Origin of the sequence: Pseudoxanthobacter sp. M-2 (genome assembly GCF_046156265.1) — a bacterium.
Taxonomy (GTDB): domain Bacteria; phylum Pseudomonadota; class Alphaproteobacteria; order Rhizobiales; family Segnochrobactraceae; genus CAMDHY01.
On record NZ_JAWDIR010000010.1, the window covers coordinates 1 to 50,830 of the forward strand.

Genomic DNA, 50,830 nt, shown 5'->3' on the forward strand with positions numbered 1-50,830 from the left:
GAGGCGCTGGACCGATGTTCAAGCTCATGTGCGCGTTGCCGATGGCGGTGTCGCAGAGTTCGAAACCAATCCTGGAAACGCCGACCACGAGATGGCGTATCAGATCGGCGAGGCGGCATCCGTGATGATCTGGCGTGGGCTGGCGATCCTCGCCACGGCTGCGGACGTGACGGAACGGCATGTGCCGCGCGCGCGGCGCACGCCCTCGATGCCTGGCAGCCTGCACGGTTGGGCCTGGCGCCAGGTCACTATCGATCCGGCGCGTCTACAGGCGGCAAGCGCCGACCAGGGCGGCACCCATGCCAGTCCCCGCTGGCACATCCGCCGCGGTCATTGGCGGCAGATGGGAGATGGCCGTCGGGTCTTCGTGCGTCAGTGCGAGGTGGGCGACCCGACACTCGGCGGAATCGTCAAGGATTATGTGGTGGAGGCGAAAGCCGCATGAGCGCGTTCACCCCCTCCCCCACGCAGACGGCTGCGATCCGCGCCATCAAGGAGTGGTTCGAGACGCGGACGCACGAGCAGCAGGTGTTCCGGCTGTTCGGCTATGCGGGCTCGGGCAAGTCCACCGTGCTGAAGTTCGCCCTCGACGAGCTCGGCCTGTCGCCCCACCGCGGCGCGAAGGACGGCGGCTGCGTTCCCGGTGTCGTCACCGCCACCTTCACCGGCAAGGCGGCACTGGTGCTCTCCCGCAAGGGCACGCCAGCGCGCACCATCCACAGCCTGATTTACTCGGTCATCGCTGCGACCGAGGAGGAGATCGAGGCCGCGGGCAAGCGCGTCCGCGAAGCCGAAGAGACCGCGCGAACTCTCAGCGGGTTTGACCGGACCGCCGCGGAGGCGGCCATCGAGGCGATGCGGCAGGCGCTCTCGGCAATGAAGCATCCCCGCTTTGCGCTGAACCCCGAAAGCGACGCCGCCGAGGCTCGCCTCATCGTCCTCGACGAGGTCTCCATGGTCGGCGGGGAGATGGCGCGCGACCTGATGAGTTTCGGTAAGCCGATCCTCGTGCTCGGCGACCCCGGTCAGTTGCCGCCGATCAAAGGCGAAGGCGCCTTCACCCGCGACGGGCCCGACATCATGCTCACCGAAATCCATCGTCAGGCGGCCGAGAGTGCGATCATCAGGTTGGCGACGATGGCCCGGACCGGCGAGCCGATTGGGTTCGGCAGCTACGACGCCCACGTCGCAAAACTCCGCAAGGGGGACATCACGCCGGAACAGGCGCTCCGCGGCGGCCAGCTGATCTGCGGACTTAACGCCACACGTCTGCAGCTCAATAACGCGATGCGCGCCGCAGCGGGCTTCACCGACACCTGGCTGCCCACCGGCCCCGCCGAGAAGATCATCTGCCTGAAGAACGAGAACGCCCTCGGCCTCGTCAACGGCATGTTCCTGGCGCTTGAGGACATAGTCGACGAGGGCAGCATGTTCTTCTCCGCGGTCGTTCATGACGAGGAGGGTCGACGGGTCGGGTTCCTCGACCGTGAGGGCCGACCCGGCCGGCTGCGTCTCTACAAGGGTCACTTCGAGGATCATGTCGCCCACGATGCCCGCCGCCACGACCGCGACTGGAAGGAGAAGCGCCACCTGACCGAAGCGACCTTCGGTTGGGCGATCACGGCCCATAAGGCTCAGGGGTCACAGTGGCCGAACGTCATCGTCTGGGACGATGGGCTCGGCCGCAGCGATCTCGACCGTCGCCGCTGGCTCTACACCGCAATCACTCGCGCCGAGACCGGCCTCGTCCTCCTGGCCTGAAGAGGCGCTCGTGATCGACCTCAACGACGTCGCCGCCCCGAAGAGCCGGCACGACCTGGCGGCGGTGAGGGACCGGCTATGCGCCACCGCCGCCGAGTGGTTGCCGGGCCTCTTCCCAGAGGCGGTGCTCGCGCGCGATCGCCGTAGCCTGCGCTGTGCCGACCTCTCCGGCCGACCGCCGCGCAAGGAGGGTTCGTGCACGCTCCATCTCGAAGGGCCCTATGCCGGCTGGGGCTTCGACTACGCCACAGGCGAGCGGGCGGGGCCGATCGATCTCATCTCTCAGGCGACCGGGTTCTGCGACGGCGCACTCTATGACGAGGCGGCTCGCCTCGCGCGGATGAGCCACCCGGCGCCGCGCCCCGTACCGTCCTCGCGGCCCGACCATTCGGCAGAGATCGCCCGCCTGGTTGAGGGGGCAGTGCCGACCGCCGGCACGCCAGGAGAGACCTACCTACGCGCACGCGGGCTGTCGGATCCGGGCTCGCCAGATTTGCTGTTCCACCCCGACCTGCCCGACTTCGACGGTCGCCGCGGCTGGCCGGGCCTCATTGCGATTCCACGGCTGGCGAACGGCGAGCTGGCTTCGGGAATCCATCGAACGTTCCTGATTGAGGACGGCAGCGCCAAGGCACCTCCGGGCAAGAAGATGCTGGGCAGCGTGAAGGACGCTGCCGTTCGGCTGTTCCCGATGTCGGCGACGGGTCACATCGGGATCGCCGAGGGCATTGAGACCGCGCTCGCCGCCCATGCGCTGTTCGGCACGCCAGTGTGGGCGGCCCTGTCGGCGGAGGGCCTGGCTCGGTTCCGGTGGCCTGATGGGACGCGGCGCGTCACCATCTACGCCGATGCCGGCCACGCTGGGCGCCAGGCCGCTGCTGGACTCGCGGACCGTCTGAACCTGGCCGACATTCCGAACGAAGTCGTCCTTCCGCGGCACGGCGACGACTTCAACGACGACCTTCTGCGCGGGGCGCGTGCCGAGAACTATGAACAGCCTCCGGCGCCCGCGGCCGCTGCAGAAGCCTCTGCGCTCATGGAGCCTGACGGCTTCACGCCCTTCGCGCCCGCCGACGATGCCGACACGCTGCTCGCAGCTGCCGAGGCACTGACCAGCCCGCCCGAGCTCGAGCCGCTCTCGAATCTGCTCGGCCGCCTGGCGCTGACGCAGCTAGACCCACTCCCCGAGCGCCAGATCCTCGCCCGCATAAAGTCGGCGACCGGCATCGCCGTCTCCATTCTGGAGAAGCAGCTCGGGAAGCTGCGCCAGCGCGTCGACGCCTCCGGCGACCCGAGCGCGCGCATAGCAACGCCGACTTGGTTCGGCCGACTACGGCAGGACCTCGCCGGCGCGCCCGAGCGCAACGAGGCGAACGTCATCATCGCCCTGTCATCAGATCCGGCATTCGCCGGCATACTCGCTTTCGACGAGTTCGCACAGGAGGTGATCGCCCGTCGCCCTTTGCCATGGGACGACGCTCACACGACGTTCCCACGCCCATGGGAAGATGCGGATGATGTCCGCACCGCCGAGTGGCTCCAGCTCCGCGGCATTAACGTCGCCCCGCTCGTTGTGGGACGATCCGTGGGGGCCGTCGCACGCGAGATCCGCGTCCATCCGGTCCGCGACTGGCTCGATACCCTGACGTGGGACGGCACCCCGCGCATCGAAACTTGGACCAGCACCTATCTCGGCGCCGCGCCGACGCGCTTCCACCACACCATCGGCGCACTCTGGCTGATCTCCGCCGTCGCCCGCATCTACCGGCCCGGCGTCAAGGCCGACCACATGCTGATCCTTGAGGGACCGCAGGGTGCGCGGAAGTCGACAGCCCTGAAGGTGCTCGCGGGCGAGGACTGGTTCACCGACGAACTGCCGGAGGTCGGCTCGAAGGACGCCGCGATTCACATGCAGGGGATCTGGATTGTCGAGATCGCCGAGCTCGACGCGATCGGCCGCGCCGAGGTCTCGAGAATCAAGGCGTTCCTGACGCGCACCACCGACCGCTTCCGCCCGCCCTATGGTCGTTACACTGTCGAGGTGCCGCGGCAGTGCATCTTCGCCGGCACCGTGAATCCCGACACGTACCTGCGCGACGAGACCGGAAACCGCCGTTTCTGGCCGCTGCGCTGTGGGACCATCGACATCCCTGCACTCGCCCGCGATCGAGACCAGCTCTGGGCCGAGGCAGTGCATCACTTCCGTGAGGGCGCGATCTGGTGGATCGACGACGCCAACCTGCTCGCCACGGCCAGGGATGAACAAGAGGCTCGCTACCAAGGCGATGCCTGGGACGCACGCATCGATCGTTGGCTCACCCACGACACCCGCAGTGTCAATCGCGGCCATGCCGGCTACCCGGACTGGCAGGACGAGGAGTTCGAGCGTCCCGAGGCGCTCCGCGACGTCTCGGTCGGAGATATTCTCGAAGATGCTCTCCGGATCGAGCCGGCGAAGTGGACGAAGAGCGACCAGATGCGGATTGGTGCCTGGCTAAAATCGCGGCAGTGGGAAAGGTATCGAGCACGGTCCGGAGAGCTGCGAGAATGGCGCTACCGGAGACCGCGAGCGACAAACTGAGTCCCAGCGGACCACCTATCGCACACCCAAGATCGCCAAATCCCGCCATGTTTGAAATCAGTAGCCGCGGGCGCAGCGCGCTGCTATCTCGCCGTGGGCAAATTTTTGGAGGTGTAGTGCATGCTGGTAAAAGAGACGCTTGAGCATCGACAGGTGTGGATCTACTTCGCAAGCGTTCTCGCTGGCGGTGCTGCCGCCGCCGTTCTCACTGGGACAGACCGGCTCGAGATCCTGATCAATCCGGCGCTCGCCCTCATGCTCTTCGTCACGTTCCTGCAGGTCCCGCTCGCTGACATCGGGAATGCGTTTCGCGAAATCCGGTTTCTATCAGCACTGCTGGCGTCCAATTTCGTTGCCGTCCCGATGCTGGCACTGCTGCTGCTCGCCTTGGTGCCGGACGATCCGCTGGTCCGTCTCGGCGTGCTGATGGTCCTGCTGACGCCCTGCATCGACTACGTCATCACCTTCGCCCAGCTGGGCCGCGCCGACGCGCGCCTCCTTCTCGCCTCGACCCCACTTCTGCTCGCGGTGCAGATGGCGCTTCTCCCACTCTACCTCGCAATCATTCTTGGCGAGGAGGCGTCGACGTTGGTGCAGGTAGAGCCGTTCCTGCACGCCTTTTTGTGGCTGATCGCCGTACCACTCGCGCTCGCCGCGATCGTGCAGGCCTGGGCAAGCCGCAGCACGAGCGGAAGGCGCGTAGCAACCGGGCTCGGAGTGCTGCCGGTCCCCGCAACGGCGGTCGTTCTCTTCATCGTTGTGGCAGCTACCGTTCCGATCCTTGAGAACAGCGTCGACAAAGCGCTCGGCGTGATACCGGCCTATCTCGCCTTTGCCGTGCTCGCTCCGCTGATCGGCTTGGCCATTGGCAAGGCGTTCCGGCTCGGCCCGCGGTCAACCCGTGCCGTGGCCTTCTCCAGTGCCACGCGGAACTCCCTCGTCGTGCTGCCGCTCGCGCTAGCCGTACCGGACGCGGTGCCCGTGCTGCCCGCAGTGATCGTGACGCAAACCCTCGTGGAATTGGTGTCCGAGCTCGTGTACGTCCGCGTCCTGCCGCTGCTTGGCCGCTCGACTGACCCCGCCGAGCACACAGGCTGAGAGATTAGTCCCCGCACCTACGCGGGCGCTCCGCCAGGCCCTCCAGGATGACGCATTCGGAGGCCGGCCCACCGGCACACAGCACGTCGCAGCGTTCGACGAACCCCTCGAGGCTCCTCTCAAGCTCCCTCATCTCGGACATCTTCGCCCGAACCGCGCGAAGGTGGCTGCTGGCGAGGTCGCGCGCGTCGACGCAATCGCGATCACGGCTCGTCGACAACGCGACAAGATCCCTGACCTGCTCGACGCCGAACCCGAAGTCCCGGCAGCGCCGGATGAACGTCAGCCCCTTCGCGTCATCCTCGCTGTAGGTGCGTCTGCCCGCGGCGGTTCGCTTCGCCTTCGGGATCAGGCCGATCTCCTCATAGAATCGAACAGTGGGGACCGAGCAGCCGGAGCGCTCGGCGAGTTGGCCGATGGTCAGGGGCGCTGCACGCGCAGTCCCGCTTCTCATGAACGCTTGCTCCTCAAGTGACTTGAGGAGGTAGCTTCCGGACCTCGATCAGTCAATCCGCGAGGTTCGATCCGTGAAAACGCTAACCGCAGGCTTCGCAATCGGCGGGGCGTGCATGGCCTGCTGCGCCCTGCCTCTCGCCGCGGGCGCCGGCGTCCTCGCCGCCGGAAGCGCATTCGCGGTCGCCGCGTCGGGTAGCGCGCTCGTCGCGATCGCGGGAGCTGCTGTCTGGGCTGGCGTGCGACGCCGGCAGGCGGCGACCAATTCGCGCCGCACCTTGCGGCGGCCCCAGCAGCAGCTTGAGAGAGGGAGGGACAATCCATGATCTCACGTCGCTCGATCCTTGTCGCCGTCGTCCTCGCAGCACTCCCGCTCCGAGCACGTGCGGGGGTGTCCACGCCTTTCAGCCCGGCAGCCTTCGAGAGGGCGCAGGCCGAAGGACGTACCATCCTCGTCCACGTCACGGCACCTTGGTGCGGGACGTGCCGAGCACAGAAGCGAGTGCTGCCAGAGATCCTGGCATCGCAGGATTTCTCGGAAATCCTCTGGCTCGACGTCGACTTCGACAGCCAGGCGGATGTTAGGAAGGCTTTGGACGCCCGCCACCAGAGCACCATGGTTCTCTTCAAGGGCTCGCGCGAGATCGCCCGGGCGGTTGGGGAAACCGATCCGACCGCAATCCGCGCCTTTCTATTGCATGCGCTTTGATGAATGCGGCGTTCGCATTTTTTGCCGGCATTCTGTCGATCCTCTCCCCGTGCGTGCTGCCGTTGGTTCCGATCGTGCTGGGAACCGCCGCATCGGAGCATCGGTTCGGACCTGTCGCGCTCGCGGCAGGTCTCGCCCTGTCCTTCATGACGATTGGGCTCTTCGTTGCAGCCGTCGGCTACTCGATTGGGTTGGATGGGACCTTTTTTCGGTCGGTCGGCGGCTTCCTCATGATCGGGATCGGCGCCGTGCTGCTTGTTCCCGTCCTACAACAGGGCGTGGCGACGGCTATCGGGCCGGTCTCCGTATGGGCCGGGCACCAGTTCGGAAGAACGTCTCAACGTGGCCTGTCCGGGCAGTTCTGCATGGGCGTCTTGCTCGGTGCAGTTTGGGCGCCCTGCGTGGGGCCCACGTTGGGTGCCGCATCCCTCCTCGCAGCGAAGGGTGAGGATATGGTGAGTGTCGCCCTGACGATGGTGGTGTTCGGCGTCGGCGCCGCGCTACCCTTGCTCGCCCTCGGCCTTCTCTCTCGCGAGGCGATACTTCGCTGGCGTGGACGCCTGCTGTCGGCCGGAGGAGAGCTGAAGCGAGTCTTCGGGGCACTCATAATTGTCGTCGGTACGCTCGTCGTGACGGGGCTCGACAAGGCTCTTGAGGCGGAGATGGTCCAATCTGCGCCGGGATGGATGGTCGACCTATCGACCCGCTTTTGAAGGCAACCGCCCCGGGAATTAAGGGAGCGTCCGAATGGACGTACTTCCACATGCACTGTCCCACCTCTTCGCCCGGTCCCATCTCCCTTTCGAGCTGGGACCAGAAAAAAACCGTTCAAAATCAAACGTGTCCCCACAGGTCCCACTAAACCCACCCACTTCCTTCCCTCTATCTAAGGACTAATGTTTTCCGTCAGAAGCCAATTTTCCTCATGCGTTGTAAGAGAGAAGGTAGGCCCAAGTGGGACCAGTGGGGACAACTTTGATTTTACACGAGTTTTTGCCGGTCCCTCTTTATGTATCGGTAGGACCGAAGTGGGACAGAAGGTCATTCGTGACTCCGGCGCGCATTTGCCTTGAACCGGCCTGCCCGGCGTGATCCTCTTTCCGTGACCAAAGCCGAAGGCCCACGCACTGTGAGCCTTCACGATGTTCCAACAGGCCCTGCTGCACGCCACCCGCGCCGAACCGGCAGCGGTCCCCACCCCCTGCATCCTCGCGCTTGACCTCGGCACCAGCACAGGCTGGGCGCTGCGGGGATTCGACGGGCTCATCACCTCCGGCACCGCGTCGTTCCGGCCCGGTCGCTTCGACGGCGGCGGCATGCGCTACCTGCGCTTCGCCAACTGGCTGACCGAGCTCGACCGACTGTCCGGGCCCCTCGCCACCATCTGGTTCGAGGAGGTTCGCCGCCACGCCGGCACTGACGCTAGCCACATCTACGGTGGCCTGATGGCCACGCTCACGGCGTGGGCCGAGCAGCGTGACATCCCCTACGAGGGCGTCCCTGTCGGCACCATCAAGCGCCACGCCACCGGAAAGGGCAACGCGCCGAAGGAGGCGATGATCGCCGCCGCCAAGGCGCGCGGCTTCTCCCCCGCCGACGACAACGAGGCTGACGCCGTTGCCCTGCTCCTGTGGGCGATCGAGACCAAGGGAGGCATCCGATGAGGTGGGCACCACGAGGGTTCGGTGGCCACCGCCGCAACCCCGAACAGGTCAAGCAGGAGGGCTGGCTCGAGCAGAAGGTCCTCGTGGTCAGCGAGGCCGATCCCCGCCTCACCTGGCCCGAGCGCGAACTCGTCCGGCAGCTCGGGGACAAACTCTACGGCATGCGCAAGGAGGCCCGTCATGGACGCCTGGACCCGTGATCAGGTGGAGGAGCGCCTCGCCGAGGCCGCTGACGTGTTGAAGCGGCTGCCGGAGGTCAAGGTGCAGGGCTACTTCAGCACCTGGCCGCGCATCGCCTACGAGTTCTCCGATCTCGTCGGCCAGGAAGCGCCGCGGCTCCGCAGAGGGCCGCCCGCTCCCGACGCGATCTCTCGCATGGAGGCGGCGCTGCCCTGGCTGCAGTGGCTGGAGCCGGAGGATGCCAAGCTCGTCTGGGCGCGGGCCGAGCGCACGCCCTGGAAGCCGATCTGCTGGCGCTTCGGCATCTCCCGCGCCACGGCACACCGCCGCTGGGAGTACGCCCTCAGCGTCATCGTCTGGCGGCTCAGCGGTCGGCGCCCGCCAGCGAAGCGCTCGCAACGGTTCGTGGTCGAGCACGCAGAGCGTCAAGCACAATCGCGTTGGTGACAATTTTTCGGTGAGACAATGCAGGTCGAGACCGAACCGCCTGATTTGGGCTATCCCTTTGGCAGGCTGGCGAGAGGCGCGGGCGGGGCACCCCCCTCCCCCCTCTGGTTCCTCCGCCGAGGCGCACTGAGTGCGGGGGGGGGGGCGCCGCCCGGAACCGCGCCACCGGCACCCTAGAATTTTGAGTTACCAGTTACCACCTGCCGGTTACCAGTCGTGGCGCTAAGTAGCGACGATCTTTGGCGAATTCTGCATCTCCAAGCGAACTCGATGGTGGTAACCATCGGCGCCGACTGCCGTTGGTTACCAGACAAATAAGTAGCTCCGACCTCGCGTCCGCTGTGTTGGTAACTCACTGCTGGATTGGCGCGTCGGCGTCGCGTCGACGAGGTGTCAGGTGACGGCTGAAGGGCTCCGAAGCCGGCGCTGGACCTGCAGACACCGTGTCGTCCCCCTTGCGCCTCCCCCGACCCACGGTTCGTGGTCTAAGAAGTGCGCTTTGCCGAGCCACCGCCACGGTCGGCACAGCGTCTGCAGAGTATCCACATCCCACTCTCGTTCTTTCCGGTAGGCGACAGCTGGCGATCTGCGCCGCCGTCTTCAGAACAAAACAAGACCTCTTCGGCGGTCGAAATAGGGGCGACATCGCGCGGGACGACAGCGGCCAGGGCGCTGCGCTCTACCTCGGGGACAAGGCGGGCCCCGCGTTTCTCGCCCGGCACGGTGGTTCACGCCATTGTGTCGGGCCCTTTTCATCGTGTTGGGCCACTTTCGCGCCTCAGGGCTGATCCGTGCGCGCCGTCAGCCCGTAACTACGGCCGGTTGTAACGCCACTCCCAAGGGCGGGGGCAGCGACGGCTTGGCGCGGGGAATCTGCTGCCGGGCCGTTCTGTCTGGCCAAAGCCGGCGGGGTCGGCTCTCTATGGCACTGCAGTCCCGTCGATCGCCGAGTTGACACTGCCGCGGGTGAAATCCGCCCGCCAGCTGCCGATTGCCGTTCGCGTCCGGCTGAACGCCCCCGCGGCGACACGGTAGTGCCTGGCGCAAATCCTTCGTCGCTGGGGATGCCGCACCGGAGGCGGCCGGGTCTAGCCATCGTCTAGTGGATTGACTGGAACAAAATCTTCCTGACGAGGATTCCCGCTTCTCGGGCCTTGTGCGAGTCAATGGGATTCGCACTGGCGTCTCCCTCGCAATCACCGCCGACGATCGCCGCCGTCTGGAGGCGATCATCGCCGACCGCAAGACGCCGCAAAAGCATCTCTGGCGGGCCCGCATCGTGCTCCTCACTGCCGCAGGAGCGGGCACCAACGCCATCTGTAGCCCACGTCCTGGGCCCCGACCGAGTCGAATTGCCGCCGTGCCGATGAACGGCGGCGCCATTCCCCGGTCCTCGCCGCATCACGCACGCGAGAGGCGATACACCCGCCCTCGCCCCTCCACCTTCTCGGAGGTGACGTTGAGCCCGAGCTTCCTCTTCAGCGCGCCGGCGATCGCCCCGCGCACTGTGTGCTGCTGCCAGCCGGTTGCGACGACGATCTCGTCGATGGTCGCCCCGGTCTCAGCGCGGAGCATCTCGATCAGCATTGCCTGCTTCGTGCCCGCGCGCACCGTACGCGCCTTGGGCGCGGGATCAGCCACCGCCGCGTTGTCGTCGGCGCCCGTCGGCGCACTGTCTGCCGCTTCGGGCTCGATGCCGATGGCGGCGAGCCCGGCGTTGGTCGCAACCAGCGTCATGCCGCGGCCGTCGCCATTCTCGTGCCAGAGCGGGTCGCCCTTGTCGGCATAGACCTCGGCAAGAAGGCCTTTGGCGATCATCGCGCCGACCACCTTGGTGGCGGCGCCGCCGCGCAGATTGCTCGGCAGAGGAAGTGCGAGATGGCCGGAACGCTGGGCGGCTGCGGTCAGGATTACGAGCTGGGTGTCGGAGAGCTTGGTCATCGGTTCGGCTCCAAGAGCGGGGCCGCGCCGATCGCGACCCTCCTACGACCCCGAGCCCGCCTCGCGGCGGGCTGGCGCCGGGTGGGCAGCTCAGTCGGCAAACTCACCCTCGCGGAAGGCGCTGTCGGTGATGCGCTTCAGCAGTTCGGCGTAGTCAGCAAGTGTCCCGACGTCTCCCCAAGTGACCTCGTCGGGATGAACGTTGAAGTGCTCGTCGCTGAGCGGCTTGATCCGCGCCAGCGCGGTGTCGATCTCGGCCTTTCGCTGAATGAAGGCGTCCAGAGGCTTGGCGTTGTTCGTGGGTCGGCGCATCGTCATCTCCGTTCCTGATGGCGACATACATGCTCCGCTTTGCCAACAAGCCAAGCAGATAAGTGCATCACCGCGTTAGGTTTTTCGGTTCCGGAGTAGATGCTTGGGCGTGTCGATCCGCGCCTATGCGCGCAGCCGTGGCGTCTCCCACGTCGCGGTCCCGGAGGCCTCGAAGGCCGGCAGGATCGCACTCGAGCCGGACGGCAGCATCGACTCCGCAAAGGCGGACGCTGCCTGGGACCGATCGACGGATCCGGGCAAAGCCAAGGGGACTGCCAAACCCGCGCCGAAGTCCACGAAGCCCCCGGCAGAGGCGATGAAGCCGGTGGCCGAGGCGGCCGTCGGCTCCGTCCGCGAGACACTGAAGGAACAGGGGCTGCCCGCCAGTGGCAGCGTCACCTTCGTCCAGGCGCGGACCGCCCACGAGATCGCCAAGGCACACCTGGCGCGTCTTCGTCTCCAGCGCATGAAGGGAGAGGGTAACCCGATCGCACTGGCGATCGCCCAGCGCCGGTTTTTCGTGCCGTGCCCGCTCTGTGCGGCCACTTCCAGTGGCTGCGGTTTGAGCGGCTGCGCTGCGAGGCCGGAGTGCCTTCCAGCGCCGCCTATCACTGCGAGGCGTGCGACACAGGTCAGAGCTGACCGCTTCACCGATACGCAGCGGATCCTCTCCGAGCAGTTGGTCGAGCAGCGCGCCGACCTCCGTGCGTCGGCGAGCTGATGCAGCGGATCGAGGCGCGGCTGGACCAGACGCAGTCGCGGCGCAGGCTATGAGGGATCTGGCTGGCGCCCACAGAGGCGCCAAAACAGACAAAGGCTGGAATGCGGGCGCACCACTCCGTACTTGCGCGAGGACATTGCCGGTCGGTGGATCAAGGCGCTCGCGGCACCAGCGTGCGACAGTTGCGCAAGATCAATGCGCCGTCAGAAGGGAACCATATCGTCCAAACGGAAATTTGGGTGCAGGAGCAGGATTCCATGCGGGTGGGTATTGTCATCCTGACCTTTGTTCTTGCGCTGCTGTCCTTCCACGAGAGCGGCGCGACAGCCATGCCCATTCCCGACGCTCACGGTAGCATTCCCGTCGCGCTGTCCTCCCCCACGCCTACCTGTCCCGATCACGCGCCCGTGAGTCATCCGTGCTGCCTCGTCATCTGTGGCAGCTTGATCCCCGCGCCCGTCCAGCCATTTGCTGTCATGCCCGTCCTCCTGGAGCGACTGTCAAATTCGTCAGACGCTGGAAGGAAGAAAATACACGCAACGCGGCTTTATCGTCCTCCAAAGTGCGGACAGCGTTTCATACGCGCCTCGTCTGCTCAGATTAGCTAGCACATTGGAGAGAGTTATGTTGAAGATCATCATCATCGCCGCGATGGCACTTGGAGTTACTGTCGCTACGGCGGCTTCTCAGGATAGTGCCGATCAAGCTCTCGCGGGCCTGCCCAAGGGCTGCCGCGATGCCATTCCGGCCATGCCTATGGGAGGGCCGATGAAGGAGATGATGCAAGGCAAGGGGATGGCAGGAATGCCTGGCATGATGGGCATGATGGGCATGATGGACGCTGCCCAGAAGGCCTCCATGCAGGCCATGATGAAGATGCATCGCCCCATGATGGCCGCGCACATGATCAAGGATCCGGATCTGGCCTTCAACTGCGGCATGATCGTGCACCACCAAGGGGCAATCGACATGGCCAAAGTCGAGCTGCAGTACGGGAAGGATCAGGCCACCAAGGATCTTGCTCAATCGATCATTACGGCTCAGGAGAAGGAAATTGCGGACATGACCCGTTGGGTCGAGGCCCACCAGCCGAAATAGCAGAACCCGCCAGCCGCGGGGAGCGATCCCCGCGGCTTGGTACAGTGGCGACTCGTTAGTCGTTCGAATTTTTCAGGGACTGTATCGTGCAGCCCACAGTACTGCACTGAACAGTGACTTGGCGCCCAGATGTACAGCGGACGTCGTACACCGTCACCGAAGCGTGACCGGTCAACTCGTGGACCGCGCTTGCAGTGCAGGAAGCCTCACGAAGTGCACGCTGCAAGTCTCCGTCACCCGCGATGACTGTGCCGCCGGACGCAAACAGGCCCAACACGACGCCCGCGGGAACCGCAAGGCATTTACTCATACTCATGTACGCTGTGCCTTTCGAGCAACTCAACCGGTGGGCGATGCCCCGGTAAACTTCATGAAGTCGGAGTATGTCCCGTCCGCCATGAAGGCCGAGACCACGTAGGTGTCGGGAACCATCCCCTTCACCTCCATGCCAGGAGAACCAACCGGCATGCCGGGAACAGCGAGCCCGCGGATGCTCGGGCTTTCGGCGAGCAGCCGTAAGACGGCGCTCGCCGGCACGTGCCCCTCCAGCACATACTTGCCCACCTCGGCCGTATGGCACGATTGAAGTTCGCCGGGGACACCGAGCCGGCTCTTTACGGCGTCCATGTCGGCGACATCGACCACGCTGACGGGGAACCCGGCACGCGCCAGATGCTCGCCCCAGGCGCCGCAGCACCCACAGTCGGGGTCCTTCCAGATCGTGACCCGCGGGCGAGTGTCTGCGGCGGCCAGTGGCCCTGCGGTCGCTGCCAGCGCGAGGGTGATCAGGACCGTTCGACGATCGAGGAATGGAGAGTTGCTTCGCGCCATCTGCGTCTCCTATGGGGGCGGCAGGGCGCCAGGCGCCCTGCCCTTCTCGCCTCAACTCGCCTTGTCGATCTTGACGACGGTGATGCGTCCGTTGACGCGGTCCGCCTCGAACCGGACCCGGTCGCCAACGGCGACGCTCTTGAGCATGACGGGATCCGCGACGACGAACACCATCGTCATGCTGTCCATCTCGAGATTGGGGATGGGGTCGTGCTTGAGGGTGATTTTCCCCTGCGCTTCATTGATCTTGGTGACCTGCCCCTTGACGGGCACCGGCTCCGCCTGGGCGGATGCGACAATGAGGGTGGAAGCAACGATAGCGAGCAACGTACGCATTTGGTATCTCCTGATTATTGAACAACGATGGTGCCGGTCATGCCCGACTCCCGATGGCCCGGGATCAGGCACGAGAAGTCGAACTCTCCGGCCTTGGTGAAGCGCCAGACGATCTCACCTTCCTGATCTGGCGAGAGTCGTTTGGCGTTGGGGTCGTCATGCTCCATGTCCGGGTTCTTCTGCATCTCGATCGCGTGCTTCATGTTCTCTTCGAAGGTGGCGAGCACGATCTCGTGATCGATCTCGCCGCGATTCTTGAGCTTGAAGCGCACCTGCTGGCCGCGCTTGAGTGTGATGCGATCCGGCTCGAAGAGCATCTTGCCGTCGTCCGCCTCGCTCATTCGGATCTCGATCGTCGTCGAGGGCTTACTGGGGTCGCCGGGCTCTCCGTAGGCCAAATCACCATCATGCGAGTGGCCGGTCCCGGCAGCGAGAACCACCGCCGGCGTCATGATCAGGGAGGATACGGCTACTATAACTGCGACCATCTTCATGTTTGCATCATCCTTCTACAGTTTGCAGGTAGTCAGTGGTTGCTGTGTCCGCCACCCTGGCGACTGCCGGGCTTGATGACCCGAACTTCCACGGCGGATTCTGCGTCGACAGGTGCGGTGGGCGCTCGAGCGACGTTCTTGGACTCCCCTTTCCATTCGTAGGAAACGGTTCCCTCCGGGTGTTCGAACCAACCGGGGTCAGCGTAATCGTCAGAGCCTAGGCCCGCACGTACCTTTACGACGGAGAACATCCCCCCCATCTCGATCGGCCCGAACTGACCGAACCCTGTCATCATCGGCAACGTGTTGTCGGGGAGCGGCATCTCCATGTCGCCCATTTCGGCCATTCCGGTCGATCCCATTGGCATATAGTCCGGGACTAGCTGACGTATCTTGCCGGCGATATCCTTTTTATTCACGCCGATCCAGGTCCGTACGTCATGACCCATGGCGTTCATGGTGTGATGCGACTTGTGACAGTGGATCGCCCAGTCGCCTTCTGCATCAGCGACGAAGTCGAAGGCGCGCATCTGGCCGACGGCGCAGTCGATGCTGACTTCGGGCCACGCCGCTTCTTCCGGGACCCAACCGCCGTCCGTGCACGACACCTTGAAGTCGTAGCCGTGCATGTGGATCGGATGGTTGGTCATCGTGAGGTTGCCGAAGCGGATGCGAACCTTGTCGCCCTTCGCGCAGACGAACGGGTCGATGCCGGGGAACGCCCGGCTGTTCCAGGTCCACAGGTTGAAATCGAGCATGGTGTTGACCTTCGGCACGTAGGCACCGGGCTCGATGTCGTAGGCATTGAGGAGGAAGACGAAGTCGCGATCGACGCGGCGGAAGGTCGGATCACGTGGATGGACGACAAAGAAGCCCATCATGCCCATGGCCATCTGGACCATTTCGTCGGCGTGCGGGTGGTACATGAAGGTTCCGCTCTTGCGGAGCTGGAACTCGTAGACGAACGTCTTGCCGACCGGGATGTGCGGTTGCGTCAGACCTCCGACACCATCCATGCCGCAGGGCAGAAGCTGTCCGTGCCAGTGGATGGTGGTGTGCTCGGGGAGCTTGTTGGTGACGAAGATGCGGACCTTGTCACCTTCGACGGCTTCGATGGTCGGGCCCGGCGACTGGCCGTTGTAACCCCACAGGTGCGCCACCATGCCCGGCGCGATTTCCCGCACCACCGGTTCGGCGACCAGGTGAAACTCCTTCCAGTCGCCGTTGATGCGCGGGGGGAGTGTCCAGCCATTGAGGGTGACGACCGGCTGATAGTCCGGCCCCGTGGTCGGCACGAGAGGCGGCTGCATCGTCGCCTCCCTCATGACCGGCGCTTCGGGAATGGAGGCGGCCTGTGTGCGGCCGGAGACGGCCGTTGCGCTGACCAGGGTGGCCGCACCGGTCGCACCCAGGAATGTCCGACGGGAAATGGTCATGATGCTTGCTCCCCTAGTGTCCGGCCGGCTCGGCAGCCGCCACGGCGGCTTCGCCGCCCGCACCTCCGCCGCCGCCGCCGCCCAGGATTGAAACTTGAAAGTCCACTTCGGCCAGGAAGAAGTCTCGCTTGGCCTCGATCGCCGCGACGTTGCTGGCGATGCTCTCGCGCGCTGTCGTCAGAAGATCGAAAACATCGATGAGCATTCCGTTGTATTCGAGAAGTGCTTGCTCGTTGATTGTCTGGCGCAGCGGCAGGATACTGTTCCGATATTGCCGTGAGATATCGTAGGATCCTCGGTACGCGACGTAGGCTGATCGCACTTCCGACCTGACGTCTATCGCCCGCGCAGCCAGGCGATTCACCGCGCCCTTATATGTTTCCCGCGCGCGGCGGGTGCGTGCCTCACCCATGTCGAAGATCGGGATCTGCAATTCGACCTCGAACCCTGTTGGAAACTCCTCTTCGTCTATGCCGGTCTCCTCGACACGGCCGTAGTTCGAGATTCCGGTGAGGTCGAAGAGCGAGACGTAACGAGTGGCTTCGGTAAGCCCCAGCCGCTGCGCCATGGCATCCAGTTCAAGACGCGCGACGATCAAGTCGACCCTTCGGCGAACCGCTTCCGCCTCAATCCTTTCGGCAGCTGTTAGCCGCTTGGGAAGATCGGGCAGGCTGGCGGGCAACTTGAAGTCCGTGCCGTTGCCCCACAGCCCCAGCAGTCGCGTCAGGGTCTCTCGCTCCGTATCGGCCCGCATCCGAGCCCGAGCCAGTTGGTTGGAGACCTCGGCATAGAAGGCGGAGGCGCGGGCCTGGTCGAGCTTCGTCGCAGCCCCCGTCTCCCCCAGTCGGCGTGTCAGGTCAGCTGCAGCATCGGCCGATGTTCGAGCCCGCGTGAGGAAATTCACCGTCTGCCGGGCAGCGACCGCACGGAAGTAGGCGCGGCGAGTTTCCGCTGCGAGCCGGAACGTCGCCTCGACGGCCTTGTACTGCGCCGCCTGAAACTCGACGGCTGCGATCTTCTGGCGCTTCGGCAGGGTCGCCAAGGCGAGCACATTCGCGATCAGCCGCCGCTCGGTGTCGAAGAAGCCCGCACCCCACAGCAGCTCGAGCGTGATGATCGGCGCTGGCGGGAGCGTCGCCTCGACATAGTCGGCCTCCGCGACGCCGAGCGCGTTGTACTCGGCCTGCAGTGCTCGATTGTTGAGGAGCATGACCTGCACGGCAGAGTCCGCGGACAGGGACGCGCTCAGCAGGGACTTTACACGGGCCTGTGCGGCCGCGGCCTCCTGCGGGGAATTGATCTTGGTCGCCTGTTTGCTGAGTCCCGTTGCTACCTCCGCGGTGACAGGCGCCATTCCGCCGTCAGCGGTAAACTTGGCGCATCCGCCGATGGTGAGAAGGAGAGTTCCGAGGCAGGCTGCGGTCCGCAACGGCCGTGGGGCAAGGAACGATCGAATCATTCGCCACCTGCCACGCTGTTGTTGCGCTCAGCCCAGGGCTTCGGCTCCACGGGTCGGTAGTCAACCGTTCCAGCGAGAACCGGGGAGTAACCGACAGGCCGCACGCCCGCAGAAGGACTGGCAGGATCAGGCCCGGTCGCCACCGGTGGTGGGAGCCCGGCGCACGCAGATACGGTGGCGGCAGCAGCCACCAGGATAGCAATTTTCATGAAGAACCTCGGAGCCGAGCGGCTCGCAGGTCACCGCGCGGTGACTGCGGCGGAGCTCATCCGTATGCCCAAGTCAGATTGGCTGCGGATAACATCGACAGCCCCGCGAGCCCCGCACCCTGGAGATCAACTCCGGATGCGAATTGTACTCGCGTAAACTGGCCGTCGATCAGGCTCAGGAATGCCTGGGAGGACGATCGAGCCTTGAAGGTTCCGAACGGGCTGCATCTTCTGCGCCCGCGCGTTCAGCCGGCGCACGCAGCACGATCCGCGGGTGCAGCGTCTGTGCGGTCGCCCCTATGACCTGATGGCAAGCCATTGCACAACAAGTCTCCGTCGCGGGCGAAGACTGATGGTCCGCGCAGCCAGCAGCCTCCTGCTCACAATCGCCCAGACCGGCATTCACGCTATCCCCGTGATGCCTCGCATCCCCGGCGTGAACCTCATGCTGAGAGCCCGCACCATGGTGGCCGCCAGGAGCTACGACCTGCACGCCTGCCAGACTCCAGCCCGCGCTCGAAAAAACGAGCGCGAACACGGAGAGCAGAATCACGAAGGGGCGGACGCAGCGGTTCATGTCAGCGAAATGATATAGTGATCGGACCGGATTGCAAGGGCGTGCACGCGACGAACCTCATCAGGCATTAGATGTCGAAACTGTGGCGGCGGCGACCACCATTAGAGATGAGACAAAATGTGCCAGCGCAGGATTCTTGTGTCTGAGAACGAAGAATTGATCAAGTCAGCGCCGCAGGAGGGTCGAGGGTTGCCGCGCTGCTGCTTCGTTTACCTGTCGACCGCCCAACAGGGCGCGGCAGCCGCCAGCCCTTGACCAGCGCATAGATGGCCGGGATGACGACGAGCGTCAGGACCGTCGACGAAATCATGCCGCCAATCATCGGAACGGCGATGCGCTGCATTATCTCGGAGCCTGCTCCGGTGCTCCATAAGATCGGCACGAGCCCGGCCACGATGGCGACGACGGTCATCATTTTCGGCCGCACCCGCTCAACGGCACCGAGCATGATGGCGAGATTGAGATCGGCGCGCGTGAACGGGCGGCCCTCCGAGGCCCGTTTCGCCCGAACCTCTGCCATCGCCTGGTCGAGATAGATGAGCATGACGACCCCCGTCTGCGCTGCAATCCCAGCAAGGCCGATGAAGCCGACGGAGACCGCGACCGACATGTTGAATCCGAGCCACCACGTCAGCCAGAGGCCGCCGACGATTGCGAAGGGTAGCGAAAGCATGACGATCAGTGTCTCGGTCAGCGCCCGAAAATTGAGGTAGAGCAGCAGGAAAATGATCGCCAGCGTGATCGGCACAACGACCGCTAGCCGCGCTTCCGCCCGTTGGAGATACTCGAACTGGCCGCTCCAGCCGACGGTGTACCCCGGCGCGAGCGGCACGCCACCTGCGACAGCCAGCCTGGCTTCGTCGACATAGCCACCGAGGTCACGCTCGGCGATGTCGACGAAGACGTAGACCACAGGCTGGCCGTTCTCGGTGCGGATTGACGTCGCGCCGCGCCTGAGCTCGACCGCGGCGACCTCTCCAAGCGGCACGCTTCCCCCATCCGGCAGCGGCACGTGGACGTCGCGGGCGATCGCCTGAGGGTCGGAGCGCAGGTCGCGCGGGTAGCGGATGGTCACGCCGTAGCGTTCGCGCCCCTCGATCATCGTGGTCACCGTTTCGGCACCGAGCGCGGTGCTGACCACGTCCTGCACGTCGCCAACGGTGAGCCCGTAGCGACCGATGGCGACGCGGTCCGGGACGATGTCCAGATAGTAGCCGCCGATCACCCGCTCGGCGTAGGCGCTCGACGTGCCGGGGACACCGCGCAGCACTGCCTCAATTGCCCGTGCGATGCGTTCGAGCTCGGCGAGGTCAGGGCCGAATACCTTGACGCCGACCGGAGTGCGGATTCCCGTCGCGAGCATGTCGATGCGTGCGCGGATTGGCATCGTCCAGGCGTTCGACACGCCGGGGAACTGAAGCGCCGAGTCCATCTCGGTTTTCAGGTCGTCGATGGTGACACCAGGGCGCCACTCGCTCTTCGGCTTCAGGTTGATGATCGTCTCGAACATTTCCATCGGCGCCGGATCAGTCGCCGTCAGCGCCCGGCCGGCCTTGCCGTACACCGAGTCGACCTCCGGGAACGATTTGATGATGCGGTCCTGCATCTGCAGCAGCTCCGCCGCTTTGGTGACAGAGAGACCGGGCAGAGTGGTCGGCATGTACATCAGCGTCCCCTCGTCCAGCGTCGGCATGAACTCAGATCCGAGTTGCCGAATTGGCCAGAGCGTCGCCCCGAGGACGAGCAGGGCCACGAGGATGGTCGGCGCTTTCGCCTTCAAGATGCCGCGGATGATTGGGCGATAGATCCAAATGAGCAGGCGGTTGACCGGATTGCGGTGCTCCGGGACGATCCGCCCCCGAACGAAAATCACCATCAGGGCGGGCACGAGAGTTACTGAAAGCAGTGCCGCCGCCGCCATTGCGAACGTTTTGGTGAAGGCAAGCGGTCCGAACATCCGTCCCTCCTGCGCTTCGAGGGTGAAGATTGGCAGGAAGGAAACCGTGATGATTAGCAGGCTGAAGAACAGCGCTGGACCGACCTCCGCGGCGGCGTTGATCAGTACCTCGCTGCGCGACCTGCCGGGCGGCGCCCGTTCGAGATGCTTGTGCGCGTTCTCGACCATGACGATGGCGGCGTCGATCATTGCGCCGACGGCAATAGCGATGCCACCGAGGCTCATGATGTTGGAGCCGAGCCCGATCGCCTTCATGGCGGCGAATGAAACGAGAATGCCCACCGGCAGCACCAGAATTGCGACAAGGGCGCTGCGCAAATGAAGGAGGAAGACGAAGCAGACGATTGCGACGATCACACTCTCCTCGAGGAGCGTGTCTCTCAGCGTCTCGATAGCGCGGTCGATCAGCTCTGAACGGTCGTAGACAGGCACGATCTCGGCCCCGTAGGGGAGCGACGACGCGATCCCGGCGAGGCGCTCCTTGACGCCGTCGATGACGGCGAGGGCGTTGGCGCCGAACCGTTGCAGCACGATGCCGCTCGCCACCTCGCCGTTGCCGTCGAGTTCGGCAATGCCACGCCGCTCGTCCGGCCCTATCTCGACGCGAGCCACGTCCGCCAGCCTGAGCGGCACCCCGCGTTCGGTCCGCAGCGCAATGCTCTCGATGTCGGCCGTGCTCGCGAGGTAGCCGCGGCCGCGCACCATGAATTCGAACTCGGAGAGTTCTACTGTCCGCCCGCCGACGTCCATGTTGCTGCGCCGCACCGCCTCGCGAAGCTCGTCGAGGGAGATGCCCTGCGCTCGCAGTCGGGACGGATCGACGACGATCGAGTACTGCTTCACGAAGCCACCAACGCTCGCGACTTCCGCGACGCCCTCGGCTCTCGACGCAGCGAAGCGCACGACCCAGTCCTGGAGCGAGCGCAGCTCGGCCAGCGACGCCGCCTTGGCAACGACTGCGTACTGGTACACCCAGCCGACCCCTGTCGCGTCCGGCCCGAGGGTGGGCGTCACGCCCGCCGGCAGGCGGGTGGCAGCGGTGTTGAGGTACTCGAGCACGCGACTGCGCGCCCAGTAGGGGTCCGTCCCTTCCTCGAAGATGATGTAGACGAAGGACACGCCGAAGAACGAGAAGCCACGAACCACCGTCGAGCGCGGCACAGTCAGCATCGCCGTGGTTAGCGGATAGGTGACTTGATCTTCCACTACCTGCGGCGCCTGGCCGGGGAACTCGGTGTAGACGATCACCTGAACGTCGGAGAGGTCGGGGATCGCGTCGAGCGGCAGCGTGCGCAGCGCCAACACGCCCGCCGCGACGGCGAAGGCGGTGCCGACGAGGACCAGCACGAGGTTGCGCGCCGACCAGGCGATGAGGCGGGCGATCATGGCGTCGGCACCGCCGCGGCCAGGGCGCGGAGCGCTGACTTCAGGTTGCTTTCGGCATCAATCAGGAAGGTCGCCGAGACGACCACCCGGTCGCCGTCGGTCACGCCCTCGATGATCTCGACAAGGTCCGCACCGCGCGAGCCGACCGTGACATCCCGAGGCTCGAAGCGGCCATCGCCGAGGTCGAGGATCACGAGGCGCCGGGTTCCCGTGTCGATTACTGCGCTCGCGGGTACTGTGAGCACGGGTCCCTCGCCGCCCACGGCGATTTCGACGTCGGCGTACATGTCCGGCAGGAGCTCGCCACCGGGATTGGGGAGCTCAATGCGCACGCGCGCGGTTCTGGTTCCGACGTCGACCTGCGGATAAACGAGCGCCACGCGCCCCTCGAAGGTGCGGCCCGGCATCCCGCGCATCCGGATAGTGGTGGCGGCACCTACCCGCACAAATCCGATTTCCGATTCCGGGACATCCGCGACAACCCAGATCGTCGAGGTGTCGGCGAGGCGGAAGAGCAGATCGCCCGCCTCCATCCTCATGCCGTCGACCGCGCCACGTTCCAGGACCACGCCGGCGCGCGGCGCCGTCCAGGTGACAGAGACGGGGACCTTTCTAGTCCGCGCGATTTCTGCGATGGCGCCGGCGGGAACGCCGAGATTCTCGAGGCGCTGGCGCGCCCCGCCAGTCGCCGCACTGCGAGCGCCGCTGCCGAGGTCGGTGACAAACTGCGCTGCGGCGGCCGCGACCTCCGGCGCATAGAGGCGCACCAGGGCCTGACCCTCGACTACCCGGTCGCCCGTCGTGACGTCGGCGACCTCCTCCACGAACGCCTCGCTGCGCGCGGCGACGACCGAGATCCGCCGCTCGTCAAGTTGGACCCTCCCCGGAACTCGCAAAGGCCGCACGATGATCTGCCGGGTCACGGGTTCCGAGCTGACTCCCGTCCGCTGTAGCCTGCCAGGCGGCACCGTGACCGTCGAGCCGTCCCCGTCGCCGCCTTCGTAGACAGGGATGTAGTCCATCCCCATCGAGTCCTTCTTTGGCGTCTGCGAGGTGTCCGCCAGTCCCATCGGATGCCGATAGAAAAGCACGCGGCGGGAGGTGTCGCCCACGGCCGCATCGCTTGGATCCGGATCAGCGTCAAGGCTGACATCCTCGCTGCCTAGGACTGGCCGGAAGTCGCGGCCGTCCGCCGTCCGAGCCGGCGTCGCTGAGTAGATGGGCCGACCATCGGGATCACGGTAGTAGATGACTCCGCCGGACGGCGCCGCAGCGGCCCTGGCTGGCGCCGGCGCTGCATCGAAAAGGATCGCCAGACCGGGCAGTGGAATGCTCCGCTTACCAGCCCAGTAGCCTCCAGTCCCCGCCGCCATCACAGCGGCGAGGCCCAGACCTGCGACAGCCATGATCCTCATGGCAACGCCTCGAGGACCAGTTTGCTCTCGAGAGTTCCGGTTTCTCCTTGCACCTTGGCCGCCAGCGAGAGCTGCCAGCCGCCCTCCATCACGAGGTTGACCTTGAAGCGGTAGATCCCGGGCTCCGTAGATGGCAGCGCCTCAATCGGCGCCGTCATCGTCGGCATCCCGTCAGGCGCCATATCAATCCGTGTTGCGAATATCACCGCGTCCGGGACCGTTTTGCCCGATCGCTTGTCGACGAGCCGGACGTCGACGATCGCGCCGTCGCCGACGCGCGCGTCCGTCCGGACAAGTTGGAATTCGTAGTCGCCGATGTCGGCCCGGGTCGGCTGAAGTCCGCCTGCTGAAAGCAAGGCGGCGAGCGCCGCCGCGACGGCGCGCTTCGAAACGAAGGTCATCATGATATTGGAGGTCCCAGGTGCACCCGTGCGCCGTGCAGTTGCACGGCGGCGCGCGGTTCTCGGTCGCGCGCACATGACCGCCCGACGCGTCGAGCGGCACGATGCGACGCTCGCGCGCCGCAGGAGAACCTAGGTTCTTGGAGGTCGAGCCGGACGTTCTCCGGCTGAGGAGGCAGTGCGCAAGTCGCTGAACTGCTGAAGAAAGGCTTGATCGACGCTCGTGAAGGCCGATGCCGCGCCAAGAACTGCCACGACGGCGGAGCACTTCACCATGCAGACAGACGTCAGTGGACAATCATCCTGGCAATCAGAAAACGTGCCAACTTTGCTTGGGCAACACGGCATGTCATCCATGATGTCCGCTGCCATATCCGACATCAAATCAGTGGGGGACTGCACCTCAGCCGTTGCGCGCTCACTAGCCGCGACCAGCGGGCCGAGCAGCAGCCCAACGATCGCCATGAGCGGGAGCAAATGTCTAAGTGAGCGTCCGATTTTCATTCGCTATGTGATGTCACAGGCTCAGCCGGTTTGAAAGGGACCTTTCGACCGACCTTGTAAGCGAAGGTCACTGCTCCTTCGAGGAAAGCGATGCCGGGCGTGCCTTTATGGCGACGAGAGCATACCCGCGGAAAAGTGTGAGCTTCTGGCGACGGCTCCCCTCCAACGCTGGAGGCGGTCGATGTCAGACCTTAGCGATGGAGCCGTTGGGGCGCGGGCTGGGGGCGGACTCGATGGCTCATGTAGGTGCATCGCAATGGCGTTCGAATCCAAGTGTAAGCTCACTCAAAAAAATGCCACTCGTCTGCCGTCTGGGGCCAGACTTTCCGTTCTAATTGTCGCATCCGCCGGTCAATGAAAGCCCGCGTCAAGGGGGCACCAATGCCATAGCTGGTGTGCATCGGACGCTTTCTGACGCGCAACGTCGGCAATCATCCATGCCTCCTGTAGGAACGGAGGAGTTGTGCGTTTATGGCAACGATGACGGTGCTGGCAGACATGAAAGCGGCAGCCACAGCCGGTGTCATCATGAAGCCTGTTCCGAAGGTAATACCGGCCGCCATCGGCACAGCGATCGCGTTGTAGGCCGTTGCCCAGATGAGGTTCTGCACCATCTTGCGATAAGTGGCGCGCGACAGCCCTAGGATGGCCCCGACATCGCGCGGGTCGCTCCTGACCAGCACGACGTCGGCGGACTCCACGGCGACGTCGGTACCAGCTCCGATGGCAATCCCGAGGTCGGCCACGACCAGGGCAGGTGCGTCGTTCACACCGTCGCCGACCATGGCGACGGAGAGCCCGCGCGCCTGCAGCTCCTCGATCTTCTCTGATTTCTGATCGGGCAGTACCTCAGCAAAGTACTCGGTGATGCCGAGTTCCTCGGACACCGCCTTTGCAACCCCCTCGGCATCGCCGGTGAGCATGACTGAGCTGATCCCGAGGGCCTTGAGTTCAGCGATGGCTTCTTTCGATTCCGGACGGACGATGTCGGCCAGCGCGAAGAGTGCGCGTGGCGCGCCGTCGCGGACGATGACGACGACCGTCTTGCCCTGTCCTTCCAATCGTTTGAGGCTGTCATGAGCGATGGCGTTGCCCTGCCGCGCGAGGTGGCCGGGGCTCACAATGCGGATGTCCTGGCCGTCGACCCTGGCGGAAATGCCCTCGCCGGTGATGTTGCTCACGTCGGTGGCCCTGAGGACGGTCAGGCTACGCTGCTTCGCCTCGGCAACGATGCCGTGAGCGATGGGATGCTCGGACTGGCTCTCGGCAGCCGCCGCATAAGCCAGCTCTTCGTTCTCGTCGCCACCGGCGAGCAGCACGACGTCGCTGACGCCGAAGCGGCCCTCGGTCAGGGTTCCGGTCTTGTCGAACACCACGGTACTGAGGTTGCGAGCCCGCTCGAAGGCGGCGCGGTCGCGGATCAAAAGCCCATTACCGGCGGACAGTGAGGTGCTGACTGCGACGACGAGCGGAACAGCGAGGCCGAGCGCGTGTGGACAGGCGACGACCATCACCGTCACCATCCGCTCCATCGCGAACTCGAGCGGCGCATCCAGCACCAGCCACCAAACGAAGAGAGTGCCGAAACCGACCGTGAGCGCGATATAGGTCAACCATGAGGCGGCACGGTTGGCGAGGTCCTGGGTGCGGGACCGGGTGGCTTGCGCCTTCTTCACAAGCTCAATGACTTGCGCCAGATAAGTGGCATCACCGGTGGCGGTGACCTCGATCGTCACGGCATTGGCGCCGTTGATCGCGCCTCCGATGGCGGTCGCCCCGACGGTCTTCGCGACCGGCCGGGATTCGCCGGTCAGCATCGCCTCGTTGAAGCCGGTTGAGCCCTCGACGATCTTGCCGTCCACGGGCACCTTTGCGCCGGGCCGTATCAGAACGCGGTCTCCCGGCTTCAAGGCCGAGATCGCCACCTCATGGGTCGCACCGTCAGCGTCGACCTTCGTCGCACTGTCGGGCAGGAGCCGGACAAGTTCCTCCAACGCCCGCGAGGCGCCCATCACCGAGCGCATCTCGATCCAGTGACCGAGCAGCATGATCGCGATCAGCGTCACCAACTCCCAGTAGAATTCCTCGCCCGAAAAGCCGAAGGTGACGGCGGCTGAGAAGAAGTAGGCGGCCGAGATCGCGAGCGCGATCAGCGTCATCATTCCGGGCTGACCCTTGCGTAGCTCGGAGGTGAACCCCGTCAGGAACGGCCATCCGCCGTAGACGTAGGCGACAGTAGAGAGCACGAAGAGGACATAGCGGTCGCCTGGGAAGGCCAGTGCCTCGGCTATGCCGAGCCAGTGCTGGATCATCGGCGAGAGCAGGAGCACCGGCGGTGTGAGGATTAGCGTCGCCCAAAAGCGGCGGCGGAAATCGGCGACCATTGCACTATGATCGTGCCCACCATGCCCTCGGTTTCCATTGTGTTTAGGGCCACCGTCCGCGACGACGTCCCCACGTGTTGCCGATGAGGGATTCAAACTCCCATCGCCGTGTACATCGTGGTCGCGGCGTCTGGAGTGGGTCTGCGGCCGATCTACCGTCATTCTGATCTGTCCTGCGGGGGGCGTTTGCGACTCGGACCCGCTTGCCATTCATTGGAAGCTGTAGAATCCTTGGTGTTGCCATGGATTCCCGTTTTTGATATCGACCATTATCCGGCACTATATCTAAACAGACCGGCGGGGCGCGGCAGGAACGCTGGAACCGCGTTTGCATATAGACGGTACCGTTCACCGAATACCGCCCCCACTTCTCGCTCTTCGGTCTTCGCGAGCCGCCAATACATGACCAGCAAAACTGGCAGCATCAGGCCCGTGACCAGCGTCGGCCACTGCAGGAAAAAACCGACCATGATTAGCGCGAAGCCGGCATACTGCGGATGCCGCAGTCGGGCGTATGGACCGGTCGTCGCGAGGGTTCCCTTCTTCTGCGCATCGTGGAGCACCCGCCAGGCAGAGGCGATCAGCATGAAACCGCTCCCGATGAAAACGTAGCTCAGCAGATGGAACGGGCTGAAATGCGGATTCATCGACCAGCCGAACAGGGCTGGCCAGAGATGTCCAGCATCGTGCGAGAGCGGATCGAGAGCCGGAACGGTGCTGCCAACCCAGCCTGCCAGGAGGTAGAGCGTCAGAGGGAACCCGTACATCTCTGCAAACAACGCAACGATGAAGGCCGAAAAGGCCCCAAGCGAGCGCCAGTCTCGCGTCGTGTTCGGCTTGAAGAAGCTGAATGCGAACAGGATGAAGATACCCGCGTTTAAGGCGGCCAGAAACCACAGACCATAGGCCGGAACATCACCGTTCATCGCGGCCACCATTTTGCCCGCCATGGCCGCCGTGACCACGATGCATAAAGAAATGCATGCCGATACAGATAAGTAGTGGAAGAAGAAGGGGAAGTATCCCTAGAGCGTGCGCACGGTGCTCAATCCAGAGTAAAACACCACCAACGGCCAGAAAGACGCATAGCGCAAGTCCCGCTGGTGTGCTCAGGAATGGCCGCCGCACGCCTTCGTCTAGCATTGGGATAACCGGATCATGTTCGTGGTGAGTCATGGCCTGCAACCTCATCCTGGTGAGATCCTGAAGTGATCATCCCTTTTACGTATCGATAAGTGGTTTCGTTGGTTCCGAGGCCAACAGAGAACTCCACAACGACTTTGTGTGCGATGGGGGCGATCGCGGAGACAGTGCCGCGCGACGGAGCCAGCACGGTATCGCGCGTCGAACCTCCGAACGCCTCCTGTTGACCATACCCACCTGGAAGCGACATCCGAGCACGTGCATCGGATGGGCCATGCTGGCCTGGCCGTAGAATGCAGTTTCGACCCTTCTGACTGCGCACACGGCGGCGGCCATTGCTAGGTCGCGCCGGCCCGAAATTGGTGGCGACGGAATCGAGTCGGGCATCCCAGCGGCGATGGTCGACGCCAGAAACTGGCGGTGCGACAGATTTTCCATGCATGGGTCTCTTCGGAACGTGAGGGGATCGGATCGGACCGAAATGGCCAACCGAACGAGCCCGACACACCGAAGAGGTGCGCGGGCTCAGACGTTCGTGGCGAGACTCGGAGGACGCAAACCGGGCGACGGCGCGCTGCCGGCTTGACTATCATCGGTTAGCGCTGTCAGCATCTCAGTAACCGCGGCGGCCCGGATTGCGGCCGTTGATGAACTCAGCGGGCTGCAAAAAGAACAAACACCGGAGATGCAGCAGGTCGTACCATTGTCCTTATCGACAGTGCCGGCACAAGGCTCGTTTCCGATCGTCTCATCACCTGCAGGCACAACCTCATGCGAAAAAGACGCGGTAGATGCGGAATGATTGCCCACCTCAGCATGCACAAGACCGGATCCTGAGATCGAAAACGCTAGTACCAGCAGCAGCACAAGCCAATGTCCCAAGGTCCACGTCAAAAGATGCGGATCCTTCCTGCATTGACATGTACTCGCCCTCGCCATACGAGACCTTTTTCCTCTCACAGGTTTTGTGATATTTTTCTTATAGCAGGTCGATGCTGCTTGTGCAATGATCTGGATCAAGATAGCGATCGTAGGGTTCGGGATTGCCGACAGGCAAAACACTGTGCCGATGAGAGCTGTCTGCACGTCCCGGCGACACTCGAGTGGCGCGCCCGACTCCTTCCTGCGGGGGTCTCTGGCCATCTTCCGGCTGCTCGTCGCTGTGTCGAACAGCGGCTACTTTTTCGTGGTCGTGCCGGCAGTTGTCGGGAAGACATCTTCCGTTGGGTCGACGTCGCGGACAAGGCAAGCCAGCGAGAGGCGGTGAATCCCTGACAGGCCTACGATTTTCCAGCTCTTCGTAGATCCTGCTACGTAAGCAACTCGTCTATCTTACCAAAGCGGCGTGACTTCGTCTTGAGAGACGGCCGAGCATCGTTTTTGGCTAACCCTTCGATGATCGGACAATCCGGCCTATCGTCGCCGTGGCAACGTTCAGCAAGCGCTTCCAGCGCAGCAATCATCCCCTCAATCTCCCTCAGCTTCGCCCTCAGAGCGTCAACATGACCGATTGCGAGTGCTTTCACATCGGCGCTGGCGCGTTCGCGGTCGTTCCACAAGCCAAGAAGCTCCCTGATCTGCTCGACGGTGAAACCGAGATCTCGCGCTCGGCGGATGAAGCGCAACCGGTGTACGTCGGCGTCGACATAACCGCGATATCCACTGGCGCTGCGAGCTGCTCTCGGGATCAATCCGGTCTGCTCATAGTACCGGATCATCTTGGAGCTAACGCCAGACGCGGCGGAGACCTCACCGATGTTCATGATGGTACGTCTCGTTAAAGAGGGCTCTCAAAGCGTTCCAAACTTGGCGGCTCGTCCGACCCTAGGCGGCCGCCTTCAAGGGGGACGACTCTGATCGGGCATCGGCGGCAGGGACGCCCGCCGCCATCACGGGCATGAACATCTTCAGCCGCAGGGCGTTCATGAGGACAAACACACTCGACAGTGCCATTGCGCCAGCTGCAAGAACCGGTGAGAGCAACGTACCCGTGACAGGGTAAAGTGCGCCCGCCGCAACGGGTATCAGGGCCGCATTGTAAGCAAATGCCCAAAACAGGTTCTGCTTGATATTCTTGATGGTGGCGCTGGACAAAGCGACCGCATTGACTACGCCGCGAAGGTCACCGGACATCAGGACAACGTCGGCCGACTCGATCGCCACGTCGGTGCCGGTCCCGATCGCGAGTCCTACATCCGCCTCTGCGAGTGCAGGGGCGTCGTTAATGCCGTCTCCGACGAAGGCGACCGTGCGCCCAGAACCTCTCAATGCCTGGACCGCTTTGACCTTGCCGTCCGGCAGAACCTCCGCGACGACCTCGTCGATGCCGAGCTGGCGGGCAACGGCCTCGGCGGTTCCGCGGCTGTCTCCCGTGATCATGGCGACCTTGAGTCCAAGCCCGTGCAGCGCTCGGATCGCCTGAGGCGTGGTCTCCTTGATCGGATCGGCGACAGCGATCACTGCCGCCAGCTTGCCGTCGACCGCGGCATAGAAGGGCGACTTTCCCTCGGCTCCCAGCCGCGCCGATTCCGCTGCGAACTGCGCCACGTCATGACCCAGCGCGATCATGTAGCGATCGGCGCCGGCTGCGACGTGTCTGCCGCCGACGGTCGCCGCAACGCCATAGCCCGGCACCGCCTCGAACCGATCTGTGTTGCCGAGCTTCAATCCACGCTCCTCGGCCGCCGAGACGACCGCCTGGGCGATTGGGTGCTCGGACTTGGCCTCGACCGCAGCGACCAGGGCCAGCACCTCGTCGCGGCCAAAGCCGGCAGTAGGCGTCAGATCGGTTAGTTCCGGATGCCCCTTGGTCAGCGTGCCGGTCTTGTCGAGCGCAATCACTGAAACGTCTCGGAGCGACTGCAGTGCCTCGCCCTTTCGGAACAACACCCCGAGTTCGGCAGCCCGGCCCGTGCCGACCATGATCGACGTCGGGGTGGCGAGTCCCATTGCACACGGACAGGCAATGATGAGGACCGCCACGGCGTTGACCAGTGCGTACGTGAGCGTAGGGGTGGGGCCGAAGAAGGCCCACAGAACAAACGTCAGCAATGCGACGCCCATGACGGCCGGCACAAACCATGCCGTCACCTTGTCCACCAAGGCCTGGATGGGAAGCTTCGCGCCTTGCGCCTGCTCGACCATGCGGATGATCTGAGCAAGCATCGTATCCGCGCCCACCTTGGTCGCGCGGAAGGAGAAGGCGCCAGTCTTGTTGATCGTGCCACCCACCACCTGTGTGCCGGCAATCTTAGCAACCGGCGACGGCTCCCCGGTGATCATGGACTCATCGACGTAGGAGCTGCCTTCGACCACCTCTCCGTCGACGGGCACCCTCTCACCCGGGCGAACATGAACGACATCGCCGGCGCGAACCTCCGGCAGTGGCACTTCGACCATCCTGCCGTCACGTTCGACCCGCGCAGTCTTCGGCTGCAGTCCAACCAGCCGCTTGATCGCCTCGGACGTCCGGCCCTTGGCCTTCGCTTCGAGATAGCGGCCGAGCAAGATCAGCGTCACGATGACCGCTGCAGCCTCGTAGAAGACGTTGGCTGTACCGACGGGCAGCATCTGCGGCAGGAAGGTCGCAACGACCGAATAGATCCAGGCCGCTGACGTGCCGACGACGACCAGCGAATTCATGTCCGGCGTACCACGGAGCAGGGCGGGTATCCCTTTCCTGAAGAACCGCCGGCCCGGTCCGAACAAAACCGCCGTAGCCAGGACGAACTGGATCAGCCAACTCGCCTTCATGCCGACTGTGTTCATCACGAGGTGATGGATCGCCGGGACGAGGTGCGAGCCCATTTCGAGCACGAAAACCGGCAGGGTGAGCACCGCCGCGACGATGAGATCCCGACGCAGCCAGGTCATTTCGCGCGCGCGGACCGCCCGCTCCCGGTCAGCGGAGGCACCATCGCTCCCGAGGTGGCGCGGTTCGTAGCCGGCCCGCCGGATCGCGTCCGCCAGGTGTTCGACGGAAACGACGCCGGCGGTGAAGCGCACGCTAGCCCTTTCCGTAGCAAGGTTCACCGTGGCGGCAATCACGCCCGGCACCGCCATCAGCGACCGCTCGACGTGCGCGACGCAGGACGCGCAGGTCATGCCTTCCACGCCGAGCTCTATCGTACTCTCTGACACTCCGTAGCCCGCCGCCTCGATGGCGCGGACAACTGCGGGGGCATCGGGGCTTCCGATGAAGGCGACATCAGCCCGCTCGGTCGCGAGATTGACGTTTACCGTCGCCACTCCGGGTACCTTGGCGATCGCCTTTTCGACGTGCGCGACACACGAGGCGCACGTCATGCCCTCAACGGGAATGCTGAGGGCGGGATCGTCTCGTTCGACGCGCTGCAATGGAACGACGCTGGTCATGGCAGTTCCTCCTTCTCGAACCATTGCGCACCCAATTGGGGCTTCCAACGATGGGAAGGTCAAGCCCCGTCGAGGAGGGGAATTTTTTGGGCCGCCGCTTGACCTTGCCATGGTGGCAAGGACCACCTTGATCATCGAGCACCGCAAATCGAGGAGAGTTCGTATGTTCCGAATAAGTGTTCCCGACATGACCTGCGGCGGCTGTGTCCGCCGGGTTACCAACGCGATCCGCAGCGTGGATCCGGCGGCCGATGTCACTGCCACTCCGGCCACGCGCGAAGTGACGATCGCCACGCATGCCAGTGGGCAGGCGGTCCTCACCGCGTTGGCCGAAGCCGGCTATCCGGCCGAACGAAATAGCCGCACGGCGGCTGCGTGAGTGTCCGAGGGGCGCTACTTCGGGTTTCGCCCCTCGCCTCCCCATTTCTGGGCGGATCGATTGAGCGGCTAGGCTCTCGCATGTGAACCACTATCGCAGGCACACGCTGCCGCCAGCGTGCTGCTGGCTAGTGCTCCGCAGGCGGCGGGAAGACTGACAGTCCATCCATGCCTGGCCGATCGCCGAGGGTGCTCTTCAAGGAGCAGCGAGAAGAGTTCGCCTGGATCGCGGCCGCCCGTCGTCAGGACCCGGATCGCCATCAGGATGCCGCTGCGCACAGAAAAGACGGCTTCGGGGTCGAGATTCGCCAGATGCTGGAGCAACTCGGCGCCAAGCCGCTTTCCCTTCGCCAGCACCTCGTTGTCGACGAGGGCGAGTCCTTCCTCCGCTACCGTCTCCACTCGGTGGAAGGCACAAACTTTCGCGCCGGGGGTTGGCCGGACCATCCACTCTGAAGGAGCCGTCTCAGGTCTCGGGACTGGTTTGTCCCAGAATGCTTGCAGCGAAGATGATCGAGACGCCAATTCCCTGCTCGAGCAGAACCGACCAGCAGAGCAGCCGAAGGACGATACCTCCGCCACTAGGATCTTTGACTTTTGGCATTAAATGGAGACGATTCAAGAGCGCGAGAGCCAATATTGCAATGAACAGTTCTATCTTTACGATGAGTATGCGGTCGTATTCTTCCGACAGATTGGGAATCCGTCCGATCACGAGCCACGTATTGAGCATTCCCGTGACTGTTATCATTGCGACGCAGACAATTCCCATGGACGAAAAGTGCATGAGGATGCGCAGCGCCCGTTTGTGTTCTGCTGTCTCCCGGGCCAGCTGCCGAAGGGCGAGTGCTAGAGGCGGCAACCCGCCGAGCCACGCGCCGGCTGGCAGGAGATGAGCAATCTGCAGCACGCGATTTATCGTGCCGCCTATTGCGGCATGACCAACCCAAGCCTGGCTCCCGAGCACGACGGTCGCCAGGGCGAGTGTCGCGACCGTCGAGAGCCTGGAGGCCGCGACGAAAACGAGCAGGAGCGCGAAAGCGAGGCGAACGAGCCAAACCGGGCCGAAGTCGGTTTCGAATAGAATCGTTTTGGACGTGCTGACAAAGCTGGCGGCGTCCGTGCCTCCAAAATCGACGATGACGAGCGCCAGCCAGATCAACGCGGAGAGGAGCGCCAGCACTGCGGCGCCGAAAACGAGCGGCCGTGTGCGCCGCTCTAATTGTTCGCGATCGTCTCGGCCAACGGCATAGAAGGGGAACAGTGCCGATCCAAAGGTGGCCATCGCCGCAGCAAGAAACGCTACCCGGGCGACGATGAGTATCCCGCCTTCGTCGATCACCTACGGCCTGATCTCGAAGGCGAAATCGCCCTTCAATTTGTGCATATCGGCGGAAACCGTCCGCCATCGCACGCGATAGGTCCCGGGCGTAAGCGGGGCGTCGATTCGCACGATGAAGCCCATCGCGTCGCCGGGGTCTGCGGAAGCCTCTCCGACACTGACGGCGTTGCCCTCGGCAGTCATCAAATCGATGCCGGACAGACTGACGGCAATCCGCTCGTTGAACGTCAGCCGAATCTCTCGTGGGGTAGTTGCTGTGACGCTGTTCGCCGCCGGCATGGACTCCACGAGCTTGACGTGCGCGTCAGCGGGTGAAGCCGCCAGCAGAAGGCATATCGGGAGGATCAGGCAGAGCAGTATCCAGCGCAATTTTTTGAACTCCTGCTGGTTCTGGACGGAATTCCGACGATTTTGGGGAGGCGGGCGCGCATGGACTTGGTGAACTGCCACAACTGCAGCCGCTTCGGCAAGGCTCGGCAATTTTCGCGGGGACCGTGAGAACTTCTCGATCCGCGCAGGAGTTTGCGGTGGACGCTCGGTGAAGTTGCGGAGGCGGCATCCCGCCGTACCCGCCCTGCGGCCGCTCACCGTTCGCCAAAGCGCTCCGCGTGCAGCCTCGTTACCGCCTCTCTCCGGTCGCACGAACGCGTACTTTTCCACACGCGCGGGCTTTTCCAGCGCCACGACGCTTAGTCGACCGTGAAGGGATCGACCAACGCGGCTTCCGGGCGGCTCACCTTGACCCCCCCGGCGGTCAGACGGCCGAGGTATTCGGGCCCTCTGGTTGCGAGAACGCGGCGGAACGTGGGGTGCATGCCGCCGTCGGCATAGGCGGACGGCATGGTCACCGCACCACCCTCCAACAGGGCCGTCACCGCAGCCTCGTCTTCCCGCTGCTTCGCTGCAACGAGCTCGCTTGCCGCCGAATCGATTTCGAACTCTGGGCAGGGCGCCAGCGGCTCGAACGGCGCATCCGGATCGCGCGGATTGGCATTGAAAACGTAGCGTCGGCCACAGTAGGCGACCTTCGGCGGCTGCCCGGCGACGTCGAAATGATCCGCCCCTTCCTTGAGATTGCGCCAAAAGGCGAGGTTGCGGTCGCCACGATGCTTCGCCAGGTTCTCCGGCGTCATTCGGAACGGTAGCGCCTGAACCTGGAAGCTGCGCTGCCCGCCGCCGAACGCCTCGCGCGCGACGGCGTAAATCTCGGCGACGCCGTCGTCCGTCAGAGCGTAGCAGCCCGACGAGGAGCAGGCGCCGTGGACCATCAGAGCGGAGCCCTCATAGCCGAGCGCCGCTTCCAGCGGATTGGGGAATCCGAGGTTGAAGGCTAAATAGTAGTCGGACTGCGGGTTCATCAGCCTCGGCGTGACGGAATAGAAGCCCTCTGGCGCTTGGCGGTCGCCTTCCCGCGTCTTGGGCCCGAGCTTTCCCGACCAGCGGCACATCGGGTAGGTCTTCAGCAGGGCGTACCGGCCCGTGCGATCCCGCTTCCAGATTTCGAGTTCGCTCTCCTGCTTGTAGATCCGGACCATGATCGGGTCGGTCTGCGTCATCTTCAGCGCGGACATTTGGCTTTGGAGTTTCGCAGGGATCGGCTCCAAATGCCGCACGTCCATGTCCATCGTCGAGCATGCCGAGAGAGCAAAAGCAGCGGCGATCACCGTAGCGAGTGCACGTAAACGCCCCATCCGGTCAGTTCTTAGCCTCGATCAGTGGGTCGACGAGTGCTCCGAACTGCTCGGGCGACAGCGCGCCCGACTCCATCTGGCCATTGATGAAAAACGTCGGCGTCGACTTGACGCCCGCGGCCGCGCCGCGCCGCGAGACCTCGTTGATGTCGTCGAGGAGCTTCTGGTTTCGCAAGCACGCCTCGAACGCCTCACGCCCCATACTGGTTTGCCTCATAACTGAGTACAGCCCCTCGACTGGATCAGCGGCATGCGCCCAAAGGTCGTCCGAGCGATAGAGCGTGTCGACGACGGGGTACCACTTGTCCTCGCCGGAGCAGCGAGCGAGCATGAAGCCGGCTGTTGCCAGAGGGTCCAGTGGGAATTCCCGCATGATGAATCGAACTTTGCCGGTGTCGACGTACTTCTCCTTGATCGTCGGCCAGAAATTTACGTGAAAGTTCTTGCAGTGATGGCATGTGAGCGAGGCGTATTCGATCACGGTGACGGGGGCGTCCGGCGAGCCGAACACTTTCTCCGGCAGTGGACCCGGCTCCGTCAGCGCAACCTCCGGCTCCGTCTGTGCGAACGCAAACGGAATTGTCATGGCAAGGCTAAGGCCGCAAAGAGCAGCCGTCCGGAGGAGTGTGCGTCGCGTGCCGTGCATGACTGTCCCTCGATGATCGATCGGGGCGACACTCTGCAACTTCGAGCGGCTTGAGCTTCAAGCGGATTTTCGGCCATTTGCCGTCATTCGATCGTGAGGCTTTCCGCGTCCCCGTGGTGCTCATTCTCACAGAGGTCGTGATTACCCAGAACCTCGATGACGCGGCACTCCGCGACGCTCGTATGGCGGCAAGCCGTCATGCGTTGCAACTCCGTTTCCAGGGCGCGCAGGCGGGAGATGCGCCGGCGAACCGCGGCGAGTTGCTCGGTGGCGATCCTGTCAGCGTCCTCGCAGGACTGGTCGGGATCGTCGGCGAGGGTCAGCAACTCCCGGATTGCCTCGAGCGGGAAACCGAGTTCGCGAGAATGCCGGATGAAGGCCAGCCTTGTGAGGTGGCTCACGTCGTAGATTCGCTGGTTGCCGGCGGAACGCGCGGGAGGCGGCATGAGACCGATACTCTCGTAATAGCGGATTGTCGGCGTCTTCGTGCCCGTCCGCCGCGCCAGAGCCCCGATGACCAGTTGTCGAGGTCGTACGCCGTTCGTCGCCATGGCTCGGCCCCCTTGCAGCTCTAGTCGCTGGAAGTTGCATATGGACTGGTGACCCTCGTTGCCCAAGGAGGCAATTCGATGAACGTCAGCGCCCAGCCACGCGAATCTGCGAGCTCACTGCGTTACCGCGTCGACGGTATGGATTGCGCCAGCTGCGCCCTGAAGATCGAAACCGTCGTGCGTCGGATCGATGGGGTCGACGACTTATCCGTAAACGTCACGACCGGCCTGCTGGAAGTGGTCGCGCCCGGGGGGGCCGATCGCGAGGAAATCGCCAACGCGGTGCGCAAGCTCGGCTACGACATCCGTTCGATTTCGGGTCACGCTGCGGCGCCGCCCATAGTGGCCGCCTCGGAGCCCAGCGGCGGCGAAATCGGCAGTCATTACGATCACGCTGGACACGACCACGCCGGACGCGACCACGCTGGACATCAGGGGAGTCGCAACGATCTCGCTCCCAAGGCGGAAAATGCAGTCGTCGCGAAGCCGAAGGCCGATCCGCATGCGGGGCATTTGCACGCTTCCGATCCAGACGAGGGGAACGACGCGAAGCCGTGGTGGCGCAAGGCCAAGGGCCGTCTGGTCATCATGCTCGCCGTGCTGGTCGGTGGCTCGATGCTGTTGGCGCTTGCAGAACCCGGCTACGCCCAGTGGATATTCGCTGCCGCCGCATTGATCGGCGTTGTCCCCTTTGCCTCGCGCGCCGTGACACTCGCCAGGGCTGGCATTCCCTTCTCCATCGAGACGCTGATGTCGATAGCCGTCGTCGGCGCGCTTGCGATCGGCGCGGCGGAGGAAGGTGCCGTCGTCGTATTGCTCTTTGCCGTGGGAGAACTGATCGAGGGAATTGCGGCAGGCAGTGCGCGGTCCGGAATCCGTGCTCTGGCAGCCTTGATGCCGAGTACTGCCCTCATCGAGGAGCTTGGAGCGACGCGCACGGTCGACGTTGGCTCATTGCGACCAGGGCAGGTGCTGGTGGTTCGGCCGGGCGACCGGGTCGCGACCGACGGCGAGATCATCGAGGGCACTTCCGATGTCGATCAGGCTGCGATCACGGGAGAATCGACCCCTGTCAGCCGGGGCCCTGGAGATTCCGTCTTCGCCGGTAGCATCAACGCCAACGCGGTCCTCAAGGTGCGCGTGACGCGCACAATTGCCGACAACACGATCGCCCGCATCATCGAAGAAGTCGAAAACGCCCAGTCCAAGAAGGCGCCGCTCGCTCGCTTTATCGACAATTTCAGCCGCTGGTATACGCCGGGGGCGCTTGCTGCCGCCATCCTCGTCGCCGTCGTCCCACCGCTGCTCTTCGGCGGCGACTGGTCGACCTGGATCTACCGGGCGCTCGCTCTGCTTTTAATCGCCTGCCCATGCGCCCTCGTGCTGTCCACACCAGCAGCCATCGCCTCCGGTATCGCCGCGGCGGCGCGGCGCGGTCTACTGATCAAGAGTGGCGCCGCGCTCGAGGCGCTCGGACATGTCAAGACGGTCGCCTTCGACAAGACCGGGACACTGACCGCCGGCCGGCCCCGGGTTACCGATGTCGTCGCCCTCGTGACGACTGAAGCAGACGTCCTGGCTTTTGCGGCAGCAGTCGAAGTCGGGTCAGCCCACCCGATCGCCAAAGCGATCGTGGACGCGGCGGCGGAGCGCTCCCTTGTGATCTCTGCGGCTACGGGAGCGTCAGCTGATCCGGGGCTGGGCGTCTCGGCGATCGTCGGTGGGCGGCGCCTGTCGGTGCTCTCGCCACGAGCAGCCGCCGAGAGGTTGGCTGGCGAGGCGCGGTCCGTCACCGCCGCAATGGAACAGCAAGGCAAGACGGTCGTGGTGCTAGTCGACGACACCACGGTGCTCGGTCTGATTGCTGTCCGCGACGAGCCGAGAGCGGACGCTGAGGCGGCAATTCGGCAACTGCTGAACCTCGGCGTCCGCTCAGTGATGCTGACGGGCGACAACGCCAGGACGGCACAGGCCATCGCTACGACGCTTGGGCTTGAGGCGAAGGCAGATTTGATGCCTTCTCAGAAGCTCTTGGCGATCGAGGCGATGGCGCTCGACGGCCCCGTCGCGATGGTTGGCGATGGAATAAACGACGCACCCGCACTCGCCGCGGCAAGCGTCGGCATCGCCATGGGGGGCGGCACCGAGGTGGCCTTGACGACCGCCGACGCCGCGCTCCTCGGGGGGCGCGTCGCCGGCGTTGCCGAACTGATCGAGATCTCCCGTGCCACCCTCTTCAACATCCACCAGAACATCGCCATCGCCCTCGGCCTGAAGGCGATCTTCCTGTTCACCAGCCTCGCCGGTGTTACATCCCTCTGGATGGCGATCCTCGCCGACACGGGGGCGACGGTTATCGTCACGGCAAATGCCCTGAGGCTTTTGCGTCGCGGCCGGCCACTGCCCGCGCCCCGCCGAGAGCAACGCGTGGCAGACGGTCCCGATGGCCCTCTTTGACGGTGGCCCGCGCCAGGCCGCTAAGCGTCGTGGCACGCCTCACCGTGCCACTCGGGGCCGCTGCCGGCGTGCTGGCGATCGACCAGGCGACGAAAGCCTTCATCATTGACGTCGTGATGCAACCGGTACGTATCATCACGGTGACGCCGTTCTTTAACCTGAAGCTCGGCTACAACCGCGGGATCAGCTTCGGCCTGTTCGACGGCGTGCTCTCCGGCGTACCATTCAAGCTATCCGTATTATTGCTGATGGTGGCCGCCGCCATCCTATGGGCGGCCACGCAATGTCGCAGCCGGCTCGACCAGATGGCGCTCGGAGCGATCGCCGGGGGCGCCGTCGGAAACGCCTTCGACCGCATGCGCCACGGCGGCGTCACCGACTTTTTGGACTTTCACGCGGGCGGCTGGCACTGGCCGACCTTCAATTTAGCGGATGTCGCAATTTGCATGGGAGCCGGTTTGCTGGCGGCGCGCGCCTTCGCACAGCCCGTAGACACGACCAAGCAAAGCGATCACGACGAGGGACAATAGCCATATGCTCGAAGACACGAAAGGCCACATCACCGCCAGCTCGACCCGGAGACTGGTGCTTATCGCCGCAATTCCGTTAATCCTCGGCGCTTGCACTCAGACGGTCCCACGTGGAGCCGGACCGATACGGCCCCTCCCCGTCCGGCGAGAAGCTGACCCATACTATGCGCAGATGTATGCCTCGGTGCAGGACAGCGGGTTCACTATCCCCGCCATCGACACAACCACCATCGATCAGAGATACCTTCGTCAGGTGGTCGACTATCCGACCCGGCATATTGTCGGCACGATCATTGTCGATCCCGATGCCAAGTTTCTCTATCTCGTCCGGGAGCGCGGCAGCGCCATTCGTTATGGCATCGGCGTCGGCCGTGAAGGTTTCGGCTGGTCCGGGGTGGCAACGATCAGACGAAAGGCAATCTGGCCGACATGGACGCCGCCGGCTGAAATGATTGAGCGCGACCCATCAGTCGCACAGTACGCGAGCGGCATGCCGGGAGGGCTCGACAATCCGCTAGGCGCGCGGGCCCTGTACCTGTACCAAGGAAACCGGGACACCCTGTACCGGCTGCATGGTACAGGTGATCCACGCAGCATCGGCAGGGCGGTATCAAGCGGCTGCGTCCGCTTGCTCAACCATGACATCATCGACCTCCACTCACGGACGCCGATAGGCACCAATGTCCAGGTACTCGGCACCGGGTCGTCGGCGCCAGAGATCTAGGCGAGGGCACCGGCATGCAACCATTCTTCAGAGCTGCGACGGTCGCACTTCTCCTCGTCACGTCCGTTCCTGCTTCCGGCGGTCCATTCGAAGACGGCATCGGAGCGCTCGATTCCGGCGACTACCAGGCTGCCATGGCGGCATTCGAGCAGGATGCCCTCGCGGGGCACGTGCAGGCGATGGTCGAATTGGCGACCCTGTACTTGTCGGGTAGCGTCGGACGAACCGATCGGGTCGCCGCCGCCACCTGGCTCGCCAAGGCGTCGGAAGGCGGCTCCGTCGATGCCCTCTATCTCTACGGGAAGCTGCTGCTCGACGGCATCACCGACGTTCCCGAACCCAAACGGGCTGTGCCCTACCTCAAATCGGCGGCCGAGGCGCGCCATGCGGCAGCGGCCTACGAGCTCGGCCGCATGTCACGCGAGGGCATCGGAGTGCAACGCGACCCCCAGACGGCCGCGCGGTACCTTCGACAGGCCGCGGAAGGCCAAGTCCTCGAAGCCGAACACGCCCTCGGCACCATGCTCGCATTCGGCGAAGGCGTCCCGCAGGACCTCGTTGAGGGGGGGATGTGGATGATGCTGGCAGCTCGCTCCGGAGATGCCGACGTGGCCAGTGACCTCGACCGACTTTTGCCTCTCCTGTCGGCGGAACAGACAGCGGAGATCGAACGGAGGCTACGCGAACATACGGATCCGATGACGCCTGTCATCGGCGGTGACCATGTCCATTCTCAGTGAGTTGTGGGGCGAGCTGACCGGGGCTCCTCACGTTCTGCATGTGCCAATTCCATGGGGACTATGGATGGTCGTCGGATTCCTCGGGACCGCGGCAGTAGCGACGATCATGCGTCTGCTCCGGCGCAAAGCCGAGCAGCAGCCTCCAGCCGAAGGCGACCGCTGACACCTCCGCGCCGGGCCAAATCCTACGGTCGAGAGTGGCACGCGGAACGCCGTGAGCCGAAAAATCCCTCACGCCACCTTCGGCACGCGCATCAGGAAGTGCGGAGCAGGCGACGCAGCTTTTGCAGCTGAATCTCCTCGGATTCGTGAGGGTCGAGGGTCGACACAAAACGTCCGTCGCGCCCCATGAGGTAGACGACTGCCGTGTGATCCATCGTGTAATCTTCGCCCCCCGTCGGGACTTTTCGGTAGAATGCCCGAAAGGTCTTCGCCACGGAGTCAATCTCGGCAAGAGATCCGGTTAGTCCAACGATCCGCGGATCGAACGCCGAAACATACTCTCCCATCACATCGGCCGTGTCTCGCTCGGGATCGACAGTGACGAAGAGGACCGCCAGGGGAGCGGCCTCCGCCCCGAGCGTTTTCAGCCGATCCGTCAGTTCAAACAGCGTTGTCGGACAGATATCGGGACAGTGTGTAAAGCCGAAGAAGACCGCGAAAGGCCGGCCGTGCACGTCCTCATCGGTAAATGCGTTGCCCCGGTGGTCGGTCAGGCTGAACCTGCCGCCGATCTCGACCGCAGCTCCCGTTGGGATCGGAGTCATGCGGTTGACCGACACGATCCCTGTGGCGAGGAGTACGGAGCCCACAGCGGCAATTGCTACAAGCGACCAAAGCCCAATGCGCAGAGCGCGGATCCGACTCACGGTGTCCAGCCCCGCTCGCGTCCGGCAACGATGGCCCGTTCGAACGCATCGAACGCGACGCTCACAGACTGTGCGTTCTCGAAGTCTGTGTTTGCCGTGGACCGCATGCTCTTCGCCTCCATGGCAGAGCCTCAGATTTTTACCAACATCGCAGTGACGAACATGAAGCCGACGCCGGCGGCGAGACCGGCGACCGCAGCCGGCGACACCAGCGCACGCCAGCCGGCGCCCGTCGAGCGGCCGAGGTAGGCAGACACCTCGACGATCACCTGCAGGATGGCGCCGGCGCCGATCGCCAGTGCCAGCGCCGACCATTGCGGCGCGTAGGCGAGGCTGCCGATCCACAGCCCGACCACGGCCGGTCCGCCGGCGAGCAGCGTGAGCGCGGCGAAGCTCCACAGCGGCGGCCGCACCTTCAGGATCGGCGCGGCGATACCGATGCCTTCGGTGATGTTGTGCAGCGTGAAGCCGAGCACCAGGAAGGTGCCGAGTCCAGCCGCCCCGGCGGCGAAGGCGGCCCCGATGGCGAGGCCCTCCCCGAGATTATGCAGGCCGATGCCGAGCGCGATGAAGGTGGCGAGCGCCAGTCCGGTCGGAGCGCCGCGCCGTCGGCCGAGCGCCATCAGCAGCAGGAAGCTCGCCGCCGCCGCCAGCACGACCATCGTCGGCCCCTGGAACAATGCGGCCGCCTCGCCGGCGAGTTCCAGCGCATCCTGGATCGCGTCGACGAGCAGGAAGGCGAGCAGGCCGACCGTCAGCGCGAGCAGGAAGGTCATGCCGCCCTGCCCGACGCCGCGCAGCGCCGGATAGCACATCAGCCCAATGGCGACCGGCAAGAGGCCGACGAACGCCCCGAGCAGCGCCTGCGAGACGAGGCTGGACGACGTCGCCTTGGGCGTCGGCACCGCCACCGCGATCTCGTGCGCGAAGGTCGCGCCGGTACTGGTGACGATGTTGACGGCGTGCGCCTCGCCGAGCACCCAGGGAAACGGCACCGCGATCCAGGCGGTGGCGCCCCGCGCGAGCGGCCCCGGCGGATCCTGGGTGAACTGCCAGTAGGCGTCGTCGACCTGCACCTGGGCGATCACCATCGGCTCAGAGCCGCCGGCCCGCACGAGCACGCGCAAGCCCCCCGGATCGAGGATGGTGCGCTCATAGGTCAGCGCCTCGACCGGCGGCGCGCCGTTGCGGAAGCCGGCGAGCGGATCGGCGGTGACGAGCCAGACGATCGCCAGCGCGAGCACGGCGAGCGGCGCCAGCACCCACAGCAGCATCGCCGGGCGCGGCCGGGCGGCGGCGGCCGGCGGAGGGGTGGCGGCGGGGTCCGAAACTATCATGACGCCACCTTGTCGACGACGTCGAACATGCCGACCCACCCGAGCTCGGTGAACTCCGACTGGTGAGGATGAAACATGTAGAGGCCGGGCTCGTGACCGGCGAACGAGAATTCGAGGATGCCGCGCTGCGCCTGGCACTGCATGATCAGATCAACGATTTTCAGCGTCGGCGTCAACGTCGTGCCCTGGTCGTAATAATCGAAGAAGTTGGCGTGCAGGTGGAACGAGTTTATCGGATCGAATTCCGTGATATTCACGAGGTATATGCGGACCGGCCTGGCGCGATCGATGCGGATCGGTCGTTTCATGTAGGCATGCGCGACGGTATTGACCGCATAGACTTCGTTCTCACCGTCGAAATTGGTGTCGAAGGCGTTCATCATCATGACGAGCTCCTGCCACCCGGCATTCTCCGGGGTTCCGAGCAGGCGGGAGCGGGCGACGTCGGCGTGCTCCGGATGGCGAGTTGGGTCGGGGTCGATGACGAAGGCGCCGTACATGCCCTTGTGGATGTGCCGCTTCAGCGGCAGCGCATGGCAGTGGTAGAGGTGGCAGCCGAACGGCCGCGCATCGAACTCGTAGACGAACTCGTCGCCCGGCCCGATCAGGCCGGCACCCGGGACGCCGTCCATCTTCCACGAATGGATTCCGTGGAAGTGCATCGAGTGCGGGTGCGAACCGTAGTTTTTGAAGACGATGCGCAGGCGGTCACCCTCGGTCGCCCGCAGCGACGGCCCGGGGACACGGCCGTTGTAGGTCCACGCCGGAAACAGGATGCCCGGCGCGATCTCGATCTCCTTGTCTTCTGCCATGATCTCGAAAGTGCGCAGCGTCCGCCCGTCCGCCATCGCCGAGACCGTGCCGACGTCCCAGTCGGTGAGCATCGCAGTCGGGTCGAAGCCGTTGCGGGCGGAGTCCACCTCGCCGACGGTGATCATCGCTCCGTGGGCGCCTAGGTGCGGCGTTCCCTCGACCGCCGTTGGCGCTTGAGTGGCAGCTTTGGTGCCGTGGTCCATCTGCGCAGCGACGGCGCCGATCCCCAAGGTGGTCCCGCTTGCTGCGACCAAGGCCGTCGACAAAACATGCCTGCGGCTCGGCCGATCGACAGGATCCTTGTTCATTGACACTCCGAGGACGGAAAGCTTCAAATGCAACCTATTCGCATTATGAGCTGCATTGCGATGCTCTACAAGGTGCGCCGGCACCTCTTCGCCTTGATTCTGCCCGACGAGCAGCCTCACGCTCCATCGGGCCGTCCGGCCGGTGCTCTTGCTCGAGGTTCAGGAATGTCTCCTTCGATCCGCTGGCTCCTCGCTGCAACCGCAATGCTGGCTCCGATGTCCCTTCAGGCGGCCGAGACCGCACGGGTCTTCAAGACATCCGGCTGTGGCTGCTGTCTCGGTTGGATTCGCCATCTTGAGGAAAACGGCTACACGGTCGAAGCGACGAATTTGGCGATGGGCTCCCTGATGAAGATGAAGCTCGATGCGGGCCTGAAGGTCGGTCAGACCTCCTGCCACTCAGCGATCATTGGGGGTTATTTCATCGAGGGTCACGTTCCCGCCGGAGACATAGCGCGTCTTGTCGCAGAGAAGCCCGATGCCGTCGGTCTGACCGTTCCCGACATGCCACTCGGCTCTCCGGGCATGGATGGCGGAGATGATCGAGAGGCCTACGACGTGTTGTTGGTGCGTCGCGATGGTGCCACCGAGGTATTTGCCCAGCACTGAACAGAACCTGGAAATCGCCGCAGATGGCATGAACGTCTGCCAGAAGGTGCGTTGGCGTGCTTCTGAGAGAATAGTGACGGCGCTCCGTCTCAATCCCCGCCGAGGGCCGCCGGGGCGCCGCCGGCGACCGTCGTGACGTCGCCGAGCTGCACCGGGGCGACGGTATTCGCCGTGGCGTCGGCGCGCCGGAAGCCGAACTTCGCGACCTTCGCCGTCTTGTCCGCCGAGACGCCGCTGACCAGAAGGTCGGCACCGGCCGTCGTGGCGGTGGCGGCGACGCGCACGCCGGCGCCCCCGTCGAACGGCGCGAAGCTCGCGATCTCGCGGAAGGTGGCGCCGCGTCCGTGCTCGACCGGGCTGTGCAGGTAGAGCGAGGGGCCGCCGTCGAGTGACGAGCCGGACGAGAACACCTTCACCGTGCCATCGCCCGCAAGCTGGCCGGTGACGATATTCTGCGCGCCGCCGAACTCGCCGGCCATCCAGCCGGTCGCCAGCGACACGCCGCCCGTGTAGCCGTCGCCGAACGGCTTGAACCTGGAGTTCAGCACCGGGCCGCCGGGGCCGCCGTGTGGCGCTCCGCCGTGCTCGGCTGCCGGAGCGGGCGCGCCCGCCAACGCCTTCAGCAAGGGATAGGCGAACACCCTCACCTCCGCCTCGGTGCCCGCGCCTGGCGCCGTGATGATGCTGTAGCGGCCGGTGGCGAAGTCGACCAAGCCGGTCGTAAGGCTGACGCCCGACGTGTCGCCTTGGTAGGGGGAGAAGGCGGCGAACAGCGGCGGCGCGGTGCCGGTGACGGATGGCAGCGCCGATCCGAACACGCGGACCTCGCTCGGCGCGCCGGGGGGCGAGCCGACGACGATGTTGTCGGCCGAGGTGCCGTCGATCTGCGCGGCGGCGACGCTCAGGCCGCCCGTCGCCGCGGCGTCGAACGGTGCGAAGCGGGCGATCTCGCTCTCGAAGCGCCCGTGCGCGCCCTTGGCGGCGCCGGCATAGACGACCACCTCCGGCGCCCGGCCGGGGCCGGAGCCGACCACGAGGTCGAGCACGCCGTCGTCGTCGACGTCGCCCATCGCAGCGCTCACCGTGCCGGCATAGCCGGGGAACGGCGTCACGGTCGCGATCGGCTCGTCGCCGTCGCCGTCGAACACGCGGACCTCGCTCGCAGCACTGCCCTCGCCGATGCCGGCGATCGCGTAGCTCGACACCGCCGGGATGACGCTGACCAGCATCATCAGCCCGTTGTCCTCGTGGTTGAGGCGGTGGCAGTGCATGACGAACACGCCGGTGTAGTCCTCGAACTTCGTCCTGAGCGACAGGAAGCCCGGCTCGACCACCGCCTCGCCCGACCCCATCGTCGGGGCGGCGACGTTGACGTTGTCGAGGCCGAACATGTCCGGTCCGCTCCGCGTCCCCGTTGTCGGGTCGTAGCTCTCGATCACCTGGAAGTCGTTGACGTGGATGTGGATCGGGTGCTCGTCGTTGTTGTAGTTCTTGAACCGCCACTCCTCGACGGAATCGAGCCGCGGCTGCAGCAGGGGCACGTTCGGGAACGTGCCGCCGTCGAACGAGTAGGTGAACGACTTCGGGTCGTCCTTGCTCGCCAAGCTGTTGAGGAAGCCGCCGTAGATGCCGATCGTGCGGGTGACGTCGGGCGCTTCGTCCGAGACGTCGTCGAACGAGGTGAAGGCGCCGAGCGCCTGCCCTTCGACGAAGGCGGTAGTGGTGCCCTGGCCTTCCGCCGGCTCGGCGCGTAGCAGCGTCTGCGTCGGGAAGCTGAAGAAGCCGTCGAAGTAGCTAATCGCCGTCGGCTCCACCGACAGGTTGCCGAGCACCGCCGGGATCTTGTCGGTACCGGTGTTAGTGTACAGCACGCCCGGCGCGGTCAGCGCCTTGGCGCCGTAGCCGAGCGGCGGCATCTCCAGCACGAGGTCACCCTCCGCCGGCATCGTCACGGCGATGGCGAAGCGGCTCGCCGGCGGAATCTCCAGCCGCGTGCCGTCGTCGGTCGGCGGATAGTGCACCTCCGGGTAGGGATTGCCGTCCTGGCCGACGATGGCGATCTTCGGATGCCGCCCGGTGGCGGTCTCGGTCAGCTTGACGGTGACGTAGGCGAGGTCGGAGATGTTGGCGAGCACCCAAATTTCCGTCTGGCCGGGCTTGGTCTTCAGCACCGGCTGGAACTGGCCATTCACCGTGAACTGCACGTCGCGCTTGTCGTCGGGCAGCGCCGGATCGGGCGGCACGTCCTTGTCGCGGTCGTCGCCAGAGGCGGTGAAGCGCTGCAGATTGCTCGGAATATAGGAGAAGAAGGCGCGCTTGTTCTCGATCGACAGCGGCCCGGCATACCAGACCGTGAAGGCCGACGTGCCGGCTTTCCAGTCCTCGAAGCCCGTCGGCGTGAGCAGCGGCCGGTAGGTCCCCTCCTCGAGCTCGCGGTCCTTCGGCGGCACGATCGTGCTCATCCACATCGGCCAGCTCGGGTTGTTGAGCTCGGCCCGGCCTTCGGCGCGGCCGGCGACGTAGTTGTACTGCAGGGCGATGTTGCGGATCGGAATGTTCCGCTCGGTGACGGCCGGAAGGGCGCCGTCGGTGCGGCCGATCGCCAGCATGCCGGCGAGGCCCATGTAGACTTCCGGCGAGGTCAGCCCGTGCAGATGCGGGTGATACCAATACATGCCTTGCGGCATCGACGTCGGGACGTCGTAGACGAAGGTGTTCGATTTCCCAGACGGAATATGCAGCAGCACGTTATCGGAATTGCCCTTCGGGCTGACGTGCAGGCCGTGGGTGTGCAGGTTGATCGGCGCGGTATCGAGCTGCGGCGGGTAGAGCGGCACGAAGCCGCCGACCGGGGTGTACTGCGGATTGAAGAAGTCGCGGACGGTCAGCCCCGACAGCCCGTTCTCAAGGTGGATGATCAGCTTCTCGCCGGGATACACCTGCAGCGTCGGGGCGGGGTACTGGTTGCTGCCGGTGGTGCTGCCGTCCGACGCCTTGCCGCGGATGAGCTCGTAGTCGAACAGTAGGAAGTTCTTCACCGGCTCGGCGACGGTGTCGAGGAAGGCCTCGCTCTGGCGGGCCGTTAGCCGCACCTCGAGCACGCCGTTCTCCGTCGCGAGCACCACCGGCTCGCGGTAGGGGGGCCGCACAGTGGAATCGGCGGTTGCGGCCGTGGCCTGCGGTGTACAGAGCCGACCGACACATTCGCCGGCCGACTGGGCCCGTGCTCCCGCCACGCCGACGGGCGGCACCATCAGCGCAACTACAGAGCCGAGCGCTGCAAACATTGTGAAGATCCGCGAGAACTTCCTGTGCTCGGCTTCCATTGGATCGGTCCCCCCCGCTGGCGCCGCTGGGCTCATCGGCGCAACCGCGTCCCAACGGGCGCGAACGGCGATTGTCCCACTTCAAGCGACTTGAAGTGCAAGCCTCTGTCGCTACTCCACGGTAGCTAGGCACATGGCGCCTTGGTCGCCGGGGATCGCGACCTTTGCGTTGGACGCTGGGTGAGTATGATGGCGCTCTCGGACCATCCCACGTTGATACACAGCGGCCTGAGGAAGAAGGAAGCCATGCAAAATTTGCCCAGGGGCAATTAATCACAACTTTGGATGCCCCTCGAAGGCTGACGTGGTCTCATGTCAGAACTTCGCGCGTTTGCGAACCTGAGCGAAGGAACCGGAGCAGAAGGTCCGAATGCGGTTTCCGGTCCTCCGCCATTGCGCTGTTCCGAAGCGTCTTTAAGCACTTCCAGCACGGCGAAAACACCAAAGAAAACCAAGGCTTTGCCCCGGTAGGCTGTGGACCGCGCGGCACCGGTCCCGGTCCCATTTGTCTCCGTTTCGGCCGCTTCTCTCCCGAGCTGTGGACTGCGGGGCGCAAGGTACGGAGGTGTAACTCGTTGAAAACTAGGAAATTTCGCAGGCGCGCGCCGGCGTACTTTTCGCTGGCGCAATGGTCGGCGAGCCGGTTCAATCGGGCCCATCAACCTGCTTAGACGTAGCAGACGCGGCATTGAGCGCTGCCGAGAGGGCCACGACAAGCTGGGCGGGTACGAAGGGCTTTGCGATCAGTGCGCTGTTGGGGACGCCTCGGGCAGCCCAGTCATCATAGCTCTGAGCGGTGACGTAGATAACCGGGAGGTTGGGGTTTTGCTCGCGGCCAGCACGAGCGACTGCCCACCCGTCCGCACCGGCGCCCAAATTGATGTCGGTGACGAGCCCCGAAATTGAGGCACCCTCAGTGTGGATGCACTCCATGGCCGCTTTGCCGGTACCCGCCTCAACTACGCGAAACCCCGCCACCCGCATCGCATCGCTCATCTCCATGCGGACGATTGGCTCGTCCTCCACATAGAGGATCGAACCCATTTCACCCTCATCCACAGCTCGCCCCCCATTTCACCTTAAGCGCCAACGCCTCTTACGGCGGACGGTTCCATAGAAGTCCGTGCTTCGGGGTTCTGAATAGTCGTTGAGTATTTCCGCATCGCAATCTCGATGCCCCCCGGACCGAGGCGTTCTGCAGAGAGTCTAGCGTCACCGTGGGGCATAGCGGGCGGCGCTAAGGCACCGCCTCGCCGTTGCTCCGGATTGATTCAGCGCAAGGGGATCTGCTCGTGCTCGGTGTTATGAACGTCAGGCTTGGCGGTTTCGAGTATCGACCTGATTGGCCAAGCGAAGCGTTGGAGCACGGATTGGCAGTCGATCTACTGCCGGCAGAATATCAATAAGCTGGGTAGGGACGACTAAATGGGGGGCAGCCTCTCACGCAGGTACGTCGTCGTCGGGCGACGCGCCGGCCGCTCGCTTGTTAGGACGGTTAGACGATACTACGATAACGTGTTGCAGCATCGTATGCTGCTGCCTGCGATCCTCATCATCGCCTGTCTGGCCGTCCCGACTGGTGTTGGTTGGAACATCCATCTCAGTAGGCAGGCGACTGAACGTGCAGCTCTGAATGTCTCCCAAAACCTGGTTGCTTTGGTTGCACGCGATGTTGAAAACAAAGTCGCAGTCTTCGACATCTATTTACGCGGCCTCGTTGCGACATTTCCCGGCGACGGCCCGCTCGTCTGGTCCCGGTCGCGACAGGAGATAATTCTCGAACTTGCCCGCGAACTCCCGGAACTCGGGGCCATCGTGATCCTCGATCCGGAAGGCCGTCCCGTGGAGGCGATCCCCCCTTTGCAGGCACGAAACGCATTGGCGACAGGCAACCCGCTCCCGGCTTGGTTCACGGAACTGGTCACGGGTCAGAGGCGCGAACTGTACGTCGGCGCACCTGAGCAAAGCCTGACTGGCGACGGGCCGGCAATGGCGCTCAGCCGCCGGATCGAAGGCCCTAACGGCGATTTTCGGGGGGTCGCGATGATCGAGCTGCACATCTCGTTCTTCGATCGCCTCGTCTCCAAGGTGGAACTCGGGCGGGAAGGCGTCATATGGGCCGCGTGGGCCAATCGGACGATCATCATTCGCAGGCCGTCAGTGGGAGACAGGGGCGACACCGGCGTCGACGTTTCGCGTTCGCCCAACTGGAGCTACTTCGCGGCTGCCGGGAGGGGATCGTACACGGCGATCAGCGCCATCGACCGGATCAAAAGGCTCTACGCCTTCGAGCGGATCGATCCTCTGCCCATCAGCATTGCAGTCGGTGAGAGCGTCAGCGAGGTGTTCGCCGAGTGGCGGCTTCGCAGTGCCGTCAGCATCCTGTTGACAGCGGCGCTGTGCTGCGCCCTTCTCGGAGTTGCTATCCTGATCAGACGAGAGGCCATCCAGCGCAATCGCGTTGAGGAGGAACTGCTACTCCAGTCGGAGACGGACACGCTGACCGGCCTCGCCAACCGTCGGCGCTTCGAGAAGACGATCGAGATCGAGATCCGCCGAGCCCAGCGCAACCGCACGCCCGTCTCGGTGCTGATGATTGACGTCGACAAGTTCAAACTGCTGAATGATCGCCTGGGGC

At 64.5% G+C, this 50,830-nt stretch carries 45 protein-coding genes; 19 read left to right on the forward strand and 26 right to left on the reverse strand.

Translation table 11 applies throughout. From position 1 onward, the window contains the following. The 4 genes from RUR49_RS04895 to RUR49_RS04910 form a co-directional block, all read left to right on the forward strand. A partial coding sequence (locus tag RUR49_RS04895; protein WP_409145213.1) for a hypothetical protein occupies positions 1–445 on the forward strand: 445 nt, incomplete at its 5' end. Next, positions 442–1,761 (forward strand): ATP-dependent RecD-like DNA helicase, encoded by a 1,320-nt coding sequence (locus RUR49_RS04900; protein WP_409145214.1) that lies wholly within the window; start codon positions 442–444, stop codon positions 1,759–1,761. The genes RUR49_RS04895 and RUR49_RS04900, both read left to right, overlap by 4 nt. A 10-nt stretch (positions 1,762–1,771) precedes the next feature. Beyond that, positions 1,772–4,342: a VapE domain-containing protein gene (locus RUR49_RS04905; protein WP_409145215.1), complete on the forward strand. Its 2,571-nt coding sequence runs from the start codon at positions 1,772–1,774 to the stop codon at positions 4,340–4,342. Positions 4,343–4,462: 120 nt separating this feature from the next. Continuing rightward, on the forward strand, positions 4,463–5,440 hold the full coding sequence (locus tag RUR49_RS04910) for an arsenic resistance protein (protein ID WP_409145216.1): 978 nt from the start codon (positions 4,463–4,465) through the stop codon (positions 5,438–5,440). Between the two features lie 4 nt (positions 5,441–5,444). Here the strand turns inward: RUR49_RS04910 and RUR49_RS04915 are convergent, their stop codons facing one another. After that, the gene (locus RUR49_RS04915) at positions 5,445–5,894 is read right to left on the reverse strand and encodes a MerR family transcriptional regulator (protein WP_409145218.1); all 450 of its coding nucleotides are present in this window, start codon (positions 5,892–5,894) and stop codon (positions 5,445–5,447) included. A gap of 321 nt (positions 5,895–6,215) precedes the next feature. Here RUR49_RS04915 and RUR49_RS04920 point away from each other — a divergent pair, with 321 nt between their 5' ends. The 5 genes from RUR49_RS04920 to RUR49_RS04940 all read left to right on the forward strand — a co-directional run bounded on the left by RUR49_RS04920 (position 6,216) and on the right by RUR49_RS04940 (position 8,893). Next, positions 6,216–6,602, forward strand: coding sequence for a thioredoxin family protein (locus tag RUR49_RS04920; protein WP_409145220.1), 387 nt, complete (start codon positions 6,216–6,218; stop codon positions 6,600–6,602). Further along, complete coding sequence (locus tag RUR49_RS04925; protein WP_409145222.1) at positions 6,602–7,315, forward strand: cytochrome c biogenesis CcdA family protein; 714 nt, start codon at positions 6,602–6,604, stop codon at positions 7,313–7,315. The genes RUR49_RS04920 and RUR49_RS04925 overlap by 1 nt, the downstream gene beginning before the upstream one ends. Before the next feature lie 429 nt (positions 7,316–7,744). Next, positions 7,745–8,266, forward strand: coding sequence for a hypothetical protein (locus RUR49_RS04930; RefSeq protein WP_409145224.1), 522 nt, complete (start codon positions 7,745–7,747; stop codon positions 8,264–8,266). Then, on the forward strand, positions 8,263–8,466 hold the full coding sequence (locus tag RUR49_RS04935) for a hypothetical protein (RefSeq protein WP_409145226.1): 204 nt from the start codon (positions 8,263–8,265) through the stop codon (positions 8,464–8,466). The genes RUR49_RS04930 and RUR49_RS04935 overlap by 4 nt, the downstream gene beginning before the upstream one ends. Then, positions 8,447–8,893 (forward strand): DUF6362 family protein, encoded by a 447-nt coding sequence (locus RUR49_RS04940; RefSeq protein ID WP_409145228.1) that lies wholly within the window; start codon positions 8,447–8,449, stop codon positions 8,891–8,893. The genes RUR49_RS04935 and RUR49_RS04940 overlap by 20 nt, the downstream gene beginning before the upstream one ends. Positions 8,894–10,294: 1,401 nt before the next feature. On the opposite strand, the gene RUR49_RS04945 is transcribed toward RUR49_RS04940, so the two are convergent. Both RUR49_RS04945 and RUR49_RS04950 read right to left on the reverse strand, forming a co-directional pair. Continuing rightward, positions 10,295–10,834, reverse strand: a complete 540-nt coding sequence (locus RUR49_RS04945) for a DUF3489 domain-containing protein (RefSeq protein ID WP_409145229.1) — start codon at positions 10,832–10,834, stop codon at positions 10,295–10,297. Positions 10,835–10,924: 90 nt separating this feature from the next. Beyond that, positions 10,925–11,146 carry a hypothetical protein gene (locus tag RUR49_RS04950; protein ID WP_409145230.1) on the reverse strand — a complete coding sequence of 74 codons (222 nt, stop codon included), beginning with the start codon at positions 11,144–11,146 and terminating at the stop codon, positions 10,925–10,927. 103 nt (positions 11,147–11,249) lie between these two features. Between RUR49_RS04950 and RUR49_RS04955 the strand changes: the two genes are divergently transcribed. Both RUR49_RS04955 and RUR49_RS04960 read left to right on the forward strand, forming a co-directional pair. Then, positions 11,250–11,867: a hypothetical protein gene (locus tag RUR49_RS04955; RefSeq protein ID WP_409145232.1), complete on the forward strand. Its 618-nt coding sequence runs from the start codon at positions 11,250–11,252 to the stop codon at positions 11,865–11,867. 624 nt (positions 11,868–12,491) lie between these two features. Further along, a complete protein-coding gene (locus RUR49_RS04960) occupies positions 12,492–12,965 on the forward strand; it encodes a DUF305 domain-containing protein (protein ID WP_409145234.1) in 474 nt (157 codons plus the stop codon). A 339-nt stretch (positions 12,966–13,304) separates the two neighbouring features. Here the strand turns inward: RUR49_RS04960 and RUR49_RS04965 are convergent, their stop codons facing one another. From RUR49_RS04965 to RUR49_RS05025, 13 genes are all read right to left on the reverse strand, one after another. Continuing rightward, positions 13,305–13,796 (reverse strand): DUF411 domain-containing protein, encoded by a 492-nt coding sequence (locus RUR49_RS04965; protein WP_409145236.1) that lies wholly within the window; start codon positions 13,794–13,796, stop codon positions 13,305–13,307. 51 nt (positions 13,797–13,847) lie between these two features. Continuing rightward, positions 13,848–14,132 (reverse strand): copper-binding protein, encoded by a 285-nt coding sequence (locus RUR49_RS04970; RefSeq protein WP_409145237.1) that lies wholly within the window; start codon positions 14,130–14,132, stop codon positions 13,848–13,850. A gap of 14 nt (positions 14,133–14,146) precedes the next feature. Continuing rightward, on the reverse strand, positions 14,147–14,626 hold the full coding sequence (locus RUR49_RS04975; protein WP_409145239.1) for a plastocyanin/azurin family copper-binding protein: 480 nt from the start codon (positions 14,624–14,626) through the stop codon (positions 14,147–14,149). A 32-nt stretch (positions 14,627–14,658) separates the two neighbouring features. Then, positions 14,659–16,062 (reverse strand): multicopper oxidase family protein, encoded by a 1,404-nt coding sequence (locus RUR49_RS04980; RefSeq protein ID WP_409145241.1) that lies wholly within the window; start codon positions 16,060–16,062, stop codon positions 14,659–14,661. 13 nt (positions 16,063–16,075) lie between these two features. Then, on the reverse strand, positions 16,076–17,416 hold the full coding sequence (locus tag RUR49_RS04985) for a TolC family protein (protein ID WP_409145243.1): 1,341 nt from the start codon (positions 17,414–17,416) through the stop codon (positions 16,076–16,078). Between the two features lie 1,051 nt (positions 17,417–18,467). Next, positions 18,468–21,650, reverse strand: a complete 3,183-nt coding sequence (locus RUR49_RS04990; protein ID WP_409145245.1) for an efflux RND transporter permease subunit — start codon at positions 21,648–21,650, stop codon at positions 18,468–18,470. Further along, positions 21,647–23,065 (reverse strand): efflux RND transporter periplasmic adaptor subunit, encoded by a 1,419-nt coding sequence (locus RUR49_RS04995; RefSeq protein WP_409145246.1) that lies wholly within the window; start codon positions 23,063–23,065, stop codon positions 21,647–21,649. The genes RUR49_RS04990 and RUR49_RS04995 overlap by 4 nt, the downstream gene beginning before the upstream one ends. Beyond that, a complete protein-coding gene (locus RUR49_RS05000) occupies positions 23,062–23,469 on the reverse strand; it encodes a FixH family protein (protein WP_409145247.1) in 408 nt (135 codons plus the stop codon). The genes RUR49_RS04995 and RUR49_RS05000 overlap by 4 nt, the downstream gene beginning before the upstream one ends. Positions 23,470–24,401: 932 nt before the next feature. Then, positions 24,402–26,354 carry a heavy metal translocating P-type ATPase gene (locus RUR49_RS05005; RefSeq protein ID WP_409145248.1) on the reverse strand — a complete coding sequence of 651 codons (1,953 nt, stop codon included), beginning with the start codon at positions 26,352–26,354 and terminating at the stop codon, positions 24,402–24,404. A gap of 269 nt (positions 26,355–26,623) precedes the next feature. Continuing rightward, positions 26,624–27,304, reverse strand: a complete 681-nt coding sequence (locus tag RUR49_RS05010; RefSeq protein WP_409145249.1) for a methyltransferase family protein — start codon at positions 27,302–27,304, stop codon at positions 26,624–26,626. Continuing rightward, positions 27,270–27,545, reverse strand: a complete 276-nt coding sequence (locus RUR49_RS05015) for a DUF2933 domain-containing protein (RefSeq protein WP_409145250.1) — start codon at positions 27,543–27,545, stop codon at positions 27,270–27,272. The genes RUR49_RS05010 and RUR49_RS05015 overlap by 35 nt, the downstream gene beginning before the upstream one ends. Positions 27,546–28,807: 1,262 nt before the next feature. Continuing rightward, a complete protein-coding gene (gene cueR, locus RUR49_RS05020) occupies positions 28,808–29,260 on the reverse strand; it encodes a Cu(I)-responsive transcriptional regulator (RefSeq protein ID WP_409145251.1) in 453 nt (150 codons plus the stop codon). Between the two features lie 61 nt (positions 29,261–29,321). Next, positions 29,322–31,871 carry a heavy metal translocating P-type ATPase gene (locus RUR49_RS05025; RefSeq protein ID WP_409145253.1) on the reverse strand — a complete coding sequence of 850 codons (2,550 nt, stop codon included), beginning with the start codon at positions 31,869–31,871 and terminating at the stop codon, positions 29,322–29,324. A gap of 127 nt (positions 31,872–31,998) precedes the next feature. Between RUR49_RS05025 and RUR49_RS05030 the strand changes: the two genes are divergently transcribed. After that, a complete protein-coding gene (locus RUR49_RS05030) occupies positions 31,999–32,250 on the forward strand; it encodes a heavy-metal-associated domain-containing protein (RefSeq protein ID WP_409145254.1) in 252 nt (83 codons plus the stop codon). A 188-nt stretch (positions 32,251–32,438) separates the two neighbouring features. Next, positions 32,439–32,705 (forward strand): hypothetical protein, encoded by a 267-nt coding sequence (locus RUR49_RS05035; protein WP_409145256.1) that lies wholly within the window; start codon positions 32,439–32,441, stop codon positions 32,703–32,705. A gap of 10 nt (positions 32,706–32,715) precedes the next feature. On the opposite strand, the gene copD is transcribed toward RUR49_RS05035, so the two are convergent. The 5 genes from copD to RUR49_RS05060 form a co-directional block, all read right to left on the reverse strand. Beyond that, positions 32,716–33,591, reverse strand: coding sequence for a copper homeostasis membrane protein CopD (copD, locus tag RUR49_RS05040; RefSeq protein ID WP_409145258.1), 876 nt, complete (start codon positions 33,589–33,591; stop codon positions 32,716–32,718). Continuing rightward, positions 33,592–34,275, reverse strand: a complete 684-nt coding sequence (gene copC / locus RUR49_RS05045; RefSeq protein WP_409145260.1) for a copper homeostasis periplasmic binding protein CopC — start codon at positions 34,273–34,275, stop codon at positions 33,592–33,594. It abuts the gene before it with no gap. A 5-nt stretch (positions 34,276–34,280) separates the two neighbouring features. Further along, complete coding sequence (locus RUR49_RS05050; RefSeq protein ID WP_409145261.1) at positions 34,281–35,255, reverse strand: hypothetical protein; 975 nt, start codon at positions 35,253–35,255, stop codon at positions 34,281–34,283. Positions 35,256–35,286: 31 nt separating this feature from the next. Continuing rightward, complete coding sequence (locus tag RUR49_RS05055) at positions 35,287–35,928, reverse strand: DsbA family protein (protein WP_409145263.1); 642 nt, start codon at positions 35,926–35,928, stop codon at positions 35,287–35,289. Positions 35,929–36,011: 83 nt separating this feature from the next. Further along, positions 36,012–36,479, reverse strand: coding sequence for a MerR family transcriptional regulator (locus tag RUR49_RS05060; RefSeq protein ID WP_409145265.1), 468 nt, complete (start codon positions 36,477–36,479; stop codon positions 36,012–36,014). Between the two features lie 78 nt (positions 36,480–36,557). On the opposite strand from RUR49_RS05060, the gene RUR49_RS05065 reads away from it, so the two are divergent. The 4 genes from RUR49_RS05065 (at position 36,558) to RUR49_RS05080 (ending at position 40,930) form a co-directional block, all read left to right on the forward strand. Then, on the forward strand, positions 36,558–38,936 hold the full coding sequence (locus RUR49_RS05065; RefSeq protein ID WP_409145266.1) for a heavy metal translocating P-type ATPase: 2,379 nt from the start codon (positions 36,558–36,560) through the stop codon (positions 38,934–38,936). 29 nt (positions 38,937–38,965) lie between these two features. Next, entirely contained in the window at positions 38,966–39,466 is a 501-nt protein-coding gene (lspA, locus tag RUR49_RS05070) for a signal peptidase II (protein WP_409145268.1), read from the forward strand. Between the two features lie 172 nt (positions 39,467–39,638). Next, entirely contained in the window at positions 39,639–40,190 is a 552-nt protein-coding gene (locus RUR49_RS05075; protein ID WP_409145270.1) for a L,D-transpeptidase, read from the forward strand. Between the two features lie 14 nt (positions 40,191–40,204). Beyond that, positions 40,205–40,930 carry a tetratricopeptide repeat protein gene (locus RUR49_RS05080; RefSeq protein ID WP_409145272.1) on the forward strand — a complete coding sequence of 242 codons (726 nt, stop codon included), beginning with the start codon at positions 40,205–40,207 and terminating at the stop codon, positions 40,928–40,930. Positions 40,931–41,184: 254 nt separating this feature from the next. Here RUR49_RS05080 and RUR49_RS05085 read toward each other — a convergent pair whose 3' ends face one another. From RUR49_RS05085 to RUR49_RS05095, 3 genes are all read right to left on the reverse strand, one after another. Further along, positions 41,185–41,697: an SCO family protein gene (locus RUR49_RS05085; RefSeq protein WP_409145274.1), complete on the reverse strand. Its 513-nt coding sequence runs from the start codon at positions 41,695–41,697 to the stop codon at positions 41,185–41,187. 233 nt (positions 41,698–41,930) lie between these two features. Further along, complete coding sequence (locus tag RUR49_RS05090; RefSeq protein WP_409145276.1) at positions 41,931–43,136, reverse strand: metal transporter; 1,206 nt, start codon at positions 43,134–43,136, stop codon at positions 41,931–41,933. Next, the gene (locus tag RUR49_RS05095) at positions 43,133–44,152 is read right to left on the reverse strand and encodes a multicopper oxidase domain-containing protein (protein ID WP_409145285.1); all 1,020 of its coding nucleotides are present in this window, start codon (positions 44,150–44,152) and stop codon (positions 43,133–43,135) included. The genes RUR49_RS05090 and RUR49_RS05095 overlap by 4 nt, the downstream gene beginning before the upstream one ends. 270 nt (positions 44,153–44,422) lie before the next feature. Here RUR49_RS05095 and RUR49_RS05100 point away from each other — a divergent pair, with 270 nt between their 5' ends. After that, positions 44,423–44,866, forward strand: a complete 444-nt coding sequence (locus RUR49_RS05100; RefSeq protein ID WP_409145278.1) for a DUF411 domain-containing protein — start codon at positions 44,423–44,425, stop codon at positions 44,864–44,866. An 89-nt stretch (positions 44,867–44,955) separates the two neighbouring features. Here RUR49_RS05100 and RUR49_RS05105 read toward each other — a convergent pair whose 3' ends face one another. Further along, entirely contained in the window at positions 44,956–48,153 is a 3,198-nt protein-coding gene (locus tag RUR49_RS05105) for a multicopper oxidase family protein (protein ID WP_409145280.1), read from the reverse strand. Between the two features lie 684 nt (positions 48,154–48,837). Further along, positions 48,838–49,236 (reverse strand): response regulator, encoded by a 399-nt coding sequence (locus RUR49_RS05110; RefSeq protein WP_409145282.1) that lies wholly within the window; start codon positions 49,234–49,236, stop codon positions 48,838–48,840. A 474-nt stretch (positions 49,237–49,710) separates the two neighbouring features. Between RUR49_RS05110 and RUR49_RS05115 the strand changes: the two genes are divergently transcribed. Beyond that, positions 49,711–50,830 (forward strand): diguanylate cyclase domain-containing protein (locus RUR49_RS05115; RefSeq protein ID WP_409145283.1); only part of this gene is annotated, 1,120 nt, incomplete at its 3' end.

What these genes read in the sequence shown, in the direction of transcription:
- RUR49_RS04900 (WP_409145214.1), top strand. Translation starts at nt 442, where the DNA reads ATGAGCGCGTTCACCCCCTCCCCCACGCAGACGGCTGCGATCCGCGCC.
- RUR49_RS04910 (WP_409145216.1), top strand. Translation starts at nt 4,463, where the DNA reads ATGCTGGTAAAAGAGACGCTTGAGCATCGACAGGTGTGGATCTACTTC.
- RUR49_RS04915 (WP_409145218.1), bottom strand. Translation starts at nt 5,894, where the DNA reads ATGAGAAGCGGGACTGCGCGTGCAGCGCCCCTGACCATCGGCCAACTC.
- RUR49_RS04920 (WP_409145220.1), top strand. Translation starts at nt 6,216, where the DNA reads ATGATCTCACGTCGCTCGATCCTTGTCGCCGTCGTCCTCGCAGCACTC.
- RUR49_RS04925 (WP_409145222.1), top strand. Translation starts at nt 6,602, where the DNA reads ATGAATGCGGCGTTCGCATTTTTTGCCGGCATTCTGTCGATCCTCTCC.
- RUR49_RS04930 (WP_409145224.1), top strand. Translation starts at nt 7,745, where the DNA reads ATGTTCCAACAGGCCCTGCTGCACGCCACCCGCGCCGAACCGGCAGCG.
- RUR49_RS04935 (WP_409145226.1), top strand. Translation starts at nt 8,263, where the DNA reads ATGAGGTGGGCACCACGAGGGTTCGGTGGCCACCGCCGCAACCCCGAA.
- RUR49_RS04940 (WP_409145228.1), top strand. Translation starts at nt 8,447, where the DNA reads ATGGACGCCTGGACCCGTGATCAGGTGGAGGAGCGCCTCGCCGAGGCC.
- RUR49_RS04945 (WP_409145229.1), bottom strand. Translation starts at nt 10,834, where the DNA reads ATGACCAAGCTCTCCGACACCCAGCTCGTAATCCTGACCGCAGCCGCC.
- RUR49_RS04950 (WP_409145230.1), bottom strand. Translation starts at nt 11,146, where the DNA reads ATGCGCCGACCCACGAACAACGCCAAGCCTCTGGACGCCTTCATTCAG.
- RUR49_RS04960 (WP_409145234.1), top strand. Translation starts at nt 12,492, where the DNA reads ATGTTGAAGATCATCATCATCGCCGCGATGGCACTTGGAGTTACTGTC.
- RUR49_RS04965 (WP_409145236.1), bottom strand. Translation starts at nt 13,796, where the DNA reads ATGGCGCGAAGCAACTCTCCATTCCTCGATCGTCGAACGGTCCTGATC.
- RUR49_RS04970 (WP_409145237.1), bottom strand. Translation starts at nt 14,132, where the DNA reads ATGCGTACGTTGCTCGCTATCGTTGCTTCCACCCTCATTGTCGCATCC.
- RUR49_RS04975 (WP_409145239.1), bottom strand. Translation starts at nt 14,626, where the DNA reads ATGAAGATGGTCGCAGTTATAGTAGCCGTATCCTCCCTGATCATGACG.
- RUR49_RS04980 (WP_409145241.1), bottom strand. Translation starts at nt 16,062, where the DNA reads ATGACCATTTCCCGTCGGACATTCCTGGGTGCGACCGGTGCGGCCACC.
- RUR49_RS04985 (WP_409145243.1), bottom strand. Translation starts at nt 17,416, where the DNA reads ATGGCGCCTGTCACCGCGGAGGTAGCAACGGGACTCAGCAAACAGGCG.
- RUR49_RS04990 (WP_409145245.1), bottom strand. Translation starts at nt 21,650, where the DNA reads ATGATCGCCCGCCTCATCGCCTGGTCGGCGCGCAACCTCGTGCTGGTC.
- RUR49_RS04995 (WP_409145246.1), bottom strand. Translation starts at nt 23,065, where the DNA reads ATGAGGATCATGGCTGTCGCAGGTCTGGGCCTCGCCGCTGTGATGGCG.
- RUR49_RS05000 (WP_409145247.1), bottom strand. Translation starts at nt 23,469, where the DNA reads ATGATGACCTTCGTTTCGAAGCGCGCCGTCGCGGCGGCGCTCGCCGCC.
- RUR49_RS05005 (WP_409145248.1), bottom strand. Translation starts at nt 26,354, where the DNA reads ATGGTCGCCGATTTCCGCCGCCGCTTTTGGGCGACGCTAATCCTCACA.
- RUR49_RS05010 (WP_409145249.1), bottom strand. Translation starts at nt 27,304, where the DNA reads ATGGCGGGCAAAATGGTGGCCGCGATGAACGGTGATGTTCCGGCCTAT.
- RUR49_RS05015 (WP_409145250.1), bottom strand. Translation starts at nt 27,545, where the DNA reads ATGAGGTTGCAGGCCATGACTCACCACGAACATGATCCGGTTATCCCA.
- cueR (WP_409145251.1), bottom strand. Translation starts at nt 29,260, where the DNA reads ATGAACATCGGTGAGGTCTCCGCCGCGTCTGGCGTTAGCTCCAAGATG.
- RUR49_RS05025 (WP_409145253.1), bottom strand. Translation starts at nt 31,871, where the DNA reads ATGACCAGCGTCGTTCCATTGCAGCGCGTCGAACGAGACGATCCCGCC.
- RUR49_RS05055 (WP_409145263.1), bottom strand. Translation starts at nt 35,928, where the DNA reads ATGCACGGCACGCGACGCACACTCCTCCGGACGGCTGCTCTTTGCGGC.
- RUR49_RS05060 (WP_409145265.1), bottom strand. Translation starts at nt 36,479, where the DNA reads ATGGCGACGAACGGCGTACGACCTCGACAACTGGTCATCGGGGCTCTG.
- RUR49_RS05065 (WP_409145266.1), top strand. Translation starts at nt 36,558, where the DNA reads ATGAACGTCAGCGCCCAGCCACGCGAATCTGCGAGCTCACTGCGTTAC.
- RUR49_RS05075 (WP_409145270.1), top strand. Translation starts at nt 39,639, where the DNA reads ATGTATGCCTCGGTGCAGGACAGCGGGTTCACTATCCCCGCCATCGAC.
- RUR49_RS05080 (WP_409145272.1), top strand. Translation starts at nt 40,205, where the DNA reads ATGCAACCATTCTTCAGAGCTGCGACGGTCGCACTTCTCCTCGTCACG.
- RUR49_RS05085 (WP_409145274.1), bottom strand. Translation starts at nt 41,697, where the DNA reads ATGACTCCGATCCCAACGGGAGCTGCGGTCGAGATCGGCGGCAGGTTC.
- RUR49_RS05090 (WP_409145276.1), bottom strand. Translation starts at nt 43,136, where the DNA reads ATGATAGTTTCGGACCCCGCCGCCACCCCTCCGCCGGCCGCCGCCGCC.
- RUR49_RS05095 (WP_409145285.1), bottom strand. Translation starts at nt 44,152, where the DNA reads ATGGACCACGGCACCAAAGCTGCCACTCAAGCGCCAACGGCGGTCGAG.
- RUR49_RS05100 (WP_409145278.1), top strand. Translation starts at nt 44,423, where the DNA reads ATGTCTCCTTCGATCCGCTGGCTCCTCGCTGCAACCGCAATGCTGGCT.
- RUR49_RS05105 (WP_409145280.1), bottom strand. Translation starts at nt 48,153, where the DNA reads ATGTTTGCAGCGCTCGGCTCTGTAGTTGCGCTGATGGTGCCGCCCGTC.
- RUR49_RS05110 (WP_409145282.1), bottom strand. Translation starts at nt 49,236, where the DNA reads ATGGGTTCGATCCTCTATGTGGAGGACGAGCCAATCGTCCGCATGGAG.